Origin of the sequence: Pseudomonas syringae pv. tagetis, from assembly GCF_022557255.1 — a bacterium.
Classification (GTDB): domain Bacteria; phylum Pseudomonadota; class Gammaproteobacteria; order Pseudomonadales; family Pseudomonadaceae; genus Aquipseudomonas; species Aquipseudomonas caricapapayae.
This window is the reverse complement of the sequence record NZ_CP092923.1, coordinates 1,027,844-1,085,514: the sequence shown is the minus strand read 5'-3', so window position 1 is coordinate 1,085,514 and position 57,671 is coordinate 1,027,844. Positions and strand designations below refer to the sequence as shown.

General features: G+C 56.4%; 52 protein-coding genes and 1 tRNA gene (2 of these 53 running past the window's edge). 37 read left to right on the top strand and 16 right to left on the bottom strand.

All coding sequences use genetic code 11. The annotated features are described in order from the left end of the window. Positions 1-214, bottom strand: the beginning of a protein-coding gene (locus MME58_RS04825; protein ID WP_054985737.1) for a homocysteine S-methyltransferase family protein. Its footprint begins 683 nt before the window's first position; only the first 214 of its 897 coding nucleotides appear in the window; it begins with the start codon at positions 212-214; its stop codon lies off the left edge, out of view. Between the two features lie 110 nt (positions 215-324). Between MME58_RS04825 and MME58_RS04820 the strand changes: the two genes are divergently transcribed. Then, positions 325-1,146, top strand: a complete 822-nt coding sequence (locus tag MME58_RS04820) for an ABC transporter substrate-binding protein (RefSeq protein WP_054985738.1) — start codon at positions 325-327, stop codon at positions 1,144-1,146. Next, positions 1,143-1,976, top strand: a complete 834-nt coding sequence (locus tag MME58_RS04815) for an amino acid ABC transporter permease (RefSeq protein ID WP_055005672.1) — start codon at positions 1,143-1,145, stop codon at positions 1,974-1,976. Before MME58_RS04820 ends, MME58_RS04815 begins: the two co-directional genes overlap by 4 nt. A 158-nt stretch (positions 1,977-2,134) precedes the next feature. Here MME58_RS04815 and MME58_RS04810 read toward each other — a convergent pair whose 3' ends face one another. The 3 genes from MME58_RS04810 to MME58_RS04800 all read right to left on the bottom strand — a co-directional run bounded on the left by MME58_RS04810 (position 2,135) and on the right by MME58_RS04800 (position 3,618). Then, on the bottom strand, positions 2,135-2,422 hold the full coding sequence (locus MME58_RS04810; protein ID WP_054985740.1) for a PA4642 family protein: 288 nt from the start codon (positions 2,420-2,422) through the stop codon (positions 2,135-2,137). Positions 2,423-2,488: 66 nt separating this feature from the next. Further along, complete coding sequence (locus tag MME58_RS04805; protein WP_054985741.1) at positions 2,489-2,992, bottom strand: hypothetical protein; 504 nt, start codon at positions 2,990-2,992, stop codon at positions 2,489-2,491. Positions 2,993-3,060: 68 nt separating this feature from the next. Continuing rightward, on the bottom strand, positions 3,061-3,618 hold the full coding sequence (locus MME58_RS04800) for a hypoxanthine-guanine phosphoribosyltransferase (RefSeq protein ID WP_002552171.1): 558 nt from the start codon (positions 3,616-3,618) through the stop codon (positions 3,061-3,063). A 207-nt stretch (positions 3,619-3,825) separates the two neighbouring features. On the opposite strand from MME58_RS04800, the gene upp reads away from it, so the two are divergent. Both upp and MME58_RS04790 read left to right on the top strand, forming a co-directional pair. After that, a complete protein-coding gene (upp, locus tag MME58_RS04795; RefSeq protein ID WP_003365583.1) occupies positions 3,826-4,464 on the top strand; it encodes a uracil phosphoribosyltransferase in 639 nt (212 codons plus the stop codon). A 4-nt stretch (positions 4,465-4,468) separates the two neighbouring features. Continuing rightward, positions 4,469-5,746: a uracil-xanthine permease family protein gene (locus MME58_RS04790; protein WP_055005673.1), complete on the top strand. Its 1,278-nt coding sequence runs from the start codon at positions 4,469-4,471 to the stop codon at positions 5,744-5,746. Positions 5,747-5,941: 195 nt separating this feature from the next. On the opposite strand, the gene hemH is transcribed toward MME58_RS04790, so the two are convergent. After that, positions 5,942-6,964 (bottom strand): ferrochelatase, encoded by a 1,023-nt coding sequence (hemH, locus tag MME58_RS04785; RefSeq protein WP_055005674.1) that lies wholly within the window; start codon positions 6,962-6,964, stop codon positions 5,942-5,944. Between the two features lie 22 nt (positions 6,965-6,986). Then, positions 6,987-7,889 carry a TIGR01777 family oxidoreductase gene (locus tag MME58_RS04780; protein ID WP_054985744.1) on the bottom strand — a complete coding sequence of 301 codons (903 nt, stop codon included), beginning with the start codon at positions 7,887-7,889 and terminating at the stop codon, positions 6,987-6,989. A gap of 288 nt (positions 7,890-8,177) precedes the next feature. Between MME58_RS04780 and MME58_RS04775 the strand changes: the two genes are divergently transcribed. The 12 genes from MME58_RS04775 to MME58_RS04720 all read left to right on the top strand — a co-directional run bounded on the left by MME58_RS04775 (position 8,178) and on the right by MME58_RS04720 (position 18,176). Then, on the top strand, positions 8,178-9,164 hold the full coding sequence (locus MME58_RS04775; protein WP_054985745.1) for an NAD(P)/FAD-dependent oxidoreductase: 987 nt from the start codon (positions 8,178-8,180) through the stop codon (positions 9,162-9,164). Continuing rightward, positions 9,161-9,376: a TIGR02450 family Trp-rich protein gene (locus tag MME58_RS04770; protein ID WP_054985746.1), complete on the top strand. Its 216-nt coding sequence runs from the start codon at positions 9,161-9,163 to the stop codon at positions 9,374-9,376. Before MME58_RS04775 ends, MME58_RS04770 begins: the two co-directional genes overlap by 4 nt. Before the next feature lie 164 nt (positions 9,377-9,540). After that, positions 9,541-10,503 (top strand): YbgA family protein, encoded by a 963-nt coding sequence (locus MME58_RS04765; protein WP_054985747.1) that lies wholly within the window; start codon positions 9,541-9,543, stop codon positions 10,501-10,503. 3 nt (positions 10,504-10,506) lie between these two features. Then, on the top strand, positions 10,507-11,409 hold the full coding sequence (locus MME58_RS04760; RefSeq protein WP_054985748.1) for a MerR family transcriptional regulator: 903 nt from the start codon (positions 10,507-10,509) through the stop codon (positions 11,407-11,409). Positions 11,410-11,418: 9 nt separating this feature from the next. After that, complete coding sequence (phrB, locus tag MME58_RS04755) at positions 11,419-12,867, top strand: deoxyribodipyrimidine photo-lyase (protein ID WP_055005675.1); 1,449 nt, start codon at positions 11,419-11,421, stop codon at positions 12,865-12,867. Then, positions 12,860-13,282 (top strand): nuclear transport factor 2 family protein, encoded by a 423-nt coding sequence (locus tag MME58_RS04750; protein WP_054985750.1) that lies wholly within the window; start codon positions 12,860-12,862, stop codon positions 13,280-13,282. Before phrB ends, MME58_RS04750 begins: the two co-directional genes overlap by 8 nt. Next, complete coding sequence (locus tag MME58_RS04745; protein WP_054985751.1) at positions 13,279-14,067, top strand: SDR family NAD(P)-dependent oxidoreductase; 789 nt, start codon at positions 13,279-13,281, stop codon at positions 14,065-14,067. Before MME58_RS04750 ends, MME58_RS04745 begins: the two co-directional genes overlap by 4 nt. After that, positions 14,064-15,311 (top strand): NAD(P)/FAD-dependent oxidoreductase, encoded by a 1,248-nt coding sequence (locus MME58_RS04740; protein ID WP_055005676.1) that lies wholly within the window; start codon positions 14,064-14,066, stop codon positions 15,309-15,311. Before MME58_RS04745 ends, MME58_RS04740 begins: the two co-directional genes overlap by 4 nt. Further along, positions 15,308-16,108 carry a DUF1365 domain-containing protein gene (locus MME58_RS04735; protein ID WP_055005677.1) on the top strand — a complete coding sequence of 267 codons (801 nt, stop codon included), beginning with the start codon at positions 15,308-15,310 and terminating at the stop codon, positions 16,106-16,108. Before MME58_RS04740 ends, MME58_RS04735 begins: the two co-directional genes overlap by 4 nt. Further along, positions 16,095-17,363, top strand: coding sequence for an SAM-dependent methyltransferase (locus MME58_RS04730; RefSeq protein WP_054985754.1), 1,269 nt, complete (start codon positions 16,095-16,097; stop codon positions 17,361-17,363). Before MME58_RS04735 ends, MME58_RS04730 begins: the two co-directional genes overlap by 14 nt. After that, positions 17,356-17,865, top strand: coding sequence for a DUF2878 domain-containing protein (locus MME58_RS04725; RefSeq protein WP_054985755.1), 510 nt, complete (start codon positions 17,356-17,358; stop codon positions 17,863-17,865). The genes MME58_RS04730 and MME58_RS04725 overlap by 8 nt, the downstream gene beginning before the upstream one ends. Next, on the top strand, positions 17,820-18,176 hold the full coding sequence (locus MME58_RS04720; RefSeq protein WP_061447424.1) for a YkgJ family cysteine cluster protein: 357 nt from the start codon (positions 17,820-17,822) through the stop codon (positions 18,174-18,176). The genes MME58_RS04725 and MME58_RS04720 overlap by 46 nt, the downstream gene beginning before the upstream one ends. A 162-nt stretch (positions 18,177-18,338) precedes the next feature. Here the strand turns inward: MME58_RS04720 and MME58_RS04715 are convergent, their stop codons facing one another. From MME58_RS04715 to hemA, 6 genes are all read right to left on the bottom strand, one after another. Next, on the bottom strand, positions 18,339-18,857 hold the full coding sequence (locus MME58_RS04715; RefSeq protein ID WP_002552154.1) for an acyloxyacyl hydrolase: 519 nt from the start codon (positions 18,855-18,857) through the stop codon (positions 18,339-18,341). A gap of 118 nt (positions 18,858-18,975) precedes the next feature. Further along, the gene (gene murI, locus MME58_RS04710) at positions 18,976-19,791 is read right to left on the bottom strand and encodes a glutamate racemase (protein ID WP_054985756.1); all 816 of its coding nucleotides are present in this window, start codon (positions 19,789-19,791) and stop codon (positions 18,976-18,978) included. After that, complete coding sequence (locus MME58_RS04705; RefSeq protein ID WP_162491448.1) at positions 19,784-20,554, bottom strand: molybdopterin-synthase adenylyltransferase MoeB; 771 nt, start codon at positions 20,552-20,554, stop codon at positions 19,784-19,786. The genes murI and MME58_RS04705 overlap by 8 nt, the downstream gene beginning before the upstream one ends. Further along, positions 20,548-21,381: a peptide chain release factor N(5)-glutamine methyltransferase gene (prmC, locus tag MME58_RS04700; protein WP_054985758.1), complete on the bottom strand. Its 834-nt coding sequence runs from the start codon at positions 21,379-21,381 to the stop codon at positions 20,548-20,550. The genes MME58_RS04705 and prmC overlap by 7 nt, the downstream gene beginning before the upstream one ends. Further along, the gene (prfA, locus tag MME58_RS04695; protein WP_054985759.1) at positions 21,382-22,464 is read right to left on the bottom strand and encodes a peptide chain release factor 1; all 1,083 of its coding nucleotides are present in this window, start codon (positions 22,462-22,464) and stop codon (positions 21,382-21,384) included. Next, positions 22,461-23,738 (bottom strand): glutamyl-tRNA reductase, encoded by a 1,278-nt coding sequence (gene hemA, locus MME58_RS04690; protein ID WP_054985760.1) that lies wholly within the window; start codon positions 23,736-23,738, stop codon positions 22,461-22,463. Before hemA ends, prfA begins: the two co-directional genes overlap by 4 nt. Positions 23,739-23,964: 226 nt before the next feature. Here hemA and MME58_RS04685 point away from each other — a divergent pair, with 226 nt between their 5' ends. The 9 genes from MME58_RS04685 to MME58_RS04645 all read left to right on the top strand — a co-directional run bounded on the left by MME58_RS04685 (position 23,965) and on the right by MME58_RS04645 (position 32,365). Continuing rightward, positions 23,965-25,692: a tetratricopeptide repeat protein gene (locus MME58_RS04685; RefSeq protein ID WP_055005679.1), complete on the top strand. Its 1,728-nt coding sequence runs from the start codon at positions 23,965-23,967 to the stop codon at positions 25,690-25,692. 4 nt (positions 25,693-25,696) lie between these two features. After that, positions 25,697-26,314: a lipoprotein insertase outer membrane protein LolB gene (gene lolB, locus MME58_RS04680; RefSeq protein ID WP_055005680.1), complete on the top strand. Its 618-nt coding sequence runs from the start codon at positions 25,697-25,699 to the stop codon at positions 26,312-26,314. Between the two features lie 2 nt (positions 26,315-26,316). Next, positions 26,317-27,165 (top strand): 4-(cytidine 5'-diphospho)-2-C-methyl-D-erythritol kinase, encoded by an 849-nt coding sequence (ispE, locus tag MME58_RS04675; protein WP_055005681.1) that lies wholly within the window; start codon positions 26,317-26,319, stop codon positions 27,163-27,165. 37 nt (positions 27,166-27,202) lie between these two features. Beyond that, a tRNA-Gln gene (locus MME58_RS04670) sits at positions 27,203-27,277 on the top strand. A gap of 45 nt (positions 27,278-27,322) precedes the next feature. Continuing rightward, positions 27,323-28,264, top strand: coding sequence for a ribose-phosphate pyrophosphokinase (locus MME58_RS04665; protein ID WP_002552145.1), 942 nt, complete (start codon positions 27,323-27,325; stop codon positions 28,262-28,264). Positions 28,265-28,388: 124 nt separating this feature from the next. Continuing rightward, positions 28,389-29,000: a 50S ribosomal protein L25/general stress protein Ctc gene (locus tag MME58_RS04660; RefSeq protein ID WP_054985763.1), complete on the top strand. Its 612-nt coding sequence runs from the start codon at positions 28,389-28,391 to the stop codon at positions 28,998-29,000. Positions 29,001-29,165: 165 nt separating this feature from the next. Then, positions 29,166-29,750, top strand: a complete 585-nt coding sequence (gene pth, locus MME58_RS04655) for an aminoacyl-tRNA hydrolase (protein WP_003317127.1) — start codon at positions 29,166-29,168, stop codon at positions 29,748-29,750. A 21-nt stretch (positions 29,751-29,771) separates the two neighbouring features. Further along, on the top strand, positions 29,772-30,872 hold the full coding sequence (gene ychF, locus MME58_RS04650) for a redox-regulated ATPase YchF (protein WP_054985764.1): 1,101 nt from the start codon (positions 29,772-29,774) through the stop codon (positions 30,870-30,872). Positions 30,873-31,202: 330 nt separating this feature from the next. Next, positions 31,203-32,365 (top strand): IS3 family transposase gene (locus tag MME58_RS04645; RefSeq protein ID WP_103715205.1). Its coding sequence is split into 2 segments (ribosomal slippage): positions 31,203-31,458 and positions 31,458-32,365, totalling 1,164 coding nucleotides; the frame shifts between segments, so codons are not numbered across the junction. 338 nt (positions 32,366-32,703) lie between these two features. On the opposite strand, the gene MME58_RS04640 is transcribed toward MME58_RS04645, so the two are convergent. Continuing rightward, positions 32,704-34,122 (bottom strand): mannose-1-phosphate guanylyltransferase/mannose-6-phosphate isomerase, encoded by a 1,419-nt coding sequence (locus MME58_RS04640; protein WP_055006114.1) that lies wholly within the window; start codon positions 34,120-34,122, stop codon positions 32,704-32,706. Between the two features lie 278 nt (positions 34,123-34,400). Between MME58_RS04640 and MME58_RS04635 the strand changes: the two genes are divergently transcribed. Beyond that, positions 34,401-35,549, top strand: coding sequence for a glycosyltransferase family 4 protein (locus tag MME58_RS04635; RefSeq protein WP_055006113.1), 1,149 nt, complete (start codon positions 34,401-34,403; stop codon positions 35,547-35,549). 45 nt (positions 35,550-35,594) lie between these two features. On the opposite strand, the gene MME58_RS04630 is transcribed toward MME58_RS04635, so the two are convergent. Genes MME58_RS04630 through MME58_RS04620 form a run of 3 tightly spaced genes read right to left on the bottom strand, consistent with a single transcriptional unit; the run spans position 35,595 to position 40,088 of the window. Beyond that, on the bottom strand, positions 35,595-37,001 hold the full coding sequence (locus MME58_RS04630; RefSeq protein ID WP_055006112.1) for a TolC family outer membrane protein: 1,407 nt from the start codon (positions 36,999-37,001) through the stop codon (positions 35,595-35,597). After that, positions 36,998-38,320: an HlyD family type I secretion periplasmic adaptor subunit gene (locus tag MME58_RS04625; protein ID WP_055006111.1), complete on the bottom strand. Its 1,323-nt coding sequence runs from the start codon at positions 38,318-38,320 to the stop codon at positions 36,998-37,000. The genes MME58_RS04630 and MME58_RS04625 overlap by 4 nt, the downstream gene beginning before the upstream one ends. 13 nt (positions 38,321-38,333) lie before the next feature. Continuing rightward, positions 38,334-40,088, bottom strand: coding sequence for a type I secretion system permease/ATPase (locus MME58_RS04620; protein ID WP_055006110.1), 1,755 nt, complete (start codon positions 40,086-40,088; stop codon positions 38,334-38,336). A 785-nt stretch (positions 40,089-40,873) separates the two neighbouring features. On the opposite strand from MME58_RS04620, the gene MME58_RS04615 reads away from it, so the two are divergent. The 11 genes from MME58_RS04615 to rfbD form a co-directional block, all read left to right on the top strand. Beyond that, complete coding sequence (locus MME58_RS04615; RefSeq protein WP_055006109.1) at positions 40,874-41,692, top strand: hypothetical protein; 819 nt, start codon at positions 40,874-40,876, stop codon at positions 41,690-41,692. Between the two features lie 17 nt (positions 41,693-41,709). Continuing rightward, positions 41,710-43,170, top strand: coding sequence for a DUF4214 domain-containing protein (locus tag MME58_RS04610; protein ID WP_055006108.1), 1,461 nt, complete (start codon positions 41,710-41,712; stop codon positions 43,168-43,170). Positions 43,171-43,316: 146 nt separating this feature from the next. Further along, entirely contained in the window at positions 43,317-45,764 is a 2,448-nt protein-coding gene (locus tag MME58_RS04605) for a glycosyltransferase family 2 protein (protein ID WP_055006107.1), read from the top strand. After that, positions 45,764-48,166, top strand: a complete 2,403-nt coding sequence (locus MME58_RS04600; protein ID WP_055006106.1) for a glycosyltransferase family 2 protein — start codon at positions 45,764-45,766, stop codon at positions 48,164-48,166. Before MME58_RS04605 ends, MME58_RS04600 begins: the two co-directional genes overlap by 1 nt. A 144-nt stretch (positions 48,167-48,310) precedes the next feature. Then, positions 48,311-49,627 (top strand): hypothetical protein, encoded by a 1,317-nt coding sequence (locus MME58_RS04595; RefSeq protein ID WP_147470817.1) that lies wholly within the window; start codon positions 48,311-48,313, stop codon positions 49,625-49,627. A 120-nt stretch (positions 49,628-49,747) separates the two neighbouring features. Continuing rightward, positions 49,748-52,363, top strand: coding sequence for a glycoside hydrolase family 99-like domain-containing protein (locus MME58_RS04590; RefSeq protein WP_233590945.1), 2,616 nt, complete (start codon positions 49,748-49,750; stop codon positions 52,361-52,363). Between the two features lie 14 nt (positions 52,364-52,377). Next, the gene (locus MME58_RS04585) at positions 52,378-53,763 is read left to right on the top strand and encodes a glycosyltransferase family 2 protein (protein WP_055006103.1); all 1,386 of its coding nucleotides are present in this window, start codon (positions 52,378-52,380) and stop codon (positions 53,761-53,763) included. A gap of 35 nt (positions 53,764-53,798) precedes the next feature. Next, a complete protein-coding gene (locus MME58_RS04580) occupies positions 53,799-54,965 on the top strand; it encodes a nucleotide sugar dehydrogenase (RefSeq protein ID WP_055006102.1) in 1,167 nt (388 codons plus the stop codon). A gap of 23 nt (positions 54,966-54,988) precedes the next feature. Then, complete coding sequence (locus tag MME58_RS04575; RefSeq protein ID WP_055006101.1) at positions 54,989-55,984, top strand: class I SAM-dependent methyltransferase; 996 nt, start codon at positions 54,989-54,991, stop codon at positions 55,982-55,984. A 40-nt stretch (positions 55,985-56,024) separates the two neighbouring features. Continuing rightward, the gene (gene rfbB, locus MME58_RS04570) at positions 56,025-57,125 is read left to right on the top strand and encodes a dTDP-glucose 4,6-dehydratase (RefSeq protein ID WP_055006100.1); all 1,101 of its coding nucleotides are present in this window, start codon (positions 56,025-56,027) and stop codon (positions 57,123-57,125) included. Further along, a protein-coding gene (gene rfbD / locus MME58_RS04565; protein WP_055006099.1) for a dTDP-4-dehydrorhamnose reductase crosses the window boundary here: on the top strand, positions 57,122-57,671 show its 5' portion. Its footprint extends 356 nt past the window's final position; the window shows 550 of its 906 coding nt (coding positions 1-550); it begins with the start codon at positions 57,122-57,124; the stop codon falls past the right edge of the window. The genes rfbB and rfbD overlap by 4 nt, the downstream gene beginning before the upstream one ends.

Here is a 57,671-nt window from a genome sequence, read left to right as displayed (position 1 = left end):
GCTCTTCGCCAATATGAAAAGGCACAACGGCATAGCTGTTGCTGGTAATGACCCGAGCGCCACTTTCGATATAAGCCGCGTGCACCGCGCTGACCGCTTCAGGGGCCTCACTCAATGCCAGCGCCGACCATTCAGGCTGACGAAACGGGGCTCCGCGACGCTGCAGCTCACGGCCCATGCCGCCATCGAGAATTACAGTTGTGCCTTGAGTCATAGATGATCTACTTATATGTATATGAAAAAAACTCATTATGAGTCAGTCTTGTATAACGTATTTAATACGGCGCTTTCATCAAACTACAAATACTTTTTCAGGGGATATCTGTGAATTATCGCGCTCTACTAGGCATTGGCCTGGTCACTTTGGCGGCCTCCACTCAAGCTCTGGCCGGCGCCACGCTGGATCGCGTGCAGAAAAACAAAGAGCTGGTCAACGTCCTCATGGAAAGTTACCCGCCCTTCTCCTTCCTGAATGACAAGAACGAACTGGACGGCTTCGACGTGGACGTCGCCAAGGCCGTGGCGCAAAAACTGGGCGTCAAGTTGCGCCTTGAAACGCCCTCCTGGGATGTCATCGCGGCAGGCCACTGGAGCGGCCGTTACGACATCTGCGTCTGCTCGATGACCCCAAGCAAAGCCCGCGCTGAAGTCTTCAACTTCCCGGTCGAGTACTACGCTTCGCCTGCGGTGATCGTGGTCAACGCCTCGGATGACCGCATTCATTCGGCCAAGGACCTCAGCGGCAAAAAGGTCGGCCTGACCAGCGCTTCCAGCTACGAAAGCTACCTGAATAAGAACCTGGTCATTGATGGGGCAGAAGACAAGCCATTGCAATACCCGTTCGATGACGTACAGATCGCCCCGTACGATAACGACAACGTGGCGTTTCAGGACCTGGGCCTGGGCGCAGGCAAGCGGCTGGACGCCATACTCACCAATCTGGTGACGGCAAAACCGCGTCTGGATCAGGACAAACGCTTCAAACTGGCGGGCGAGTCGCTGTACGAGGAACCCAACTCCGTGGCCATCGAAAAAGACGATCCGGAATGGGACGCCAAGGTCCGCGAAGTCTTCGCCGAACTCAAGAAAGACGGCACGCTCAGCCAGCTGTCGCAAAAGTGGATCGGTGCTGATATCAGCAAATGACTTCCTTCCAGCCCCAGCGCCCACCTGAGCAGGCTGAACAGAGCCTGCTAAAGCGAGTTTTCGGCTTCCGTACGCGGCTTTACCTGACGTGGCTGGTCATGTTCGCGCTGTTCGCCGGCTTCTTCCTGAGTTTCGACCTGAAGCTGTCGATCATCCTCGACAAACTGCCCAACCTGATCGGTCTGCACCTGGCCCCCAACGGCTTTCTTCAGGGTGCGGCGCTGACGCTGTTTGTTTCGGTGTGTTCGATTGCAGTCTCGGTAGTGCTGGGCTTCGTCACCGCCCTGGCCCGGCTCTCCAGCAGTGCAGTGGCGTTCGGCATTGCCAGCTTTTATGCCTCGTTCTTTCGTGGCACACCGCTGTTGATTCAGATTCTGCTGATCTATCTCGGGCTGCCGCAAATCGGCATCGTGCCGGGAGCCATCAGCGCAGGCGTCATCGCGCTATCGCTCAACTACGGGGCTTACCTGAGCGAGATTTTTCGTGCAGGCATCATCGGTGTCGCTGCCGGACAGCGTGAAGCCGCACTGGCCCTGGCCTTGCGCCCGGCGCAGATCTTCTGGCGCGTTACCCTGCCCCAGGCCATGCGCACCATCATTCCGCCGACGACCAACCAGTTCATCTCGATGCTCAAGGATTCGTCACTGATTTCAGTGATGGGCGTCTGGGAGGTGATGTTTCTGGCGCAGTCCTATGGCCGGTCAAGCTATCGATACATCGAAATGCTGACCACCGCAGCGGTGCTGTACTGGATCATGTCGATCGGCTTGGAGTTGCTGCAGTCGCGACTGGAAAGGCATTACGGCAAGGCGTATCAGGCGCGGAAGTAGGACTGAAACGTTGGTTGATTAACTGATAATACATATTACTGTGGGAGCAAGCTTGCTCGCGAAGAGGCGCGTGATTCACAGAAGGCTTATTGTCCGAAATAAAGCCTTCGCGAACAAGTTCGCTCCCACCTGAAAAGCGTTTCAGCCAAATTCAGGTTTCAACCGCGGGCTTTTTCGATCAGCTCGATGTACTCATCGGCATTACGCTGATCCTTGATCAGGGCAACGAAGTCGTTGCCTTGCTCGTCCTTGCCATCGAAGTCGTGGCCTGCTTCCCTGAAAAACACCAGGAAGCGTTCAAAATCGTTGATGCGCAGCCCACGGTAAGCCTTGATCAGCTTGTGCAGTGATGGCGAGGTAGCATCATAGGGTTCGAAGTCGAGGAACAGCTTGATCTGCTCATCGCCAATCTCATCGCCAATCAACTGCTTCTTGTCTTTACGCATTACAGGCTCCAGCAGGTCGCAGACACTTTCACGGGCAGGCAGTTTACCCCTCAGCGCGTGCAGGTCTCAACGCGCACGTGCAGAGGTGGTGTGCAGATCGGCCCAGATATGCCCGTTGGCATAACTCAGGAACTGGCAATAAACCTTCTCGTTGCGCAGCAAGTCGACCAGCACACGGTACTGAGCCAGCGGGTAATAAAGCGTCAGCGTGGTGGTCGGCTCGTCATAGGTGGGCTTTTTCAGGCTTTTGCTGTCGCCACCGTCAAAATGCACAAGCACCTGTGAAATGGACGCGCCCTTGTTCAGTGACTTGCCTTTCAGGCGCATCGACAAGGGGGAAGTGACCGGAATCGGCTGCTGGCTGGATTGCCGCTGGTTACCGGCAACGATGGTGTATTCGGTGACCCGCATCAATTGTTGCTGCTCCGGCGCGCCCTCACGCAGGCTCAGGTCATCAGGCGGCAGGTATTGCTCGTGCATGGGGCTGGCCGCCACCGGCGCAGCAGCTGCAGCCACTGTCAGGCCAGACAACAGCATCCATGCCACAGCACCGGAAATCAGTAGCTTCATCGAGGGTTTCCATATAATTGCGAATTGACGACCGCCCTCTATTTCCAAGCGGCGGTCGTCAGCATGCCTTACATCCCTTTGACGGCATAGATGCCGGCAGCATTACGCCAGTAGCCTTTGTAGTCCATACCGAAACCGAAGATGTAACGGTCAATGCACGGCAGGCCGACGTAGTCGGCTTTCAGGTCCGGGCGGGCCTTGCGATCGTGGTCTTTATCGATCAGCACGGCAGTGTGCACAGCGCGGGCACCGGCGTGTTTGCAGAAGTCGATGATGGCGCCCAGGGTGTGACCCTCATCGAGGATGTCGTCGATGATCAGCACGTCACGGTCGATGAACGAGACTTCCGGCTTGGCTTTCCAGAACAGATCGCCACCGGTGGTTTCGTTGCGATAACGCGTTGCGTGCAGGTAGGACGCTTCCAGCGGAAAGTTCAGGTGTGTCAGCAGCTTGCCCGAGAAAATCAGGCCGCCATTCATAACGCAGAACACCACCGGGTTGCGTTCGGCCAGTTCGGCATTGATCTGCGCGCCAACGCGGGCAATGGCAGCATCCACTTCGGCCTCGGTGTACAGGCAGTCGGCTTCGCGCATGATTTGACGGATATGCTCGAGATCAGCGGACATGGCGCTCTCCAGGTAAGGCAGTTTGAGAAAAGCGGGCAAAGGTACGCATCCGTTCAAGCCAGAGCAAGCGATTCTGGACTAACGTTGCGAGTGTCTTTCAAAAGCCGCGAACGTCGAAGCGTCGAGACGATAACGCACGTGCTTTAAGACAGTAACAGCTGAATAGATTAATCTAGACCGATTTTTGCCCCGCTGGAGCCTTTCCCCATGCCCATCCGTGAGATCCGTCACCCACTGATCCGCCACAAGCTCGGCCTGATGCGCCGCGCCGACATCAGTACCAAGAATTTCCGTGAGCTGGCTCAGGAAGTCGGCGCGCTGCTGACGTATGAAGCCACCGCCGACCTGACCCTGGAAAACTACGACATTCAGGGCTGGGCCGGCACTGTTTCCGTCGAGAAGATCGCGGGCAAGAAAATCACTGTCGTCCCGATCCTGCGCGCCGGTATCGGCATGCTTGACGGCGTGCTCAGCCTGATCCCGGGTGCCAAGGTCAGCGCGGTCGGTGTAGCCCGCAACGAAGAAACCCTGCAGGCGCACACTTACCTGGAAAAACTGGTTCCGGAAATCGACGAGCGCCTGGCAATGATCATCGACCCGATGCTGGCCACCGGCAGCTCGATGGTCGCCACCATCGACCTGCTGAAAAAGGCTGGCTGCAAGGAAATCCGCGCCATGGTTCTGGTCGCTGCGCCAGAGGGCATTGCGGCTGTAGAGCAAGCGCATCCGGATGTCATGATCTACACCGCCTCAATCGACGAGCGTCTGAACGAACACGGCTACATCATTCCGGGCCTGGGCGATGCCGGTGACAAGATCTTCGGCACCAAACAGAAGGACGCGTAACACGATGACGCAGCAGGAGTTCAACGATCCACTGTGGCGCACGATTCTTTCCGGCGCGCAGATGCTGTTTGTCGCCTTTGGCGCGCTGGTACTGATGCCGCTGATCACTGGGCTCGATCCAAACGTGGCGCTGTTCACGGCAGGCCTGGGCACGCTGTTGTTCCAGATCGTTACCGGGCGTCAGGTGCCGGTATTTCTGGCATCGAGCTTTGCCTTCATCACGCCGATCATCCTCGCCAAGGGCCAGTTCGGCCTGGCCGCGACCATGGGCGGTGTCATGGCGGCGGGCTTCGTCTACACCTTTCTCGGTCTGGCGGTGAAAATCAAAGGCACCGGCTTCATCGACCGCCTGCTGCCGCCAGTGGTGATCGGGCCTGTGATCATTTCCATCGGCCTGGCCATGGCCCCGATTGCGGCCAACATGGCGATGGGCAAAACCGGCGATGGTGTGCAGCTGATTCCCTATCAGACCGCCATGCTGATCTCGATGCCGGCATTGCTGACAACGCTGATCGTGGCGGTGTTCGGCAAAGGGATCTTCCGTCTGGTGCCGATCATCTCCGGTGTGCTGGTGGGGTTCGCGCTGTCGTTCTACTTTGGTGTGGTCGATACCAAAAAGATCGCTGACGCTGCCTGGCTGGCCTTGCCGCACTTCACCGCGCCGGAGTTCAACTGGCAGGCGATTCTGTTTATTGTTCCGGTCGCTCTGGCCCCGGCCATCGAGCATATCGGCGGCGTTATTGCGGTCGGCAGCGTGACCGGGCGCGATTATCTGAAAAAACCGGGCCTGCATCGCACACTGTTCGGCGATGGCATCGCTACGACTGCCGCAGGCCTGTTCGGCGGTCCGCCCAATACCACCTACGCCGAAGTGACCGGTGCCGTCATGCTGACCAAGAACTACAACCCGCAGATCATGATCTGGGCATCGTTCTTCGCCATCACGCTGGCATTCATTGGCAAGTTCGGTGCGCTGCTGCAGAGCATTCCGGTACCGGTGATGGGCGGCATTCTGTGCCTGCTGTTCGGCTCGATTGCAGCGGTGGGCATGAATACACTGATCCGCCACAAGATCGACCTGGCCGAAGCGCGCAACCTGGTGATCGTTTCGGTAACGCTGGTGTTCGGGATCGGGGGTGTGCTGATCGGCACCGGCAACGGCCCGAACGATTTTGGCCTGAAGGGCATTGCCCTGTGCGCCATTACGGCGATCATTCTGAACCTGATCCTGCCGGGCAACGACACCTGGAAGAACAAGCAGCTGGATGATCAGTTGCCTTGACGCTTCACTTCTTGACTAACGTGCCAATGCTCCGCGTTGGCATGCAGTTCTGGACGCTCTGCGTCCGATCCTGAATGTGCGGTGCGGCGCAGCTTTGCGACGCGGAGCGTCACCCAGGGCATTCCCACGCTGGAGCGTGAGCAACGATAAGCGTCTGGAAGAACACTATCGTGCCATGCTCCGCGGTTCAGCGCATCACAGCATCAACGGCGCACGCTCGCACAGTCTGTTCAGCTCTTTCGCCCAGTTGGGATCGTCGTTCAGGCAAGGGATCAGAATCAGTTCCTCTCCCCCCGCTTCCTTGAATTGTTCGGCACCGCGGTCGCCGATCTCTTCCAGGGTCTCGATGCAGTCGGCCACGAATGCCGGGCACATGACCAACAGCTTTTTAACCCCTTGCGCAGCCAGTTCCTCGAGGTGTGCCTCGGTGTAGGGTTCGATCCATTTGGCACGCCCCAGTCGGGACTGAAACGACACCGACCATTTACCCTCGGGTATGCCCATGCGCTTGGCGAACGCAGCAGCCGATTGCAGGCACTGGGCGCGATAGCAGGTGGCAAGCACTTCGGCGGGCGCTGTCATGCAGCAGTCGTCCTTGAGGCAGTGTTTGCCGGTGGGGTCCAGCTTGTGCAGATGCCGCTCCGGCAAGCCGTGGAAACTCAGCAACAAGTGGTCGTAAGGTTGCTCCAGATGCGGGCGGACGCTTTCCACCAATGCGCTCAGGTACTCGGGCTGATCGTAGAACGGCTGCAAAACGGAGAATTGCATCTTCAACGATTTGGCGCGCACCACGCGCTTGGCCTCTTCAATGACGGTGGTTACCGTGCTGTCGGCAAATTGCGGATACAGCGGTGCCAAGGTGACTTTCTTAAAACCCTGTTCTGACAGTCGCGTCAATACGGTCTCAATGGACGGCTCGCCATAGCGCATCGCCAGTTCGACCGGGCCGTGCGACCACTCGTTTTTCATCGCCTGCTGCAGGCGCTTGCTCAGCACCACCAGTGGCGAACCCTCATCCCACCAGATGGACGCATAGGCATGCGCGGACTGCTCTGGCCGCTTGATCAGAATCAGCGAGACCAGCAGCCTGCGCACCGGCCACGGCAAGTCGATCACATAGGGATCCATCAGAAACTGGTTCAGGTAGCTGCGCACGTCTGCCACTTGAGTAGAAGCAGGCGAACCCAGATTGACCAGCAACAAAGCGTGATCGGTCATGCAACATCCTATTTCAAAGCGTTCAGTGGCGACCCAGCAAATCCTGCAGGGCAGTGTCGAGTTCGGTGTACTTGAATATGAAACCAGCTTCCTGCAAGCGCTCCGGCCGCGCACGCTGGCCGCCGAGCAGCAATACCGAAAGCTCACCCAGCAATACTTTCAGGGCCAGCGCAGGCATAGGCATGAACGCGGGTCGATGCAGAATACCTGCCAGTGCCTTGGCAAACTGACGATTGCGCACCGGCGATGGCGCGCAAACATTATAGGGACCCTTTGCTTCATTCAGATTCAACAGAAAATCAATCGCAGCGATTTGATCCTCGATGTGAACCCAGGGCATCCACTGCCTGCCGTTACCGATAGGCCCGCCCATGCCGAATTTGAAAGGCGGCAACAAGCGCTGCAGGAAACCCGCGCGGTCCGACAGCACCAGCCCTGTACGGATCAGCACCACACGCACGCCCAGCGACTCGGCACGTTGCGCGGTTTCTTCCCAGGCGTTGCACAGCTGGCTGGCAAAATCCTCCTTGGCAGGCAGTGAGGTTTCATCTATTTCGCGCTCGCCACTGTCGCCGTACCACCCCACCGCAGAGCCGGAAATCATCAGCGCAGGTCGTTGTGAACGGGTGCCCAGCCAGGTCAGCAGTTGCTCGGTCAGGCCGATGCGGCTCTCCCACAACAGCAGGCGACGCTTGCGGGTCCAGGGACGATCCGCGATAGGCGCACCGGCCAGATTGACGATGGCGTCCACCGCCTGCGCACCCAGCTCGTCAAGGCTGGCGATACCTCGCACCGAAGGGCCGCACAGCTCGGCAACGTCGGCGGGCGTTCGGCTCCATACCGTCAGTTCATGACCTTGAGCAGACCAGAACCGGCAGAGCGCTCGTCCTATCAAACCAGTACCACCGGTCAGCAATATGTGCATGGCAGATAACCTCGCGTGGCGTAAGTGACAATTGAGTAGTCTTATTTTTACCAGTGGCGCTTTCCGCGACGCTTATCCGGAAAACGAAACTGTCAGCTGAACCTTAGGCCACAGTTGAATGGAGCGCAGCCCGGCGGCCCTTGCCCTGATGGCTGAACCGTTCGACCCTGCAAGTTGCAATGTGACTCAACAGGCAAATTCCAAAACCACTGCAAGTTATACCAAACAAGAAGATTGTACAGGTTTTAACTACGGCGTAGTCTGTACAGACAAGGTAACGAGGCCCCTATGACTGTCCCTATCGCAATCATCGGTACCGGTATCGCCGGACTTTCAGCCGCTCAGGCGCTTACATCCGCCGGGCATCAGGTGCACCTTTTCGACAAGAGCCGTGGCAGCGGCGGTCGGATGTCCAGCAAGCGCAGCGATGCAGGTTCGCTGGACATGGGCGCACAATATTTCACCGCTCGCGACCGACGCTTCGCCACCGCCGTGAAGCAATGGCAGGCCCAAGGGCATGTCGCCGAGTGGACGCCATTGCTCTACAACTTTCACGGCGGCAGGCTCAGCCCGTCACCGGATGAGCAAGTGCGCTGGGTGGGCAAGCCCGGCATGAGCGCCATCACACGAGCCATGCGTGGCGACTTGCCGGTGTCGTTCTCCTGCCGGATCACCGAGGTGTTTCGCGGCGAGCAGCACTGGAACCTGCTCGATGCCGAAGGCGGCAGCCACGGCCCTTTCAGCCATGTGATCATCGCCACCCCTGCCCCGCAGGCTACAGCCCTGCTGGCTGCTGCGCCGAAACTGGCAAGCGTGGTGGCAGGCGTGACGATGGACCCGACCTGGGCAGTGGCCCTGGCTTTCGAAACCCCGCTGCAAACGCCCATGCAAGGTTGCTTCGTGCAGGACAGCCCGCTTGACTGGCTGGCCCGCAACCGCAGCAAACCCGAGCGCAACGACACGCTCGATACCTGGGTTCTGCACGCCACCAGCCAGTGGAGCAGGCAAAACCTCGACGCCTCCAGAGAGCAGGTTATCGAACACTTGCACGGCGCGTTCGCAGAGTTGATCGATTGTGCCATGCCCGCGCCTGTGTTCAGCCTTGCACACCGCTGGCTGTATGCACGGCCTGCCGGCTCTCATGAATGGGGCGCACTGTCGGATGCCGATCTGGGTATTTATGTGTGCGGTGACTGGTGCCTGTCAGGGCGCGTGGAAGGCGCATGGCTGAGTGGCCAGGAAGCAGCGCGCCGACTGCTCGAGCACCTGCAATGAATCAGATCAATCCCCGCAAGCTGCTGCTGTCAAAATGGACAGCAGCCACCCCGCTGAACCGGGAAAAACACTTTCTGGTGACCGAACTGTTCAAGGACGAAGAAGGCACCGTACTGGAAGTCGAGTTGCAAGCTGTGCTGACCCAACGCAGCCAGCGACTGCCATGGCAGGTGCTGCAACAGGCGGATACGTGGCGAATGGGCTGGAAGTAACCGGTTTCTGATTCTTGCGGTGCGCCACCACAGTCACACGAATCAGTGGCTGACAGACGTGCAAAATCCTCTACAAAGAATTTGACTTGTACAGCTACGCCCCTATGATGAAGACAAGTTGTACAGCATGATCTATCTGTACAAGTCTTCTGTAGAGGTGACTGATGCCAACGTGCGCAACCGAAAAACCCAAGCTTGGCATCAGTGCGTGCCTGATGGGCGCCGAGGTTCGTTTCAATGGCGGCCACAAGGAGTCTCATCTGTGTACCCAAGCACTGAGCAAGTACTTCGACTTTGTTCAGGCGTGCCCTGAAGTGGCTATCGGCATGGGCATCCCGCGTGAGCCGATCAGGTTGGTGGGCGATGCAGAAAACCCCAAGGCGCTGGGCACAGTCAATCGCGAGCTGGACGTCACCGAGGCCCTGGCGGACTACGGCGTACAGATGGCCGAAGAGCTGGGTGATATCTGTGGTTACATTTTCATGCAGAAATCCCCGTCCTGTGGCCTGGAGCGGGTCAAGGTCTACCGCGAGAACGGTGCCCCGGTAGATGGCGGCGGTCGCGGAATCTACGCTCAGGCGTTTTGTGAACGTCACCCCAACCTTCCGGTCGAGGAAGACGGTCGGCTGAACGACGCCGTACTGCGGGAAAATTTCGTCACCCGCGTATTTGCCTATGCCGCCTGGCAACAGTTGCTCAAAGAAGGCGTCACCCGGCGTGCGCTGACCGAATTCCACTCGCGTTACAAATACCAGCTAATGGCCAACGACCCGGTGCAATACAAGGCACTGGGCAAAATGCTTGGCAGCATGGGCCGCACCGATCCCAATGAAATCGCACCGCTGTATTTCAGCGAGCTCATGGCTGCACTGAAAAAGTGTGCGACTCGCCGTACTCATACCAACGTCCTGCAGCACCTGTGCGGTTATTTGAAACAGACGATCGGTGCTGAGGACAAGCAGGAAATCCAGGAAGTGATCAGCCAGTACCATCAAGGCATCGTGCCCTTGATCGTACCGCTGACCCTGCTCAAACATCACTTTCGCCAACATCCGGATCCGTACGTGGCGCTGCAGGTATACATGCAGCCCCATCCGGAAAACCTCAGCCTGCGCAATGCGATTTGACTCATGAATGAAACAGACACAGAGGTGCCGGGCGACTGGCTGCCTATCCGCGAGGTCGCACGGCAGACAGGCGTCAACGCCGTTACCTTGCGTGCCTGGGAGCGCCGTTACGGACTGATCGTCCCGCACCGCACCGCCAAGGGCCATCGACTGTATTCGGACGAGCATGTGCAGCGCGTCATGAAGATCCTGACCTGGCTCAACCGCGGCGTGTCCGTCAGCCATGTCAAGGGCCTGATCGACGACAACCGCCAGGACGCCCTGCCCCCGACCAACGACTGGGACGCGCTGCGCCAGACCCTGCTGGTGGCAATCGGCGAGTTGGCCGAACGCCGTGTCGATGACGTGTTCAATCAGGCGATGTCGCTTTATCCGCCGCGCACACTGTGTGAACAGCTTCTGTTGCCACTGCTGGCCGAACTGGAGCAGCGCTGGCAAGGCAAGTTCGGCGCGCAGCTGGAGCGTACGTTTTTCTATTCGTGGCTGCGCAGCAAGTTCGGCGCACGGATTTACCACAACAACCGTCAGCTCAGTGGCAGCCCGTTGCTGCTGGTCAATCAGTCGGATCTGCCGCTCGAACCGCACCTGTGGCTCGCGGCCTGGCTGGTGAGCAGCGCCGACTGCCCGGTCGAGGTGTTCGACTGGCCGCTGCCTGTGGGTGAGCTGGCGCTTGCCGCGGAATACCTGAAGCCACGCGGCATATTGCTCTACTCCAGCAAAGCGCTGAACGTAGCCCAGTTACCCCGCTTGCTGGCCAATATAACCTGCCCTGTCGTGCTGGGCGGACCAACGGTGCAGATCCATAACGCCGAGCTGCTCGTACAGGCAAACGAGATAGCTGGATTGACCCTTGCCCACGACGCACTCAGCGCTCAGATCGAGCTGGGCAAGCTCGGACTTATCTAAGGACTTCTCATGCAACTGATCTGGCTGCGTAGCGACCTGCGCGTTCACGACAATACTGCCCTGACCGCTGCCATGGAGCGCGGTCCGACGCTGGCGGTCTACCTGCTCAGTCCTGCGCAGTGGCGCAGCCACGACGATGCCGACTGCAAAGTGGACTTCTGGCTGCGCAATCTGGTCGAGCTGGAAAAGGCGCTGGCCACGTTCAACGTGCCGCTGCTGATCCGCGAGGCGGACACCTGGGATCAGGCGCCTGAAGTGCTGGCAAAACTGTGCACACAGTTCAAGGTCGATGGCCTGCACCTCAATCAGGAATATGGCATCAATGAAACCCGTCGCGACCAGGCCGTGCAGAAGGCAATGGAAAAAGCCGGTGTGCACTTCAACAGTTACCTTGATCAGCTGTTATTCAAGCCCAGCAGTATCCTGACCAAGACCGGCAACTATTTTCAGGTGTTCACCCAGTTCAAGAAAGTCTGCTACAGCCGTCTGCACGAGGCCATGCCGCACCCGGGGCGCGCACCGCAGACGCAGCAACCCCTGTCGATCAAGAGCGATTCGATCCCTGACCAAGTCAAGGGTTTTGCTACGCCGTCGCAAACGTTACGCAACCTGTGGCCGGCAGGCGAGGCAGAAGCCAGGCGGCGCATGGACACCTTCGCCGACGAGCAGATCAGCTATTACAAGACTGAGCGCGATTTCCCGGCCAAACCCGGCACCAGCCAGTTGTCCGCCTATCTGGCGGCAGGGGTGATTTCACCGCGCCAGTGTCTGCACGCAGCTCTGGCCAGTAATCAAGGGGAGTTCGAAAGTGGTGACGTCGGCACGGTGACCTGGATCAACGAACTATTGTGGCGAGAGTTCTATAAACACACCCTGGTAGGCTACCCTCGTGTATCGCGTCATCGTGCCTTTCGCCCGGAAACCGAGGCATTGAAGTGGCGCGATGCCCCCGAAGAACTGCTGGCGTGGCAAGAGGCGCGTACCGGCCTGCCGATCATTGACGCAGCGATGCGCCAGTTGCTGGAAACCGGATGGATGCACAATCGGCTAAGGATGGTCGTTGCGATGTTCCTCACCAAAAACCTGCTGATCGACTGGCGCGAGGGCGAGCGCTTCTTCATGCGCCACCTGATCGACGGCGATCTGGCGGCCAACAATGGCGGCTGGCAGTGGAGTTCGTCCACGGGCACCGACTCGGCACCCTACTTCCGTATTTTCAATCCGTTGTCTCAGTCGGAGCGGTTCGACCCCGAGGGCGTGTTCATCAAGCGCTGGTTGCCGGAACTGGCCGATCTCAATAAAAAGCAGATTCATGACCCCGCCTCGATCGGCGACCTGTTTGGCGCTGCCGACTACCCGAAACCCATCGTCGATCTGAGCAAGAGCCGAGCGCGTGCCCTGGCAGCGTTCAGGGCGCTTCCGGCTCGCCAGCCCGCTGCGGGAGTCGAACATGGCTGATTTCCTGCATCGCTTCGCCGAAGGTTTTGCCGCGCTGAACAAGGACAACCTTGATCGGGTCGCCGAGCTGTACAGCGATGACGTGTCGTTCAGCGACCCGATGCACGACATCCGCGGCCTCGCGGCCATGCGGCGCTATTTCGCCGAGTTGTACGCCAACGTCCAGGATCTGCAGTTCGATTTCCATGCCTTCGATGAAGTGCGCCCCGGTGAGGGCTATCTGGTCTGGACCATGAGTTATTCGCATCCGCGCCTGGCCGCAGGCAAAACAATCAGGGTCGAAGGCTGTTCGCACCTGAAATGGCACGACAAGGTTTATCGACACAGGGACTACTTCGACGCCGGTGCATTGCTCTACGAACATCTGCCCATCATGGGTCGAGTCATCCATTGGCTGAAGAAGAGGTTGGGATGAGCACTCCTGTTGCACGACGCATCTGGTTGACCGGAGCAAGCAGCGGCATTGGTCTGGCGCTGGCAAAAGAGCTGCTCAACGCCGGACACCGGCTGGCACTGACCGCCCGTACGCTTGAGCCATTGCAGGACCTGGCGAACGTTTATCCCACGCAGGTGCTGCTGGTGACCGGTGATATCACCGACCCCGAGCAAGTGAAAGCGATTGCCGACGATATCGCCCGGCAATGGGGAGCCCTGGACACCGCCATCTTCAACGCGGGCACGTGCGAATACATCGATGCCCGGCAGTTTGAAGCGGCCATGGTCGAACGCGTAGTGCGCACCAACCTGCTGGCCAGCAGTTACTGCATCGAGCACGCGCTACCGCTGTTACGCAAAGGGCATCAGCCGCATCTGGTCGGAGTGGCCAGTGCGGTGACCTACCTGGCTTTGCCGCGCGCAGAAGCCTACGGCGCGTCGAAGGCCGGCCTGCGTTATCTGCTCGAAGCGCTGCGTCTGGACCTGGCCAGCGAAAACATCGACGTCACAGTGGTCAGCCCCGGGTTCGTCGACACACCGCTGACACAAAAAAATGATTTCCCGATGCCGATGCGCTGGCCTGTCGAAAAGGCAGCCAAACACATCGCCAGCAAACTGGGGCGCAACAAACGTCCGCTGGATATCGCCTTTCCGGCGTTGTTCATATTCAGCATGAGCTTACTGGCCCTGCTTCCGGCACGCGCCAGGCTTGCACTCGGCAAACGCATGGCGCGGACCGAGTCGTCGAATAAGGATGCGCAATGAAAATCGCCGTCATCGGCAGCGGGATTGCCGGCCTGACCAGCGCTTACCTGCTTGACCGCGCGCATGAGGTGACCGTTTTCGAGTCCTCCGACTGGATCGGCGGGCATACCCATACGGTCGACGTGCAGGTCGAAGGCCGAACCTATGCCATTGACACCGGTTTCATTGTCTTTAACGACTGGACCTACCCCAACTTCATTCGCCTGCTCAGTCAGTTGGGTGTCGGCTTCAAGCCGGCCGAAATGAGCTTTTCGGTGCATGATCCGCGCACTGGCGTGGAATATAACGGCAACAACCTCAACAGCCTGTTCGCCCAGCGCAGCAATCTGCTTTCACCCAGGTTCTGGGGCATGCTGCGCGATATCCTGCGTTTCAATCGTCAGTCGGTCGATGATCTGGAAAACCAGCGCATCGCGGCAGACACGACGCTGGGCGAGTACCTGAAGAGCGGCGGCTATGGCCAGCGTTTCATCGACCATTACATCGTGCCCATGGGCGCGGCGATCTGGTCGATGTCACTGGCGGACATGCTCGGCTTTCCGTTGCAGTTCTTCGTGCGCTTTTTCAAGAATCACGGCCTGCTCTCGGTCACTCATCGGCCGCAATGGTGCGTCATCGAGGGTGGTTCGAGAAGTTATGTCGAACCGTTGACGGCTTCGTTCCGAGAGCGGATTCGCCTGTCCTGCCCCGTCACGCGGGTGGAACGCGACAGCGACGGCGTAACGCTGCACAGCAGGCTGGGCACCGAACGCTTCGACAAGGTGGTGTTTGCCTGCCACAGCGACCAGGCCTTGGCGCTGCTGGCCGAGCCATCCAGTGCCGAGCGCTCGATTCTCGGGGCCCTGCGCTATGCCGAGAACGATGTAGTGCTGCACACCGATACGCGACTGCTGCCCCAGCGCAAACTGGCCTGGGCAAGCTGGAACTACCGTCTGGGCGGCAGTGAACAGCAGTCGGCAGCCGTTACTTACGACATGAACATCCTGCAAGGGATCGAGAGCGACACAACGTTCTGTGTCAGCCTCAATCAGACCGCCGCCATCGACCCGGCAAAAATCCTCGGTCGCTACCGTTACGCGCATCCGCAATACAGCCTTGATGCGATCGCCGCACAGGCACGCTGGGAGGAAATCAACGGCGTCGATCACACCTGGTACTGCGGCGCCTACTGGGCCAACGGTTTCCACGAAGACGGCGTCGTCAGCGGCTTGCGCGTGGCTCAGGCCTTTGGTGAAACCCTGTGAACAGCGCGCTCTACAGCGGCTGGATCAGCCACCGGCGATTTTCGCCGCGCGCCCATGCGTTCACCTATCGAATAGGCTTGCTCTATCTGGACCTGGATGAGCAGGAGCACGTACTGGGGCTCTCTCCGCTGGCAGGCAAAGGACGTTTTGCGCCTTTCTCGTTTCGCGAGTGTGACTACCTGCCAGAGCTGACCGGGCAAGGAATGACGCTGATAGAGGCGGTCCGCGAACGGGTTGGCAAAGCATTGGGCCGTACGCCATCGGGGCGTGTCTGCCTGCTGACCCAGGCACGCAGTTGGGGTTTGTCGTTCAACCCGGTGAGTTTTTTCTACTGTCATGAGGCAGACGGCCCCCTGGCCGGCATTCTGTGTGAAGTCACCAACACGCCCTGGGGCGAGCGCTACAGCTATGTGCTGCCTGCCACGGGTGAAGGGCATCAGTATTTTGCGGTGGCCAAGGCCTTTCACGTGTCGCCGTTCCTGCCACGAGACCTTGAATACCGTATGAGCTTCAGCCAGCCCGCCGAGCGGATCGGTGTACACATGGCTGACTGGCAAGGCGAACTGAAAATGTTCGACGCAACCCTCAATCTGACCCGCCAGAACCTTAGCCGCCAGACGCTGCATCGTTACCTGATGGCTTATCCGTGGATGACCGCTAAAACCTGTCTGGCGATTTACTGGCAGGCGATGCGCCTGCTGCTCAAACGCATACCTATTTTTTCTCATCAGGCCGCCGACGGCGAGTACCGTGCTGCCGCCGCGCAAACCAAGGACTCACGCCATGAAAAGCAGTAGCAGCAGTTTTTCTGCCAATCTGGGCACCAATGGTCTGACGGCCAATATCCTGCGCCGCGGTGTACTGCGACAGCTCGCGGGTCTGCGCAATGGCCAGTTGGTGGTTATCGACGGCGGCGAGCGCCATGTGTTTGGCAAGACCGGTGCGCTGATTCATGCAGAGATTCATATTCTGCATTCCGCCGCCTGGGGCATGGTTGCCAGCAACGGCTCCATCGGCGCTGGCGAGGCGTTTATCCACGGCTACTGGACCACGCCTGACCTTACCGCGGTGGTGCGGGTCTTTGTCAGCAATCTGGATGTGCTGGATGCAATGGAAGGCGGCATGGCTCGCCTGACCCGCCCGTTGATTCACGCCCTGCACTGGCTGAATCGCAATACGCGCGAAGGCTCGCAGAAAAACATCGCTGCCCACTACGACCTTGGCAACAGGCTGTTCGAGCAGTTTCTCGACCCGACGATGATGTACTCCGCTGCACAGTTTCTCAGCGAGGACGACACGCTGGAACAGGCACAGTTGAACAAGCTGGAGCGCATCTGCCAGAAGCTGGCCCTGAAACCTGACGATCACCTGCTGGAAATCGGCACCGGCTGGGGCAGCATGGCTATTTATGCGGCGCAGCACTACGGCTGCCGGGTGACCACCACCACGCTGTCCAGAGAACAGTTCGCCTACACCGAGCAACGCCTGATCGAGCTGGGCTTGCAGGATCGCGTCACGCTGTTGCTGACCGACTACCGGGACCTGACCGGTGAATACGACAAGCTGGTGTCCATCGAGATGATCGAAGCGGTCGGCCATCGTTTTCTGCCGACTTACTTCAAGCAATGCGCGAACCTGCTCAAAAGTAACGGGATGATGCTGCTGCAGGCGATCACTATCCGCGAGCAGCGTTATGCCCAGGCCAAACGCAATGTGGATTTCATCCAGCGTTACATTTTCCCTGGCGGCGCTCTACCGTCAGTGGCGAAAATGCTCGACATCGTCGGCAGCGATACCGACATGAACCTCCTGCACATGGAAGATTTCGGCCTGCATTACGCGCGCACGCTGCGCGTGTGGCACGACAACTTCAAACAGGCCCACGGCAAACTGGCCGAACTGGGTTATGACGACCATTTCCTGCGGCTGTGGGAGTTCTATCTGTGCTACTGCGAAGGCGGCTTTCTGGAGCGGACCATCGGTACCGCCCAGTTATTGCTCGCCAAGCCCGATGCCCTGCGCGAACCGTTGCTTGGGCGCTTCAATGCTTAAATCGATCGCCAACGCAGTGCTGTTCCAGATCGGCTGGTTCGCCTGCGTACTGGGCGGCAACAGTTATTGGCTGCTGATTGCCGTTGCCGTGCTGGCCGTGCATTTCCTGTGGATCAGCTCATGGGCCGCAGAAGGTCGGCTGATTCTGACGGTCACGTTGATCGGCATTGTGCTGGACAGCGCCTTGATGACCCTCGGCGTTTTTGACTTTGGCAGCGACGGCTACCTGTTGCCTCTGTGGCTGGCGCTACTGTGGGCAGTGCTGGGCACTACGCTCAATCATTGCCTGGCGTGGACGGCAAAGCCGCTATGGCGTGCAGCCCTGCTGGGGGCTATTGGCGGCCCGATGTCGTACTATGCCGGCTCGCAACTGGCTCAGGTTCACCTCCCCCTCGGAGTGTGGCCAGGTATGGTGCTGCTGGGGGTGGTCTGGGCAGGTGTATTTCCCCTGCTTCAATGGCTGGCAACCCGGGCAGCCAGACACTCGGGAGAAACGCTCTGAACGCCACACTCATTCCGGTCGCAGAGATTCACAGCGAAACGGAAGTCACCTGCTCCACCTGCGCAGCCTGCTGTTGCCAACTGGAAGTGATGCTCATCACCGATACGGGCGTGCCTGAGCGCTACATTGATACCGACGAGTGGGGTGGCGAGGTCATGCTGCGTCTGGATGACGGCTGGTGCGCCGCACTGGATCGCAACACCATGATGTGCACGATCTACGAAAAACGACCGTTGATCTGTCGTGAATTCGAAGCCGGTGCGGAAGACTGCCTGAACGAACGCAAAGGGATTGCGACGGCTTATCTCTGATCAGTGTTGCCTGGCTCATGACTATCGTCCCCACGCTCCGCGTGGGAATGCAGTTCCGGACGCTCCGCGTCGTGGGCATGCGCGGCAGCACAGGTTTTCAACGAGGCGCGTCAGGAACAGCGTGCCAATGCAGGGCATTGGCACAATAGCCAACTTGATGTATCAGAACGGCATCTTGTAATGCAATGCGTAGCTTTCTATACCGTCGTTCGGCTCTTTGATGCCGGCGTTGGAATAGTGTGTCGCGCGAATACCGACTTCATGCCCGCCCGCGAAACGCAGACCAAAGCCGATACGGTCTTCGAAGTTGAAAGCAGACCCGAACTTGCGGTCTTCGACCTGGGTGTTCGAGAACACCGAGACGCCGATACCGGCTTCTACGTAGGGCTTGACATTGCCGTTGCCGAATTCGTAGACCAGAACCGGGGAGAACGACAGGCTGTGGTTATCCTTGTAGTCCTTGCCATCCCAGTAGGTGTAAGCGCCATCCCAGTAGCCGGTCAGACGGCCAATGTCGCTTTGCAGCCAGGTTTTATCCCAATCGAACTGCACGCCCAGGCGATAAGTCATGGTCGACTCGCCGGTCTGCCCCACCGAAAACTCAACACCGTCGGCCTGCGCGATTGAAGCTTGCCCTGCCAGAGCGGCCGCAATCACGGCCAGGCAAAAGAGTCTCTTCATGAGAAACGTCCTAAATATATTAAAGTGTACGAAAAGTGTTGGAGTTCATCAGCCGTATTTATAGAAGCTTGCGAGGTGAGGTTAGTTCACCCGAAAAGCACCTTTTTTCACGTTTTTTTTACAAACGGAAGCTTCTCACATTGCCAGGGTTTTGCGACAAAAAAGGTAGGATTTTTCTGAAATTGTCCGGAATGTCACTAGACCAATACACAGTGTCTCGCGCAACGCCATTGGCAAGAAGGCTGGAACGCGACAAAAGACGCTGCAACTGACGCGCTACGGCGGCACCCGTGTCGATCAGCGTGACTGATTCGGGGAGCATTTCCCGCAGCAATGGCTTGAGAAAGGGATAGTGAGTGCAGCCCAGAATGATCGTGTCACAGCATGCAACCAGCAAAGGCTCGAGGTAGCGCCGTAGCAATTGACGGATCTGCGGGCTGAACAGATCGCCGGTTTCGATCAGCTCGACCAGACCGGGGCACGGCTGCGTTATGACCCTGACATCACTGGCAAAGCGGTCCAGCAAGGCAGCAAACCTGGCGCTCTGCAGCGTCCCGGTGGTCGCCAGCACCCCGACGACGCCGCTGCGCGTGGCTTCGGCAGCCGGTTTGACGGCGGGTTCCATGCCCACAATCGGCCAGTCCGGGTAGCGTTGCCGTATATGCGCCACGCCCGCAGCCGTGGCAGTGTTGCAAGCGACGACCAGGGCCTTGGCACCCTGCTCGCGAAAGAAGCCGGCAATCGTCAGGCAACGGTCGATGATGAACTCAGGGGTCTTTTCGCCGTAGGGAATATGCCCGCAATCCGCCAGATACAACAGAGACTCGCTGGGCAACAGCTGACGGATTTCATTGAGTACCGACAGACCCCCAACCCCGGAATCGAAGATTCCGACCGGCGCATCGCTGCCGTAGCTCATATGAATGTCAGGCATGCTCGCCCTGCCCGCTGGCCTGACCGCAGACGCTGCACGCCGGGTCACGTTTGACTTTCAGCTCGCGGAACCGGGTGCTCAAGGCATCGACCAATAACAGCCGGCCAACCATCGGCTCGCCAAAACCGGCCAGCAGCTTCAAGGCTTCCAGCGCCTGCAGGCTGCCGACCAGCCCGACCAGCGGCCCGATGACACCGGCCTCGCTGCAGGTCAGTTCTGCTTCGCTGCCGTGACCGTACAGACAATGGTAACAAGGGCTGTCTGCACGGCGTGGATCGAACACCGATAACTGCCCCTCGAGCCGGATTGCAGCACCGCTGACCAACGGCTTGCGCGCAGCGACACAGGCAGCATTGACTGCTTCACGGGTGGCGAAATTATCCGAACAGTCCAGCACCAGATCGACAGCCTGCACGGCCGCACCCAATGAGTGGGTATCCAGTGCAGCACGATGGGCAACCAGGGTAATGGAGGGGTTGATCGCCTTGAGCCGAGCCACCGCCGAGTCCACCTTGGCCAGCCCGACGCTCTGCGTGTCATGGATAATCTGGCGCTGCAGGTTGGTCAGATCGACGTGATCGAAATCCGCCAGATGCAGCTCCCCGACACCGGCGGCGGCCAGGTACAAGGCCACAGGAGAGCCGAGACCGCCGACGCCGACGATAAGCACACGGCCTTGTTTCAGCCTCAACTGCCCCTCGATATCAACCTGTTGCAACAGAATCTGCCGGCTATAGCGCAGCAGTTCCTGATCACTCAGCACGGCTTGCACCCGAACGTGATCCGCTCGTGCTCGCCCAGGTCGCGGCGGGTCTGGATACGTTCGAAGCCCTGACGAGTCAGCAGCTCACGCACCGCTGCGCCTTGATCGTAGCCATGTTCCAGCAGCAACCAGCCGTCCGGATTAAGGTGGGCAGGCGCTTGTTCGATAATCTGGCGCAAGTCATCCAGACCGTCGGAACCGGCCACCAGTGCGCTGCTCGGCTCGAAGCGCACATCACCGGCCGACAGATGCGGATCGGCATCGGCAATGTACGGCGGATTGCTGATGATCAGATCGAACTGACGCCCTGCCAGGGCGCTGAACCAGTGGCTGTCGAGCACTTCGGCGTTGTCCAGTTGCAGGCGCTGCCGATTGCGTTCGGCCAGCGCAACGGCCTCTGGCACACGGTCAACCGCCGTGACTTGCCATTGCTGACGTTCGTTGGCCAGCGCCAAGGCAATAGCCCCGGTGCCGGTGCCCAGATCCAGAACCCTGGCAGGCGCGAAGGCAGGCACCAGCTCCAGTGCCGCTTCCACCAGCATCTCGGTCTCGGGACGCGGGATCAGAGTGTGCGGCGCAACCTCCAGATCAAGCTTCCAGAAACCTTGCTGGCCGAGAATATAGGCCACTGGCTCGCCCGTGCGTCGGCGCTGCAGGTAATCTGCAAATGCCAGGGCGGCCTCGGTGCTGACAATGCGCTCGGGCCAGGTGTGCAGAAAGCTTCGCGGCTTGCCTAGCGCTGCCGCAAGCAGCAGCTCGATGTCGAGCCGTGCGGTCGGGGAATCGGGAAGCTCGGCGCTTCTTAACAAACTTGCGATGATGGTCATTTACTCACCCAGTGCCGCAAGTTGATCAGCCTGATATTCAGCGAGTAGCGGCTCTATCACTGCATCGACTCCGCCCGCCAGAACTTCATCCAGCGAATACAAAGTCAGGTTCACGCGGTGATCCGTCACTCGCCCTTGAGGGAAATTATACGTACGGATACGCTCGGAACGATCACCCGACCCCACGAGCAGCTTGCGCTCGCTGGCGATGGCATTGGCCGCCGCGCTGGTCTGTTGATCATTCAGTTTGGCAGACAGCCAGGACATTGCCCGGGCCCTGTTCTTGTGCTGCGAGCGCTCTTCCTGACATTCGACGACGATACCCGATGGCAAATGCGTGATGCGGATTGCCGAGTCGGTTTTGTTGACGTGCTGACCACCGGCGCCCGAAGAGCGGTAGGTGTCGACACGCAGGTCGGCCGGGTTGATCTCGATCGCCTGTTGCTCATCGGGCTCCGGCAACACCGCAACCGTACAGGCAGACGTGTGGATGCGGCCCTGCGACTCGGTCTCGGGCACGCGCTGCACACGGTGCGCGCCGGACTCGAATTTCAGCTTGCCGTAGACGCTGTCACCTTCGACACGCGCAATGACTTCCTTGTAGCCGCCATGCTCGCCTTCATTTTCGGACAGGATTTCGACCCGCCAGCCACGCCGCTCGGCGTAACGCGAATACATGCGAAACAGGTCGCCGGAGAAAATCGCAGCCTCATCGCCGCCCGTGCCGGCGCGGATTTCCAGGAAAACGTTACGGCCGTCGTTCGGGTCCTTGGGCAGCAGCATGCGCTGCAATTGCGCTTCAAGCTCGACCAGTTGCTGCCTGGTCTCGCGAACTTCCTCGACGGCCATTTCGCGCATGTCCGGGTCGCTGTCCTTGAGCAGCGCCTGCGCGCCCTCCAGATCGCCCTGCACCCTGATCAACTGTTGATAAAGCGCAACGACCGACTCCACTTCGGCATATTCACGGGAATAGGCGCGAAAGCGTGTCTGATCGCTGATGACCTCGGCGTCGCCAAGCAGCGCGGTCAGTTCCTCGAATCGGTCGCTGAGGACATCCAGCTTATTGAGCAGTGAAGCTTTCATTGCGGGGTTTTATCCGTCGAGCCCTCACCGAGGGCAAAAAGTTCCTGGGCCATGGCCAGCGCATCGACGCGGCCTTCGGCAGACAGCTTCTTGAGCTGTACGCTGGGTGCGTGCAGCAATTTGTTGGTCAGACCACGTGCCAGCTGGATCAGTACATCCTCGGCATTGCTGCCGTTGGCCAGCATACGTTGCGCCTTGCTCAGCTCTTCGTCACGCAGACGTTCGCTTTGCTGACGATAGGCGCGCAACACATCCACCGCCGCCAGTTCGCGCAGCCGCGACATGAAGTCTTCGGCCCCCACGCTGACCAGTTGCTCGGCAGCCAGCGCAGCACCCTGACGACTCTTCAGATTCTCTGCCACTACTTCATGCAGGTCATCAACGCTATAGAGGTAAACGTCGTCCAGTTCGCCGACTTCAGGCTCGATATCCCGCGGTACGGCGATATCGACCATGAAGATCGGTTTGTGCTTGCGCAGTTTCAGCGCGCTTTCCACAGCCCCCTTGCCCAGAATCGGCAACTGGCTGGCGGTGGAGCTGATCACGATATCGCTATTGACCAGTTCGGCCGGAATATCCGACAGCAGCACGGCGTGCGCACCAAACTCGGCGGCGAGCATGCTGGCGCGCTCAAGCGTGCGGTTGGCAACCACGATACGCTTGACGCCCAGGTCATGCAGATGCCGGGCGACCAGAGTAATGGTCTCGCCTGCACCGATCAACAAAGCCTGACTGCGTTGCAGATCGCTGAAAATCTGTTTGGCCAGACTGACCGCAGCAAACGCCACGGACACCGGGTTTTCGCCGATTGCAGTATCGGTGCGCACCTGCTTGGCGGCGCTGAACGTGGCCTGAAACAGCCGACCCAGCAACGGCCCGACCGTACCGGCTTCGCGGGCAACGGCGTACGCGGACTTCATCTGGCCGAGAATCTGCGGCTCGCCGAGCACCAGCGAATCGAGCCCGGAGGCGACGCGCATCATGTGCCGTACGGCGGCATCATCCTCGTGCACGTAAGCACTGGCGCGCAGTTCTTCCAGGCTGAGGTGATGATAATCGGCGAGCCAGGCGAGAATGCTGTCCGCACCGAGATGCTCGTGCTCGATATACAGCTCGCTGCGATTGCAGGTTGAAAGAATCGCAGCTTCACGACTTTCGGTCAGGTGGCAGAGCTGCTGCAACGCCTCGACCAGTTGTTCCGGGGTAAATGCCACACGCTCGCGAACGTCGACCGAGGCGGTCTTATGGTTGATACCGAGTGCAAGGAAGGCCATTCAGGGTCGCAGGTGGTGACGTGAAGCCGGTAATTGTCCTACTTCAATAAGCTCAGAACAACCACCACATATTATTGTCCCACTACAATCGCTCGTCGCAGACTGCGTTTTCAGGCCCGCGACACTGCAAACACACGCATTGCATCAGTTTTTCCGACGGCTGTGGGTTTTGCCGACAGCCTTGTGTCATGATGCTCCCACCGCAGGTAAGCCGCCCTTCTTATATATGAATAGATACTCCGCGTTGTTCCTTGCTCTTGCCTTTCTGGGCGGCTGCCAGTCCGTGGCCCCCGTCTCGTCACAGCCCGTGCCCGCTCAGAAAGACGCCCCTCCCGCGCCTGAAGCCAAGCCGCAGGTCTACGGCTCGTTCACTCAGGACACCCTGGTCAGCCTGTTGAGCGCGGAGCTGGCCGGCCAGCGCAACCGCTTCGATATCGCCCTGGACAACTACGTGACCCAAGCGATCAAGACCCAGGACCCGGGAGTCTCAGAACGCGCCTACCAGATCGCCGAGTACATGGGCGCTGATCAGTCTGCGCTGGACACTGCCCTGATCTGGGCGAGGAACGCGCCGGGCAATCTTGAAGCACAACGAGCCGCAGCCATTCAGTTGGCGCGCGCCGGACGCTACGACGACTCTCTGGTGTATATGGAGAGAGTCCTGCAAGGTCAGGGGGACACGCACTTCGACTTTCTGGCCCTGTCCGCTGCCGAAACCGATCCTGACACCCGCAATGGTCTGCTCAAGAGCTTTGACCGATTGCTGGGCAAATACCCCAATAACAGCCAGCTGATTTTCGGCAAGGCGCTGTTGCTTCAGCAGAATGGTGACGCCGAACAGTCGTTGAAGCTGCTGGAAGACAACCCGCCGAAAGACGGCGAAATCGCCCCTATCCTGCTGCACGCCCGCCTGCTGCAAAGCATGAACCGAGGCAAGGAAGCGGTGCCCCTGCTGGAAAAAAGCATCAAGAAGTACCCGGACGATAAACGCCTGCGCCTGACGTATGCGCGCATGCTTGTCGAGCAAAACCGCATGGAAGACGCCAAGGTGCAGTTTTCCGCTCTTTTGCAGCAGTATCCGGATGACGACGAGCTGCGTTTCTCGCTGGCTCTGGTGTGCCTTGAAGCCAAGGCTTGGGACGAAGCGGCTGGCTATCTGGAAGAACTGATTGCCCGTGGCGCACACGTCGACTCTGCGCATTTGAATCTGGGCCGCATCCACGAAGAGCGCGAGGACCCGCAAAGCGCGCTCAACGAATACGCTCAAGTCGGTCCGGGCCCGGACTTCCTTGCCGCTCAATTGCGCCAGGCCGATATTCTGGTCAGCAATGGCAACGGTGCGGAAGCTGCCAAACGCCTGTCTGAGGCGCGCGCCGAAGAGTCCGACTACGCCATCCAGCTTTACCTGATCGAAGCCGAGGTCCTGACCAGCAACGACCAACTGGATCGCGGCTGGCAGGTGTTGAATCAGGCGCTCAAGCAATACCCGGATGACGCCAACCTGCTCTATACCCGCGCCATGCTGGCGGAAAAACGCAATGATCTGGCGCAGATGGAAAAAGACCTGCGCAGCATCATCAAGCGCGAGCCTGAAAACGCCATGGCGCTGAACGCACTGGGCTATACCCTTTCAGATCGCACCACGCGTTACGCCGAAGCCCGCCAGTTGATCGAGAAAGCTCACCAGATCAGCCCCGACGATCCGGCGGTTCTCGACAGCCTTGGCTGGGTTAACTATCGCCTGGGCAACCTCGATGAGGCCGAGCGTTACCTGCGGCAGGCCCTCGAACGCTTCCCTGATCACGAAGTGGCAGCGCACCTGGGCGAAGTACTCTGGGCCAAGGGCGAACAGCGCGAAGCCAGAAAAGTGTGGGCCAAAGCCCTCGAACAACAACCCGACAGTACCGTCCTGCGCAGCACACTGCGACGCTTGACTGGATCAGAGACCCTTTGACGTTATGTTTTTGCGCCACCTAATCGTATTCAGCTTCATCGCCCTGCTCGCCGGCTGCGCCGGCCTCACCTCCCGCGAAGCCGTACAAGGCAAGGGTGATCCCGCGCAATGGCGCGAACACAAACAGCAACTGAGCAGCCTCGATGGCTGGCAGATCAACGGCAAGGTAGGCATTCGCGCACCGAAAGACTCCGGCAGCGGCACCCTGTTCTGGCTGCAGCGTCAGGGTTACTACGATATCCGCCTGTCCGGCCCGCTCGGCCGCGGTGCCGCCCGACTGACCGGCCGCCCCGGCGCAGTTGTGCTGGAAGTCGCCAATCAGGGTCGCTACGAAGCCACCACGCCGGAATCGCTTCTACAGGATCAACTGGGCTGGAAACTGCCGGTTTCCCACCTGGTATGGTGGGTGCGTGGCTTGCCGGCACCGGACAGCAAAAGCAGCGTGACACTTGACGGCGACAGCCGCCTGGCCAGCCTTGAACAGGATGGCTGGCAAGTGGAGTACCTCAGCTACGTCGAACAGAACGGCTACTGGCTGCCGGAACGCATCAAGCTGCATGGCCAGGACCTCGATGTCACGCTGGTCATCAAGGACTGGCAGCCTCGAAAGCTGGGGCAATGATCATGGGTACGCCACAGCTGGTTTTGCCCGCCCCGGCAAAACTCAACCTGATGTTGCACATCCTGGGGCGCCGCTCTGACGGCTATCACGAACTGCAAACCCTGTTTCAGTTTCTCGATTACGGCGACGAGCTGGGGTTTAGCGTCCGCGAGGACGGCGAGATTCGTCTGCAGACCGAAGTCCCTGGCGTCCCACACGACAGCAACCTGATCGTCAAAGCCGCCCGCGCGCTGCAAAAACAGTCCGGTTGCACACTGGGCATGGACATCTGGCTGGAAAAACGTCTGCCCATGGGCGGCGGCATCGGTGGCGGCAGCTCGGATGCCGCCACCACGCTGCTGGCTTTGAACCACTTGTGGCAGCTTGGCTGGGATGAGGATCGTCTGGCGGCGCTGGGCCTGACGCTGGGTGCCGATGTACCGGTTTTTGTACGCGGACACGCCGCATTTGCTGAGGGCGTCGGAGAAATTCTTACCCCGGTAGACCCGGAAGAACCGTGGTATTTGGTGCTCGTTCCGCAAGTCGCTGTAAGTACAGCAGAAATTTTTTCAGATCCGTTGTTGACACGCGACACGCCGCCCATTAAAGTGCGCCCCGTTCCCAAGGGAAACAGTCGAAATGACTGTAAGGCGGTTGTAGAGAGGCGTTACCCAGAAGTACGTAACGCTTTGAATTTGCTAGGTAATTTTACCGAAGCAAAATTAACCGGAACTGGAAGTTGTGTGTTTGGGGCCTTCCCAAACAAAGCTGAAGCTGATAAAGTCTCGGCCCTTCTTACAGAGACCCTTACGGGGTTCGTAGCGAAAGGAAGTAACATTTCGATGTTGCATCGCAAGCTGCAAATTCTGTAGCAGGAATTGAGTGCCAGGCACTCGATTGATTCAATACAGGGGCGTCGCCAAGCGGTAAGGCAGCAGGTTTTGATCCTGCCATGCGTTGGTTCGAATCCAGCCGCCCCTGCCATTTTCCATACTCATCCAGGTTACCCTCAGCCTCTAGGTACTGCGCGTGTCCAAGATGATGGTCTTTACGGGGAATGCCAACCCCGATCTCGCTCGGCGTGTAGTACGTCAGCTGCATATCCCACTGGGTGATGTTTCTGTCGGAAAATTCTCCGACGGTGAAATCAGCACTGAGATTAATGAAAACGTCCGCGGTAAAGACGTATTTATCATTCAGCCGACCTGCGCACCGACAAATGACAACCTGATGGAACTCGTCGTGATGGCTGATGCCTTCCGTCGCTCCTCAGCGTCCCGAATCACTGCTGTGATTCCCTACTTTGGTTATGCCCGCCAGGATCGCCGTCCGCGCTCCGCACGTGTTGCAATCAGCGCGAAAGTCGTTGCTGACATGCTTACCGTGGTGGGGATCGATCGTGTACTCACGGTTGATCTTCATGCTGACCAGATTCAGGGCTTCTTCGATATTCCGGTAGATAACATCTACGGCTCCCCCGTTCTGGTGGATGACATCGAAGACCAGCGCTTTGAAAACCTGATGATCGTTTCCCCGGATATCGGCGGCGTCGTGCGCGCACGTGCTGTTGCCAAATCCCTGGGCGTCGATCTCGGGATCATCGACAAACGCCGTGAGAAAGCCAATCACTCCGAAGTGATGCACATCATCGGTGATGTCGAAGGGCGTACCTGCATTCTGGTCGACGACATGGTCGACACCGCCGGCACTCTGTGCCACGCGGCCAAGGCCCTGAAAGAGCATGGCGCAGCCAAGGTCTTTGCCTACTGCACACACCCTGTGCTGTCGGGTCGGGCGATCGAAAACATTGAAAATTCCGTGCTGGACGAACTGGTGGTGACCAACACCATCCCGTTGTCCGCAGCAGCACAAGCCTGCAGCCGTATCCGCCAACTGGATATTGCGCCGGTAGTCGCCGAAGCGGTCCGCCGCATCAGCAATGAAGAATCGATCAGCGCGATGTTCCGTTAACTGGCATCACGCAGACGAAAAGCGCCCCGCCCTGACATCCGGTCAGGGCGGGGCTTTTTTGCCCATACCGCCCGAGCGCTGGTCGCAAACGCAACGGCGGATGTGGTTAATTTGGAGATACAACATGAACGAATTTACCCTGAATGCAGAACAGCGTTCCGACCTGGGGAAAGGTGCGAGCCGCCGCCTGCGTCGTCTCGCTAGCCTGGTTCCAGCTGTAGTCTACGGTGGCGACAAAGCCCCCGAGTCCATCAGCATGCTGGCCAAGGAAGTTGCCAAACTGCTCGAAAACGATGCGGCCTACAGCCACATCATCGAGCTGAACGTTGGCGGCAAGAAGCAAAATGTCATCATCAAGGCGCTGCAACGTCACCCGGCCAAAGGCCACGTGATGCACGCTGACTTCGTGCGCGTTATTGCCGGCCAGAAACTGACCGCAATCGTGCCGATCCACTTCCTGAACGAAGAAGCTCCGGTCAAGAAAGGCGGCGAGATCTCGCACACTACCACTGAACTGGAAGTGACCTGCCTGCCTAAAGACCTGCCTGAGTTCATCGAAGTTGATCTGGGCGCGCTGGAAGTTGGCGACAACGTTCACCTGTCCGAGCTGAAAGCACCTAAAGGCGTTGAGTTCGTTGCCTTGGCACACGGTACTGACCTGGCAATCGCCAACGTCCACGCACCGCGCATCGTCAAAGACGAAGCAGAAGAAGGTGAAGAAGGCGCTGCCGAGTAATTCATTTACTTGGTAACGTCGGAGTTGCTCAGGAAACATCGCGAGCGATAGCAGGCAAAGCGGGCGAGATCGCTGAGTTTACATCATGGTAAATGAGCAGTTTTCGCCCACATTGCCGCTGTCGTCAGCGGTTCAACCCTCAACTCCAAAGGAAGAGCCCCTGTCGTGACCGCCATACAACTGATCGTGGGCCTGGGAAATCCAGGCGCCGAATACGAACAGACCCGGCATAACGCAGGGGCTTTTTTTGTCGAGCGTATTGCTGCGGCGCAACGAGTCAACCTCGTTCCCGAGCGCAAATTCTTTGGCCTGACCGGACGCTTTACGCATCAGGGTCAGGATGTTCGTCTGCTGATCCCCACCACCTACATGAACCGCAGCGGCCAAGCCGTAGCGGCACTCGCCGGTTTCTATCGTATTCCGGTCGAATCGATTCTGGTGGCGCATGACGAACTGGACCTGCCTCCGGGCGTTGCCAAACTCAAAGTGGGCGGCGGTCATGGCGGTCATAACGGCCTGCGCGACATCATCGCGCAGCTCGGCAATCAGAACACTTTTCATCGCTTGCGGCTTGGCATAGGCCACCCGGGCGATGCCAGCAAGGTATCCGGCTTTGTCCTGGGTCGAGCGCCACGCGCCGAACAGGAAAAACTGGACGCCAGTATCGACTTTGCCCTCGGCGTGCTGCCGGATATCTTCGCCGGTGAATGGAACCGGGCGATGAAAAACCTGCACAGCCAGAAGGCCTGACATCACTCGAGGGGAAACACCATGGGATTCAATTGCGGCATCGTCGGCCTGCCTAACGTCGGCAAGTCCACCCTGTTCAACGCCCTGACCAAATCTGGTATCGCGGCCGAGAACTTCCCCTTCTGCACCATCGAACCAAACAGCGGTATCGTGCCGATGCCTGACCCGCGCCTGGCGGCTCTGGCGGCCATCGTCAACCCGAAACGCATCCTGCCAACTACCATGGAGTTCGTCGACATCGCAGGCCTGGTGGCAGGTGCCTCGAAAGGTGAAGGCCTGGGCAACAAGTTCCTCGCCAACATCCGCGAGACCGACGCCATCGCTCACGTGGTGCGCTGCTTTGAAGACGAGAACGTGATTCACGTCTCCAACAGCGTCGACCCCAAGCGCGATATCGAGATCATCGATCTGGAACTGATCTTCGCTGACCTCGACAGCTGCGAGAAGCAGCTGCAAAAGGTCACGCGCAATGCCAAGGGCGGTGACAAGGACGCAGTGGTCCAGAAAGGCCTGCTTGAACAACTGATCGCCCACTTCAGCGAAGGCAAGCCAGCACGCAGCCTCATGAAGAGCATGAGCAATGACGAGAAAGTCATCATTCGTGGCTTCCACCTGCTGACCACCAAGCCGGTCATGTACATCGCCAACGTTGCCGAAGACGGCTTCGAGAACAACCCGCTGCTGGACGTGGTCCGCGCCATCGCCGAAGAAGAAGGCGCAATGCTGGTGCCGGTCTGCAACAAGATCGAAGCCGAAATCGCCGAACTGGATGACGGCGAAGAAAAAGACATGTTCCTCGAAGCTCTGGGCCTAGAAGAACCCGGCCTGAACCGCGTCATTCGCGCCGGCTACGAAATGCTTCACCTGCAGACCTACTTCACCGCTGGCGTCGAAGAAGTTCGCGCCTGGACCGTCCGCGTCGGTGCCACCGCACCACAGGCCGCAGGCGTCATCCACACCGACTTCGAAAAAGGCTTCATCCGCGCCGAAGTGGTGGCCTACGACGACTTCATCCAGTTCAAGGGCGAGGCCGGTGCCAAGGAAGCGGGTAAATGGCGTCTGGAAGGCAAAGAATATGTCGTCAAGGATGGTGATGTGATGCATTTCAGATTTAACGTCTGATTGAGCACTTGGCTTCAGGGAGCTTGTTGAAACACTTATAAGCTGCCTAAGCCCAATAAAACCGCGCCTTTGCGCGGTTTTCTGTTTTCGTGGGAAGAATTTTTATCATTCTGCGAACGCGTCTGGACAGCTCAAAAAGCAGTTGTGTCCCTCGATAAGAGCTTGAGCAACGGATTAGGTTTCAACTATTAACGTTAGAAAATCACCTTGCGCCTAGTGCTAACCCAACGAGCAATTCCACAATATTTTGTCTTGGGGCAGCTAATGTGCAGTGGTCTAATGATTCCGGACACTCATTTAGGCGAGAATATCGCCAGATAGAGGTGTCTGATGACCAAACAACGCCGTACCTTCTCTGCTGAATTCAAACGTGAGGCCGCAGGCCTCGTGCTCGATCAGGGCTATAGCCACATTGAGGCCTCCCGCTCACTAGGGGTGGTCGAGTCTGCGCTGCGTCGCTGGGTGAGCCAGCTCCAGCAGGAGCGCAATGGCGTAACGCCTCAGAGCAAAGCCCTGACGCCCGAGCAGCAGAAAATTCAGGAGCTGGAAGCGCGGATCGCTCGTCTTGAGCGGGAGAAATCCATTTTAAAAAAGGCTACCGCGCTCTTGATGTCGGAAGAACACGAGCGCTTGCGCTGATCGATCAGCTAGGTGCCCATGAGCCGATCGAATTGCTGTGCGAGGTGTTCGAGACACCTCGCTCGTGCTACTACGACCATTGCCAGCGGCGTCGGGCTCCAGACGCTGAGCGGGTTCGTTTACTCAGTCGAGTCAATGAGCTGTTCGGGCAAAGTCGAAGCGCTGCAGGCAGCCGCAGTATCGTTTCGATATTGCAGGAAGATGGCGAGCAAATTGGTCGGTTCAAGGTACGTGGCCTGATGCGGGAACTGGGATTAATCAGCAAGCAACCTGGCTCTCATGCTTATAAAAAAGCAACAGTGGAGAGGCCTGACATTCCGAACATTTTGAATCGGGAGTTCGATGTACCCGCGCCCAATCAGGTCTGGTGTGGCGACATCACCTACATCTGGGCGCAAGGAAAATGGCATTACCTGGCGGTGGTTATGGATCTTTATGCGCGTCGGGTGGTGGGCTGGGCGTTTTCAAACAAACCGGACACGGACTTGGTCATCAAGGCGCTGGACATGGCTTATGAGCAACGCGGCAAGCCTCAGGGCCTGCTGTTTCACTCAGATCAGGGCTCCCAATATGGGAGCCGACAGTTTCGCCAGCGGCTTTGGCGATACCGCATGCGCCAGAGCATGAGTCGCCGAGGTAATTGCTACGACAACTCGCCGATGGAGCGTGTATTCCGCAGCTTGAAAACCGAGTGGATACCCGCCGTGGGCTACATGACGGCCCAAGAGGCACAGCGGGATATCAGTCATTATCTGATGCATCGCTACAACTGGGTTCGGCCACACCAGTTCAATGATGGACTGGCACCCGCTCAGTACGAGAAAAACCTTAACGTCGTGTCCGGGATCAGTTGACCACTACATAACGGCATTGTCGTCTTCAAGCTTGCAGTAAAAACTTATGGGTGAATCTTCATTGGGTGCGGCTCGATCTATCACCGGATCCCTCGACTGTATAATCATGTAGCTCCCTTGTTTTGATCACGGCACACCTAAGCCCGTTGAAGCTTATCAAATTTATTCAAAATGCAGGTAACGCTGCTGAAGTATCGGAGACCTCTAAACAGCGGCAGGATTTGTTACATCCGGCGGTATCGCCACAACTACCCGTAAAACATTCCCATGCCAACAAAAAACGCCCCGCAAGCGAGCTTGCGGGGCGTTTTGCCAAACGTGTAGCGGGGCCTGAGAAATTACTTCTTCAAACGCCCGTAGCGGTCTTCGAAACGAACAATATCGTCTTCACCCAGGTACGAACCCGACTGCACTTCGATGAGCTCCAGCGGAACCTTGCCAGGGTTGGCCAGCGAGTGTTTGACGCCCAGTGGAATGTAAGTGGACTGGTTCTCGGAGAGGATCAGCTCCTTGTCGTCGCAGATAACCTTGGCGGTACCGGATACCACAATCCAGTGCTCGGCACGGTGGTAATGCATCTGCAGCGACAGGCACTCGCCCGGCAGCACGCTGATGCGCTTGACCTGATAACGCTCGCCGAGATCGATCGTGTCGTAATGTCCCCACGGACGGTTGACCAACGGGTGAGTGACGAACTCGGGACGCTCTTCTGCCTGCAGACGCTTGACCACGTCCTTGACCTGCTGACTGTTGTGCTTGTTGGCGACCAGAACGGCGTCCTTGGTTTCGATAACGATCAGATCCTCGACGCCGACAGTGGCAACCAGTCGATGGTGCGACTGCACCAGACAGTTACGCGTGTCGATTGCCATCACGTCGCCTTCCAGGCGGTTGGCATTTTCGTCGTGCGGGCCCACGTCCCAGATCGCTGCCCAGCTGCCCAAATCGTTCCAGCCTGCATCCAGTGACACGACCAGACCAAGGTCGGTGTGCTCCATGACCGCGTAGTCCACGGACTCATCGGCGCACAAGGCAAACTTCTCGGCCGAGACATGCAGGAAGTAGTTGTCGGCATCGGAGTCAGCCAAGGCTATGCGGCAGGCAGACAATATGTCGGAGCGATGCTTTTTCAGCTCAGCCAGGAACACCGAGGCACGGAACATGAACATACCGCTGTTCCACAGATAAGCACCCGAAGAGAGGTATTCGGCAGCCATTTCCGGCGACGGCTTCTCCTTGAACGCCTCAATCGCGAAGCCACCCTGAGCAATGGATTCACCACAGTGGATGTACCCAAAACCGGTTTCAGCGTGAGTCGGGGTAATCCCGAACGTCACCAGACGACCAGCCTCGGCGTGCACCTGGGCGATCTGGACTGCTTGTCGAAAAGCCTCTTCATCATGGATATGGTGGTCGGCAGCCAGCACCAGCAGGATGGGGTCTGTGCCATCAGCGGTTGCCTCCAGCGCAGCCAGAGCGATAGCCGGCGCGGTATTGCGGGCAAGCGGTTCGAGAATGACACGGCGACTGCCCATTTTCGCCACACGCAACTGCTCGGCGACGATGAAACGGTGATTCTCGTTGCTTACAACAACCGCAGGCGAGTGCTCAAGGCCTTTCAGGCGAGCCAGCGTGCGTTGAAACATGGTTCCCTGATCCTGGCCATCAAGGGCAAGAAACTGCTTCGGGAAACTCTGCCGCGACAGAGGCCATAACCGCGAACCACTACCGCCAGCCAGAATTACAGGGGTGAACATAGACGCTCCATTCTTGGGCCACAAAGGTGTAGCAAAGGCCTCATTATCCGGCCGCTCCAGCCGCTATGCAACAGCATGGCCACTACAATAAACCTACCGTTCAGCAACTGTGTCACTGCAACGGCCCGCCACTCCGTGCGAGCCAGGCTGGCGCATGTTAGTCTTCGCGCCCGATTCCGTACCTGCCTTCGTATATCCGCCGCAAGCACGCGTCAATACGCTATCCGAGTACGCCATTGAGAAGTAAAGCAATTGATCGACATTGAGAACCACAGAACATGGATATAGGCTTGAGCTGCACGGTCTGGGCAAACGGCGAACGCGCCGGGCATCTGGACGGTATCGGCATTTACTCCCGGGCCCTCTGGCAAGGTCTGGACAGACTGAGTCAGACCAACGATATCCACGTCAAGCCTTATGCTTTTGGCAGGCACCTGCCAGCCCTGTCCTGTGGTGAACCACAACAGCTGGCCGGCGATTACCGTATCCATGCCGTACTCAGTGGCGTACTCAAGCTGCCATTGAACAGCTCGTCAACCGTCGCCAAGGACGTACAGCTGTTTCATGCCACCGATCACCAGATCCCGCTGATCAAGGGCGTACCTGTCGTCGCCACGATTATGGATGTGATTCCGGTGTTGTACCCGGAATGGATCAAGCAGGACCTCAAGCGCCTGAAAAGCTGGCTGTTCACCACCAGCATCGAACGCGCTGATCACATCATCACCATCTCCGAGTACAGCAAGCAGGACATGGTTCGCCATCTGGGCATTGCGCCGGAGCGAATCAGCGTCACCCCGCTGGGCGTGGACCCGGTGTATTTCGAGCGCATCGACATTACCGAGCGTGAAAGAGTGCTGGCCACGCACGGCCTCAAACCCGGTTTCTTTCTGGTGGTTGGCACTTTGCAACCCCGCAAGAACCTGCAACGCGTGCTTGAAGCCTTCCAGCAACTGCCCGCGCAGGTGCGCAAAGAGCATCCGCTGGTGATTGTCGGTCGAGACGGCTGGAGCAATGAAGAACTGTTGCCACAGCTAGAGGCGTTGCAGCAACGGGGCGAAGGGCGCTGGCTGAGCTACCTGCCGCAGGCCGAGGTGCTGTCACTGCTGCAAAGCGCCGGGGCGCTGGTGTTTGCGTCGCTTTATGAAGGCTTCGGTCTGCCCGCCATCGAAGCGTTCGCAGCACAGTGTCCATTGATTGCGTCCAACAACTCCTCGCTGCCGGAAGTGACGGGCGACGCCGCCTGGGCGGTGGATCCGCACAACGCCGAGAGCATCAGTGCCGCGATGCGCAACGTGCTGGAGCAGCCTGAAGAGCGTGAGCGCAAGGTCCGGCTTGGGCTGGAGCGTGCGCGTCATTTCAATTGGGATGCCTGTGCGCAGAACACGCTCGACATCTATCGCCAGGTACTGGCTGCACGCAAATAACGACCTGCCGCCAGGCATGAGCCCTGAAGCGCGCCGCTGGCGCGATCAGGGCTTCTTTTTCAACGCAGACTCAGCGGCCTTCTCGACTGCCGGATTAGCGCCACCCAGCCACACATTGACGCTGTCGACACTCTCCTGCGGCGGACGGCCTGCCCATCGATTGAGAATGAACAGGTTGGTGATGAAGTCGTATTGAGCCTTCAGCAGGTCACGTCGGGCCTTGAACTCATTCTGCACGCTGGTCAGTACATCGACCGCGTTCACTACGCCGTAGGAAAATGCCTTCTGCGCCGCAATGCTCGACTGCTCTGCCGACGCCAATGCGTTCTTGTTGGCGCGAATTTTTTCAACACTGGAAAACGCTGTCAGATAAGCGTTAGTGGTTTCCTTGACCACTTGGCGGCGTACGCTTTCCACATCCTGCTCGGTGGCGAGTTGTTCGTTGTACAACCCGCGCACTCGCGCCGATGTAGAGCCGCCGCTGTAGATAGGCACGCGCACACCAATCGTTGCCACGTAGCTGTCACTGCGAGGCGAGAGAGTATTGTCGTAACCCACGTCACTTTGCTGGGCCCCCAAGGTAAAGGTCAGGGTCGGATAATGCCCGCCCTTCCCTTCACGTACTGCCGCATTGGCGACGTCCAGGCTGCTTTCACGCGCCTTGAGCAAAGGGTTGCTGTCGATGGCCTGCGCCACCCAGGTGTCCATTGATTTTGCCGGAGCCTGCAGCGCGATGTCGTTTCTGATCCGGCTCAACGGCTCGTTGATCGGGCGACCGACGATTTCAGAGAGTCCAGCACGGCTGAGCCGAATCTGGTTGCGGGCATCGACTTCCTGCGCGGCAAGCAAGTCGACACGGGCCTTGAGGTCCAGCAGGTCGGTGACGACAGCCATCTTCTTGTCGTACATCGCACTGACGCGATCCAGGCTCTTTTGCGTCGCCCGACGCTCGGCCATGATCAGCTCGAGTTCATCGTCGGCGGACAGCGCCAGGAAATACCGTTTGGCCAGATCGACGGTGGCTTCAGCCTGGGCATCTTCTGCCTGATGGCTTTTCTGCTCCGTCGTGCTCTTGGCTTTCTGGTACGCCTCCCAAGCCTGTTTGTTGTACAGATACTGGGTCAGATTGAGCGAGTAACTGGAGTTGTTGTAGATCTCCCGCTCGGTCTCATCCTTGCGCAGGATCCGGTTGTAGCTACCGTTCGCAGTAACCTGCGGCAACAACCCGCCAAACGCATCACGCTCGCTGTCGACGGCTGACTGAGCGCGCAGGTAGGCGGAGAGCACGCGAGGGTCTTCAAGCCGCGCCTCACGAAACAGCCCCATCAGATCCACAGAATACGCGGAAGCGCTGGTGACCTGCGGTGCAACCGGCTGGGTGGCGTCTGCCTGGGCCTGCGCACCAATCAGCCCCAAGGAAAAAAACACAGGAACGAAGCGCAGCACGATCATTCCTCGATCATCGATTTGATGAAGACATTGGACGCCGGCTTCAGCAGGTATTGGAGCATGGTTCGTTCACCGGCATTGATCAGCACTTCGGCAGGCATACCTGGCTGCAATTTACGGTCGCCCAGGCGTTTCAGACCTTTTTCGGTGAGCTTAACCCGTACAAGGTAATAAGGTTCGCCAGCATCATCCTTCAAACGGTCAGCGGAGATGCGAGTCACCACGCCCTCGATCACAGGAGTGGTTGCACTATTGAATGCGCTGAAGTGAACATCAGTGAGCTTGCCAATAGAAATCCGGTCGATGTCGTTAATCGCGACATGAGCCTCTACCACCAGCTCGGACGACTCCGGAACGATATCCAGCAACGGCGTACCCGCGCTGACCACACCGCCCACGGTATGCACCTTCATGTCCAGCACCATGCCGTCTTCGGGCGCGCGAATGACCGAGCGAGACAGGCGGTCCTGGAGCGCGGTAGCGGTCTCCTGCAGATCGAATACCTTGGCCTGTACATCACTCAGTTCTTTTGCGACTTCGGAGCTGAAATTCTTGTTCAACTGAATGATCTGCAGCTCGGTCTCGCTGATCTGCAACTGGGTCTTGGTGATGGTCGACTCGTGATCCGCCACCTCGGACTTGAGCATGTCCAGCTTGCGCTCCTGCTCAAGCAGTCGTTGCTTGTCAACGAAGCCCTGGGACAGCAGATCCTTCAACTCGGTGATTTCGCTGCTGTAGGATTTTTCAAGACTGACCTTGGTGCGAATCATGTCTCGCAGACCAATGATCTGCTGCTTCAACTGCCCGATGCGTTCGCGCTGTACCGATATCTCGGTCAGCCGTGAATTTTTACGGGTCCGGAATACCTGTTCTTCGCCTTCGATGGCTTCCTTGGCGCGCTGGCTGTCCGTACCACTGATGGTCAGCGGCGGAATCGAAGGCAGCTCGTCGCGCTCGGCTCGCAGCCGCGCTTCTCTGGCCTGAGTCGAAATCAGCTGATTGCGGGTGGACTCATATTGGGAACGCAGTTGCGAGTCATCCAGGACGATCAACGGATCGTCCTTATGGACGGTGTCCCCATCACGGACAAGCAGTTCCTTGACGATACCGCCTTCAAGATGCTGAACCGTCTTGCGATAACTCTGCACCATCACCACACCTGAGCCGTAAACTGCATTGCCCAAGGGTGCCAGTGCCGCCCAGGTGCCAAACAGACCGAACGTGACCAGCACGATCGCCACGCCGATCCGGCGAATTCCCCGATCAGAGGTAGGCATGTCGTCCGAGTGCGCGTCGAGCGTGGATATTGTCTTAATGCTCATTCATGAATTCCTTTCACGCGCCAGGTTGCGCAGGTGCAACACCGGTGGCTGCCGGAGCAACCCTCTGCTGGGCTTGCTGAGCTTTGGCCTGTTGCTGTGCCAGCTCGGCAATGACCTGATCACGCGCGCCATACAAGGTGATGGCGCCTGCATTCATGACCATTACCCGGTCAAGCCGCGACAGAATATTCGGGCGGTGAGAAACGATAAACACCGTGGCGCCTGACTCTTTGATCAGTTGCAGGGCAACGCTCAGCGCGCGCTCCCCCACCTCGTCCAGGTTGGAGTTGGGCTCATCGAGCACGATCAATCGCGGGCTGCCATAAATGGCTCTGGCCAGGCCGATGCGTTGACGCTGGCCACCGGACAGGTTGACGCCATCACTGCCAATGACGGTGTCGTAGCCGTCGGGCAACTGAAGGATCATTTCATGTACGCCAGCCGTTCGCGCAGCCAGAACGACTTTCTCTGGGTCGACTTTGGTAAACCGGGCGATATTGTCGCTGATACTGCCCTCGAACAGCTCGATATCCTGTGGCAGGTAGCCCAGATGCGGGCCCAGCTTCTGCTTGTCCCAAGCACTGATATCGGCACCGTCCAACCGGACCGTGCCGTGCTGTGCAGGCCAGATACCCAATAGCGCCCTGACCAGCGTTGACTTGCCGGCGGCACTGGGGCCGACAATACCAACGATAGTGCCTGCTGGCGTAACAAAGCTGATGTTGCGAATTACAGCTGTTTTGGCACCCGGAGGCGTTACCACAAGATTCTCCACCTGAATATGACCTTCCGGATCAGGTAGAGCCATTCGATCAGGTTCGTTATGCAGCTTTTCAAGTGTTTCGTTAAGGCGACTGTACTGAACACGGGCAGCGACAAAACCTTTCCAGCTGCCAATCATCAGATCGATCGGTGACAGCGCACGTCCTAACAGCAATGACCCTGCCATCATCAGGCCTGGACTGACTTGGTGGGTGATCACCAAATAGGCTCCGATAGCCAGCATGAATGATTGCGACCAATTTCTAAAGGTCTTGGAAATTGAAGTAATAGTGCCACTCTTGTCGCTAGCATCCGACTGAAGCACCAGCACTCTGCGTTGACGTTTCCCCCATCGAGCCATCAAGGTGTCAAGCATGCCCATCGATTCGATGACTTCGGCGTTGCGCAAATTTTTTGTGGTTTGGAGATTGCTGGCCACGCTCTGCTGGTTGGCCTCGATCAGAGATTGACCGGTATAGCGATTGTTCAGATAGGCAAGCACCACCAGAACGACGGCACAAGCCACCGTCATCCAGCCAAACCAAGGATGGAACATGAACATTACGGCGGTATAAATTGGCAACCAGGGAGCATCAAAAAACGCAAACAGGCCGTTCCCTGTCAGGTACTGGCGCAACGCTGTGAGATCATTCAACGACTGGGCGGACGCGTCCATACCGCCACTGCTCAGCGCTTTTTTAAAGCTAGCCCGGTACACATCACGACTAAGCATCACGTCAAGACGATTGCTGATACGGACGAGAATTCTGGAACGAACCCACTCCAGAGAACCTAAAGTCAACATCAGTACGGTCATGATGAGAGTAAGCATGATCAGGGTAGAGGTGCTGCTGCTGGGCACCACCCTACCGGAAACCTGAATCATGTAGAACGTAGGGACCAGCATCAAGGCGTTTACAAACAGACTGAAGAAACCGACTGAGATAAAGCTGCCTTTGCAAGCCTTGAGGGCTACCTGCAAATTATTTTCGTGTGAACGACTCATAGAATCCGTACTGATGAGAAAACGGTAAACGCGCGGCAGTGTAGCACCTGCTTTTGGCGCAACGCAGCATTAAAGCGCCATCAAAATACGCAAAACGCAGCCAGATACAAGTGAAGGTTTCCTGGGGATCAAGGGTCGACCGCCTTTACCTCTATGCCGCTGGATACCCGCACAAATACCGAAAGTTCAATTTTTTAACAAGCAAAAGAAATAAGAATTTGAAATACAAGAACGGTCATAAAAGCAGTGTCTTGACGATGAAGTGAAGTTGCCTGTTGCCCCCTCTACACCTCTGCTGCATAGAAAGCCGAAGCACTTTCATCTCTGCTGGAACGATTCACGCTTGATACTGGCGAAGATTGTAGAACAATCGCAATTTCAATAATCACTCCCTGCCTCAACCGGCTTCGCTCGCGGCGGGCGCAGAAACATCCTGAATCAGTCTGATCAAGCATAAGCACAGACCAAAAAAGTCTATGGCATCCGGCCACCTGGCGAACAGCCGGGAGCGGCTCCGGGCGGAATCTGAGCATCGGAAATTTCCTACATATGGCGGCTAAAATTCATCGGATTCAAATTGACTTTTCCTACCAAAGGAATACTCTCGCAATCTGGCTAGCACAGAGCCATTAACCATATGTAGCAGTACCCGAGCAGCGTGTTATCAGCCCTGTAAAAGGACTAACGGTGTAGCCGCTCAGGATAAGAAGGAAGCTTGTTGGGTGCAGTCTCCAGAACTTGATGGATTAAAAATCAGCTCTCGCGTCACGCTGCTCGAGCCGGGAATGTACATTTTCCGTTATGCCTCGCAGCCGCCCGCTGACAAGCCTGTGTGCATCGCACTGCAGCAAGCCCCATTGGGTAAAGGTGCCATTGATTTCTTCCCGGCCGAAGGCGTCAGCAAAAACATGCTGACCCGGTTGGGCGACACCATTGTTGCTCGCGTAAAGGGCGGTATCACTACCGTTCTGATCACCGAATACCATATGTTCGACGCAGTCATCGACCCTATCGACTTGCGTATCGACCGAATCGACACCTCCCCCGCCATCATGCGCAATTTCGCCATCGTAGCGACCGCCGAGCCGAGTGCGGCTATCTCCTCCAGCCCCATGCCTGTCGCGCTCAATCTGGTTGCGCACCTGCAAGGGGAAGGTGATGTGGTGTCTACGGAAGGCTGGGCCGGTGAGCCTGACGGCACCCGACGTCTTGAAGGTTTTTGCATTCTCTGGGGCGACAAGCCTGCGGGCGTGGATCTGGTTTACACGTCGACGGTGGCTGGTTCAGGCCCAAGCCCGAATGTCGCTACGGGTGCCTTTACCGGTACCCGTGGCAAGTCTTTGCCTTTGGTTTCGGCAGGTTTCAGCCTGGTTGGACCTGATCGGCATTTTTACGAATTGTCTGGCCACCTTGTATTCCGCAGCGCTGCGCCGCAGGTCATTGTTGCCAACCAGATGATGTACGGCCCCACCGGCAAAGAGCCCTTGGTGGCGTTACACATTTGCATCGCACCCGCTACGAAGATGAACGCTGCCCGCTATAAGTCTCCGTGGGAAAACTCTGCATTGACGCAGAAAATCAGTAGCACAGGCCAAACGGCTTGAAGTAACAGGAATTTCCCATGCAATACGATGCCCCAGTCACCGCAACCGCGTTCAGCTCGTTCTTGACCGCTACCAGCCTGACCGACAGCACCACTGCCGCAATCAGCACCCTGCTGGCTCTGGACAGCGCTTCTACTGTAAACCTGGCTAGCTGGGATGGCGTGAACCGTCTTGAGGTTCCTACCGGCCAAACTGCTGCTACCGACGTTATCACCGGCACTGTCGCTGGCGCACGTGGTGACCTCGTTACCCTGAATGTTACTGCTGAAGTAGCTGCTGCCAAGGCAATCATCCTCGACAGCCAGGCCAACCTCAGCGTCAACATCACTCCAACCATCGCGACTGATGCTGCTGCCGACGTTTCGTCGCTGGCTCGCGTTGCTGTTTCGGCTGACGCTTCCGCTACCACTCAGTTCCTGCTGACCACGGGTTCGGGCGATGACGTGATCATCGTCAATGGCGATCAGAACAACTACATCGATGCGGGTGCAGGCAACGACACCATCATCACTGGCAACGGTAACAACACTGTTATCGCTGGTGCTGGCAACAACAACATCATCACCGGTACCGGTAACGACACCATCGTTCTGAGTGGCACCAACCACGCAGACGTCGTCAACGCTGGCGCAGGCTACGACGTTGTTCAGCTGGACGGTTCGGTTGCTGACTACACCTTCGCTACCGGCAACAACTTCAACGTCAACCTGACCGGTGCACAAACTGCGTCGATCACAGGCGCCGAGTTCCTGACCTTCGTCAACACCACTACCAGCGCTGTTGAAACTGTTGTTCTGGCACAGAACGAGACTGAAGCTTCGGCTCTGCGTCTGTTCGAAGGCCTGCTGGGTCGTGACGCAGATCTGGGTGGCGCTCAAGGCTTCGCAGCCGCAGCGAACTCCGGCACATCGTTGACCGATCTCGCCAACAGCTTCCTGAACTCCGCCGAGTTCATCGGCACTGCTGCCGTTGCACCTATCAACACCCTGTACAACGAGCTGCTCGGCCGTACCGCTGGTGCAGACGAAAGTGGTCTGGCTGGCTGGCAGGCATTGCTGGCTAACGGCAGCTCCCTGGCTGACGTAGCGGCTGGTATCGCAGGTTCTGTTGAAGCACAACGCTTCGATCAGTCGAACGGTGACTTCGTTCGCGACCTGTATACCGCTGCACTGGGTCGTAGCGCTGACCAAAACGACCTAGATGGCTGGGTTTCGCTGCTAGTCAACGGCACCAGCCGTGCAGACGTGGCTCAAGGCATCGTAGGCTCGCAGGAAGCTGCACTGAAGGCAGATAGCGATTTCGTCGACAATCTGTACCTGACCGCTACTGGTCGCGCTGCTGATGCATCCGGCAAAGCTGGCTGGATCAACGTTCTGAATAACGGCGGCACCCACGCTGACGTCGCTATCGGTATCGTTGGTTCGGTAGAAGCTGTAGCACATAACGACAACGTTATCGTGCTGCACGGCGCGGTGTAACCCGCCCTGCCGTTGTAACAAATACGCCCGGCCGCAAGGTCGGGTCGTATGCAAAAAGGGGCGACTTTCGGGTCGCCCCTCTTTTATTTTTAAAGTGAACACGCCAGCTTATGTCCAGACACCTCGACCGTGGGCGAGAAACGCTCATGGATATGTTCCACCGCCATCGCCAGGCCGATGAGCGTGGCCTTGCCGCCATGGCACTCGAGTGTGCATTGCAGACCGCTGAATACCGTCCGGAAGCACTTGTCTGGAAAGGTATCGGGGCCCTGCCACAAGACCCTAAGCTTGCCTTTATTTATTTGCTCAACGCCGCCCATGCGTTTCCTTTGCGTGCGGACATTCATGCCTTGCTCGGGCGTAGCATCATTGCCCAGGGCCACGCTTCACTCGCCAATCGCTATCTGAACGGCGTCTGGCAAAAAATGCCTGACGACCCGTCGCTGCGCATGATGCTCTGGCAAGCACGCAGCCTGTCGGAAACGCCTGAAGACTTGCGGCGCATCATTCTGGCGCACCTGCCTGACATTACTGCAGCCAACGAGCTGGCCTTTGTGCTCAAGCTGCTGGCCGCGCAAAGCGGGTTGCCCGGCACACTGGGCGTGGTCCGTTACCTGACTGACGTGCAGGAGATTCACGGCTGGGCCATTGACCTGCATAACGTGCAGGCACCTGCCTCTTTGCAACTGGAAGCCAACGGCCAACTGATCAGCATGCTTGCCAGCGCGCCGCATCCGCTACTGACCGCCGCAGGGCTGCCTGCAACCCACGGCGGTATCCGCATCAAGGTGCCCAACGCTACTCCGTCGGTGCAGGTGCGCTTCGATACTGGCGCACCTTTGCTGGGCAGTCCGGTCTCGGCAATGCCGGTGTTCGCCGCGCCACCCGTCGCCTTGAAAGTGGGTGAAAAACAGCCTGTCGACGTGCTCATTCCCGTCTACGACGGTCTGGCGGAAACCCTTGAGTGCATCAACAGTGCGCTGGAGGCACGCAAACTCAATCGCACGCCTCATCGCCTGGTGGTGATCGAGGACGCAACGCCGGTTCCCGCGCTGCGCAAAGCCCTGAAGGTGCTCGCTGGCAAAGGCAAGATCACACTGGTGCAGAACCCCATCAACCTGGGCTTCATCCGTAGCATGAACCGTGCGATGGCACTAAGCCCACGGCAGGACGTGGTCTGGCTGAACGCCGACACACGCGTGCATGGCGATTGGCTGGACCGCCTGCGCAACGTGGCCTACAGCGACGAAGCGATTGCTTCGGTCACACCGTTCACCAATAACGGCGAGTTGATGAGCTTTCCTGAAAGCCGTTTCAGCCACCCGATGCCCAGCGCACGCGAACAGGCACAACTGGACGACCTTGCACGCCAGACCGATAGCCCGGCCATGGAGATCGAAACCGGCTGTGGCTTTTGTCTGTACATCAAACGCAGTGCCTTGGACAACGTTGGCTATCTGGACGAAGTCGAGCTATTGCGCGGTTATGGCGAAGAAACCGATTGGTGCCTGCGCGCGCGCGGCCAGGGCTGGCGTCATGCAGGAGCACCCAACGTATTTGTCGCGCATCAGGGCGGGATTTCGTTCGGTGCGGAAAAGGCGCTGCGGGTGGCGCACAACAATGCCATTCTCAAGCGCCGCTACCCTGACGCCTCGTCGCGCTATGAAAACTTCTGCCTGCGCGACCCGATCAGACCAGCCCGTCAGGCCCTGCAACGCGCACGTGTTGCGCAACTGGCCGCACACCTGACGACGCCACAACTGAAACAGTTGCACATCGGTAACAGTGAAGCGCGGCAAGCACCGTTCAGCCTGACCTGGCGCAACAACGGCCAGCATGCGGAGGCGACGCTGCAGGCCAACGTGCTGCCGCTGACGTTCAGCCTCGACTACGAGCTGCCTGCCGACAACGAGCAACTGCTGCAAGACCTGCGCAGCCTGCCATTGGAGGAACTGATCTATCACAACCTGGCCAACTGCCCGCTCGAGTTTTACGCACTGGCGGCACAGTTGGAAAAGCCCTACCGAATCATCTGTCGTGACGATGCCCTGCTTGAACCGAACGCTCGCTGCGACTGGCCGAGTTTCGCCGGACAGGCACAGAGCATCCAGTTGCCATGGAATGCCTTGCGCGAACGCTACGCCGCAGCGCTGCCGCAGGCCACCCTCCTGATCGAGTCGATGTCGCAGAGCGTGGCGGCAAACGAGACAGTGCCGGGCACCTTGATAATCGCAGACAGCCTTTCAGGTGCTGACATTGCCGGGCGGTGGCTGGAACTGGGCAGGCGTATAACACGTGAAAAATTGCCCCTGATATTGCTCTTGGCGAGTGACAGCCCCTGGAGCAAAACCCTGCTCGCCACTGGCGCAATTCATGCATTGCCCATCACGCATGGCCTGAGCCTGGCCGACGCGGTTTTGATCGCCGGGTGCACAGCCGCACTGAGTCTGGAGCAAAACCCCGGCGCATCCTGGCGCGCTGCGGACCTGGCCGCCGAGCTGGGCCTTCCGCTTTACGCACCACCGGGGCCGGTCGCCAATGAAGCTGGAGCATTACCGATCAACACATTACCTATTTCATCGAGTCGGGCCTGATGTCAGAAAAAATCCTGGTTACCTCCGGCAGCACCGGGCAGCCCCTCACGGATACACACTTCAGAGGCGCCATCATTGGCCTGTATGGCGACGTGTTACAAGGCTGGGCGCTGAATGGCCTGAAGCCCGATGAGCGTCTGGTGGTCGAGGTTTACATCGACGGTGCCTGTGTTTCATTGGTAAGAGCTGATCAGTTCCACCCTGATCCAGAAGCAAGCGATCAATTTCACGGCTTTGGCGTACAGCTGCGGCAAAGCTGGCTGGACAATGCGAAACACATCAGTGCCAGAGTCGCCAACAGTGACTGCTGGCTTGCTGGCGACCTGCAATTGCCCACTACGCCCAGCGCAGAGCCGGCACCCATTGCGTCTCAAGTCTGGCACAGCGGTGGCCTGCGGCTCGGCGGGTGGGCATGGGATCCGGATGCGCCACAGCGCCATGTACAGATCACCGTGCGCGAAGGCAGCCGGGTACTTGGCCAGATGACTTGTGATACTCATCATCAGGCGCTGGTCTATCGCGCTACCAGTGACCACGGTTTCAGTTTCGATCTGCCTTGGGAGCTGGCCGATGGCAAGCCACATACGCTGGACATCGAAAACGATCTGGGGCATAGGCTGTCCGGCAGCCCGATAACCGTGTGTTGCTGGCACGACGGGCTGGAAGGCTTGCTCAAACAGCACGAGCGCACACCCACCGAGCAAAATCTGGAACTGCTCACGCAGGTTGCAGCGGATCTGGCACTGCGCCTGCCGAAAAGTGCAGGCTTTCATCATTACCCGCAGTGGTATGAACGCTTTAGGCCTGTTGCGCCGAAAGATGGTCAGCCGCAGCCATGCAGAATCGGCCTGCTGTTGATCAGTGAAGGCGACGCCAGGCTGGAAACCGACAGCCTCGCCAGCCTGAAGACCCAACGATCAGCGCCCCATCAATTGGTCAAAGCAGTTGCGGGTGACTTGCTACCTGCTCTCAAGCAGTTGCTGGAGGCCGGCTGCGACGCCGTGGTCCCGATGATGGCCGGCGATCGTCTGGCTCCCTATGCACTGGAACACCTCGGCGCACTGCTTACCGACGGCCATGCCTGGGGTTATTCCGATTGTGACCGGGATGGCCCGCAAGGCGAACGCAGCCTGCCGTGGATGAAGCCGGTATGGGACATCGACCTGTTCATCGGCGCTGATATCTTTACCCCCGGCGCAATCTTCGGCGCTGCGATCATCGACCAGGCTCTGGCCCTGCTACCTGCAACAGACGGCCAGCAGCCTCTTGACTGGCACCATCTGAGCGCAGCCATCGCCCTTGCCACTGAAACCAGTCAGGCCGTCGTCGCGCACTTGCCGCAGGTGCTCTACCATCGCAGCCAGTTCGCAGCGGCCAGCCCCGAACAGGCAGAGCCCTCAAGCCAACGCCTAAACGCGATTGCCTGGATGAGCGAAAGCCTTGCAACGGGTGCAAACGTTACGCAAGTACCTCACTTCCCGGCACTGCTGCGCACGCAGTGGCCATTACCGGCCACCCTGCCCCGCGTCAGCCTGATCGTGCCGACACGCGACCAGCTCGGACTGCTACGCGCCTGCGTCGAAGGGCTACTGACCGCGACCGATTACCCGAACCTGGAAATCATCGTTGTCGACAACCAGTCCAGCGACCCGCACACCCTGAGTTATCTGGAAGAGTTGTCCGGGCGCGGCGTGAAGGTGCTGCCTTACCCTCACCCGTTCAATTACTCCGCGATCAACAACTACGCCGTCACCCATGCTTCAGGTGAGCTGATCGGGCTGGTCAACAACGACATTGAAATCATCGGGGCTGGCTGGCTCAATGAAATGGTCAGCCAACTGCTGCGTCCGGGTATCGGCGCAGTGGGGGCTAAATTGCTGTGGCCCAATCGTATGGTGCAGCATGGCGGCGTGGTCGTTGGCGTCAATGGCCTGGCCGCGCACACTGGCAATCACCTGGAACAACGCGACCCCGGCTATCTGGGAATGAATCAGATCACACGACGCCAAAGCGCTGTCACGGCTGCGTGTCTGTTATTACGCAAGTCTGTGTTCGACGCACTGCACGGACTGGATGAACAGGCCTTCCCGGTCGCCTTCAACGATGTGGACCTGTGCCTGCGTATCAGGCAACAAGGCCTGAACCTGATATGGACGCCCTTCGCAGAACTCATCCACGCTGAATCAGCCAGCCGCGGCAAAGACCAGACCCCGGAGAAACGTGCCCGCGGTCAGCGTGAGCAACAAGGCTTTATCGAACGCTGGTCCCAGTCAGGCCAGAGCGACCCGTATTATCATCCGGCGCTGAGCCTGGACTATTTGAGTGGACCTTATGGGGGGTTGGCGATGCCGCCAAGGGATAGCAGAACAAGAATGAATAATCCCATAAGGGCGTCCAAGTGATCGGAACAGAATTTCTGGCCTGTAAACAGGCATCAGATCGCGTAATCAACGCCGCCTGGGGAAAGATCGAAGTCATCCAAGGCAGGCCAGACGTTTCTGACAATCTGTCATTTTTAATGACTCTCAAGAATTAATGGCGTGAAAATGAATAACACTTCTGTTTATGGCGGCGCTGGCCCGGAAGTCAGTACGGGCCTTAAATCCACTAAAGGCGGCCCAGGTTTTGAAAAAAACCAGTCACGAAAAGAGATGACCATGCTGATCGATGCAGAAATCGAAGCAACCCTGCAGCGGCTGGAAGCATTCAGGTCGGAGTTGAGAAGGGTCACCGCTGAAGAACAGGAGGAAAAAGCATTTCAGCAGCACAGACAGCTCGAGCAGCTTAATGATGTGTTGTCTGAAAACCAGCTTCTGCTAGAAAAACTTCACGAGGCACAGGAAGCCTACGAGCGACTGATGAAGCGTGATGAATTGAATACGCAGGCATTGAGCCAGCAATCAAGTCGACTCAGGCACGTATTGAAAAAGTTCCCAACCCACTGGGAAGTGGAACGTTTGGAAGTGGAGCGCCTGAAGGATGAGCGCTCAGCAGAAGTCGTTCAGTGGCACATCCACAACGCTTATTTGGGCGATGAACTGATTCCTTTAATCAAAATAAAAACCTATTGTTTTAAGAGTAACGTAGAAGTTTTTATTCAGCGAACTGATAAACAAAATTCTAACTGGATCAGTTGGCCTTATAGCCTTACAGACAAGGAAGTTTTTCCATGCACGCCTATTCAGGATCATCCATACCAAGGCACAAATTGGCTGCTGAGCTCATTGGGAACGAGCGATTGGAAAAAGCTGAAGGAATTGTTCAAGAGAATGGCAAGCGCTCTTGGTAAAGGAACGAACACTGCGGTGCCAAAAAACGTCAACGCTAGATTACTTGGAGACGGGTTGGCAAAGCTGGTGGAGCTACTGGATAACTGGCCACTCTCTTTACGCTATGACAAAGTGACATTGACTAAAACGATTCAAACTGAACACTACCGCTCGCTCGGCATTTTACTAAGCAACGTGAGCTTGGGTGAGCAGCGTTGGGATAGCCTTGAATACAACTTGGCAACGGTCGATGAGAATGGAGGATTTGGAGAAAATCCTCGTCTGGAGTTTCCTGAAAGCACGCGAAATGTCATTGAAAATTGGTTTGTGGAGAGCGAAGACGGACGCGGGTTACGATTAGAGCTGCGTTTTGCCCACCCACAAGCCATCGATACAAACGTATGGCAGCTTCTCTCGGATTCAGACCAAATACTGATAGCCGCCTTGGTAAGTAATTTGTCGGTTCAGCTGGGCATACTGGAAAGAGAAGCGGATAACAAGTCACTGCGCTGGACGGAGTGGCAGGAATTAGGTAACGCGGTGAGAGAGATCATGGTTAATAATATGAGAAATCATCGACGTACCTTGGCATGACCTATGACTCGCGCTCTTTGGCTATGCCACAGCAGCAGATGAACCGTAGGCTTAATATCGCCTAATTAAAATCTATTCACGGGCTTGCACTTTATGAAAAATGTTCCGATCCAGTCTTTGATGACTCAAGCAAACCTCGCGATGAGAGAGCATGATTACGACAAGGCTTTAGAGCTTTATACGCTGGCAGTTGAACAAAACCCCTCTCTAAGCTCGCTTATTGAGTTCAATATAAAGCTTGCCAAGCAGCGTAGAGATGCAGCCGACATACTCTCTGCTGCGGCAGCCCAGCCTGCTCGCCTGTTACAACGAGAATTAAGTGAAAGCATTGCGCCGGTCGAAATATCGACCCAGATTGAGCCAACATTTACCCCAGTAAAAATTATTGACGATTATACGTGGCAGATTGATTTTAGCGAGCTACCCACCGAAACAGTCAGTATTTTCGAAGCAAAACCAGAGACCGAAAAAGACCTTATAAAAGATCTAGCCTTGGCGATACGCAGCCATAGCAGGGTTGACGATGGTGTCGATTACAGCTATGCGAGTGGTGCCTCCCCCAAAGTAAATTCTTTTGTTTATGAAGCAATAGCATCTTCGAAACTTTTCGATAAAGCATGGTATATAAAAACTTATCTTGACGTTGCACTGAGCGGCATAGACCCCGTCATCCATTATATGAGATACGGCTGGAAAATGGGGCGGGACCCTAGCACCAAGTTTTCGACCATTGCTTATTTTGAATTAAATCCAGACGTTTATTCGGCACAGATAAATCCTTTGGAGCATTATATTTTCCAAGGCCTCATGGAGGGTCGAAACTTTAAGCGCTTCTTGAAAATTGAAGAATTGGGAACTATTGACAGTCCTCCGATCAAACGCGGAACCTATAGCTTCATACCAGAGAAAACAGTCAAAACGATTTGCCTTTTTCTTCCTCAATTCCATGCCATACCCGAAAATGACAAATGGTGGGGAAAAGGATTCACTGAGTGGACTAACGTGCAACCCGCGAAGCCTCAGTTTGAAGGTCATTATCAACCTCATGTTCCCCATGAGGACGTGGGCTACTATAATTTATTGAAATCGGAAACTTTAAAACGCCAAATTCTTCAAGCTAAAGACTACGGGATTGATGGCTTCTGTTTCTATTTCTACTGGTTCGACGGGAAACGTTTGCTTGAAAAACCCATAGAAATGTTTCACAAGGACAAAAGTCACTCGATGCCTTTCTGCCTTTGCTGGGCCAATGAAAACTGGTCTCGCCGCTGGGACGGCAATGAGTCCGATGTGTTAATGGCACAAAAACACTCTGATCAAGATGATTTGAAGTTCATAAAATATATAAAAAAATATATTTCTGATAAAAGATATATTTGTGTAGACGGAAAACCTTTGGTCGTCGTCTATCGACCTGCCGAACTTCCGGATGCAAAAAGGACTGCTAAGATCTGGCGTGACTACTGCCGGAAAGATGGTATAGGTGAAATATATCTTGCCATGACGAATTCTTTTGAAAAATCTCATCCTGATGATTTCGGCTTTGACGCCGTTGTAGATTTCACACCCAATAGCGCAGGTCTTTCGCCATCATCAGCATTGTTGGAAAATCTGCCCGATGAATTTGAAGGGGGATTGTTTAACTACGAAAACTTAGTAGTTCAGAGTGATAATTACCGAAAAGAAGATTTCACCATATTCAGAGGTGCATGCCCTTCATGGGACAATACCGCACGTAAAAAAAATAAAGGCTATATTTTCCTAAACAGCTCACCGCTGCTTTATCAGAAGTGGCTGGACAATTCCATAAAATATGTCAACGAATACAACAAGGGCAGTGGAGAAAACCTGATATTCATCAATGCCTGGAATGAATGGGCAGAAGGTGCCCATTTGGAACCTGACCAGAAATATGGTTATGCTTATTTAGAATCAACTAAAATGTCTTTGGTAAAAGCGGCAGCAGCCAGAGCTGAAAAAATCAAAGCAGATAATAACAAACTAGCCATTGTAATCCACGCTTTTTACGTAGACATACTTAAAGAATTCATTTCAAAAATCCAGGAGAACGTTTCCTCCTTAAAAATAAAACTTTATGTTTCCACGCCTTATGAAAATGAGAAAGAGGTAGAAGCACTGTTGAACGATTCAGGCATCCCTTATCTGCTGGCTGGCGTTCAAAATCTGGGTAGAGACATACTCCCGTTCATGCACTTGGCGCGCATCGTTGCGAAAGATGAATACCCCATCATATTGAAGTTGCACACTAAACGATCCAAACATCGCGAAGACGGTGATAAATGGCGCAATGAACTTGTTGACAAATTGGTGAGTGATGGGGCGCTTTATAAAAATCATCAGGCACTTATCAAGAACCAAAGTATAGGTGTTCTATCGCCTAGCGGGCACCTTGTTCCATTAAAAAACCATTGGGGTGGAAACGCTGAAAACTGCGCACGGCTAGCCAATCGCTTGGGTTTCGAATTCGAAGAAATTATTGACAAGGAGTTTCCCGCCGGAACAATGTTCTTTGCGCAGACGAAAGCATTATTGCCACTTCTAAACTTAGCTATTGATGAAGATGACTTTGACGAAGAGCTGGGGCAAACAGACGGTACATTCGCTCACGCCATCGAACGCATTATATCAATCAGTAGCCTTGCAGCAGGGCTCGATACGGTCGAACAGACGAGTAAAAAATCCAAAAAACCGTACGCCTTTGCGAAAATTGGTTAAGGAATAAGCGGGTCATGGGCATAAAAGTAAAGCTGGCTGCTATTGCGAAAGACGAAGGAGCCTATATACCGCAATGGATATATCATCATTTATCTTTTGGCTTTGACGAGATTGAAATCTGGTTAAACAACACTGTCGACGTTTCTGAGACTATGCTCACTGCATTAGTCGAGCATTACGGGTCGGACGTGATTAAATTCAGGAATGCAGATGTGTTCCTGAAGCAATGCTTGGAAGAAGATTTGCCGTTTCAACAAAGAGCCTACTCAAAGATTTATTTTGAAACATTACTGGAATCAACCTGCTCTCATATTATATTTCTTGACCTTGATGAGTTCTGGACTCCTAGAAATTTCAAAACGTCAATCAAAGATTACATTCTTGAGTCTGCATCATTCGATGCTATCTCATTCCAGTGGGCTATAGACTCGCCCGACCGTCTCAGGCACGTTTTTAGCCCACCGTTCTCCAACATTAATATTGTACAAAAGAACAGACACCTAAAAACGCTTGTCAAAATAACTACGCAAATGGAAGAGCTATCCATACACAACCATTTGATTTATGAAGGGCTGTATCTGCTCGACAATAAAATTGTGTTCTCCGAAGATGATGAAGAGACTCAAAAAAAATCGTTGGCCCCGCTTACATTTTTTGAAGAAACCAAGGCGTCGTTAAATGACGATGCGTTTATTCTTCATCAGATCAATAGATCCTCCATAGAATACATGTCATCCCTTCTGCGTGGCCGGGGTCATAAAAATGATGACAATATTTTTAAAGTAAATAGAGCAGGTTACTTGGCAGATCTGGATTCAGGTCCTGGCATTCCGTTCAAAATTGACGCTCGCTTGCTTGAAAACTATGACTCAGGCTTTGAAGACTTCTTGCACAACACCGGAATCAGAACATTGCTCTCCGAGGCCAGGCAGTTCATTTTTGAGCGGTTTTATAAAGCAGTTGCGCTGATTAGATCCAACCCCGAACTGTTGTCCAGATACAGAGAACAGCTAAAGGGCGTCAAGATAAATGATCTTATTTCTGACTCTTTAAAAATGGAGAGTGTTTTTCTTTCGGTTGACGTACTACTTTTGACTGAGCACAACCGCTCTATACAAGTCGAAGGATGGACGTTCGACGCCCTGTCAAGCACCAAGCCGGAAATTTCAGTTTTTTATAGCGGCAGCGCTGATATTCATATACACATAGGCTATGTTTATCGATCCGATGTGCTGGAGCTTTATCCTGACGCTGACAGTGATGCGGGCTTCGTGATGACGCTAACCAAAAGTACATCAGAATCCTTTTATTCGTCAGAACAGATCAAGCTACTTTTGACTTATGCGTCGACTCACAAAGAGATAACATTTAACCTAAGTGACCTAAAAATCTTACCGTAGATGCGTCATTCCAGCACTACTAAAACGAGCGCCAGATGAAAATTGCAATTGTTGGAACAGGTTATGTTGGAGTATCGAATGCCATACTGCTTGCTCAACATAATGAAGTGATACTTCTGGATGTCCTCAAAGAGAAAGTGGACGCTATAAATTCCCGTCATGCGCCTATGTCGGACCCAGAAGTTAAAGATTACTTGTCGTCAAGAATTTTGAATCTACGGGCTACGCTAGTTGATTCGGAGGCCTACTTGGGAGCCGACTATATCATCATCGCAACGCCTACCGACTACGACCCCATCACCAATTTTTTTGACACATCATCAGTCGAATCAATAATTGCAAATGCACTTAAACTTCACTCGAGTGCCACTATAATAATTAAATCGACAGTTCCTGTCGGCTTTACACAGCGCATGCGCGAAAAATTCGACTCTAAGAATATAATTTTTTCGCCTGAGTTCTTGCGAGAGGGCCGAGCACTCTATGATAATCTTCATCCGTCAAGAATTGTTGTGGGTGATCGCTCAGAAAAAGGACAATGCTTTGCTCAAATGCTACTGGATGGCACTAAGAAAAAGGACACGCCCATCCTGCTGACTGAATCAACAGAAGCTGAAGCTATCAAGCTTTTTGCCAACACCTACTTGGCCATGCGCGTAGCTTATTTCAACGAACTGGATACCTATGCCGACATTCACAACCTGCAAACAAAACAAATAATTGAAGGTGTAAGTCTTGATCCACGCATAGGGGAGCACTATCATAATCCATCATTTGGCTACGGAGGGTATTGCCTGCCTAAAGATTCTAAACAATTACTGGCCAACTATGCTGATGTACCTAATACTCTTGTGCGAGCAATTGTCGAGTCGAACTCTACGCGAAAAGACTATATCGCCAACGCAATCTCAAATCTGAATCCTAAGACCGTCGGTATTTATCGGCTTATCATGAAGACAGGATCAGATAACTTCAGAACCTCTTCAATACAAGGTATCATGAAAAGGCTGGTCGCTAGAGGCATTAACGTGATCGTTTATGAGCCAGTTTTGGAAGAGACAGAATTTTTTGGATCAAAAGTTGTTGTGAACCTGAATACCTTCAAAAAAATGTCTGATGTTATCGTTGCCAATCGATTGTCTGGGGACATTATGGATTGCCTGGAAAAAGTGTACACCCGAGACTTGTTTGGTGAAGATTGAAACGCAATAGAGGAATATGCGCCATGAGTGAGCTAAAAAGCCTTAAAGATCTTTATATGTGCCATCAAGGACTTATTTCAGACAAATGGAGCCTTTATATTTCAGCTTATTCTCGTTTGTTCAATTCGTTACGGGACAAGCCTCTGGCACTGCTTGAAATTGGTGTTCAGAACGGCGGATCGCTCGACATCTGGAGTCAGTTTTTTTCAAAAGCCACTCACATCATAGGCTGTGATATTAATCCGGCCTGCTCCCAGCTAAAGTATGTCTCCAGCAACATCAACGTTATCATAGGCGATATCAATCAGCCCAGCACATTGTCTTCCATTGCTTCATTGTCGAGCGAGTTTGATATTATTATTGATGATGGATCCCACGTTAGCTCAGACATCATAAAGTCTTTCAGTAATCTGTTTTCGCGCTTGCGATACGACGGTATTTATGTTGCTGAAGACCTGCATTGCAGTTACTGGGCTGACTATGAGGGCGGCCTAGAGCATCCTTCATCTGGCATCCACTTTTTCAAGGCCTTATGTGACATCATTAACCACGAGCATTGGGGTCTCCCAATTTCACGACTCGAACGGCTTTCTGCTTTTTGCATCACGGCAGGTCTTACTGAGGAGCTGTTATCAGAGATTTACTCGGTAGAGTTCATTAACTCTATATGCATCGTTCAACGCAGAAAAGCCTCGGAGACTCAGTTGGGGGTTAGAATTGTCAAGGGTGACAGAGATCTAGTAGTCCCGGTTCAACACCTTGACGGCTCGGTGAGCAACGCACCGAGGCAACGTTCTCATGCTACCTCCCCAAGCCCAGAGAATAATTCCGAATTCAATAGTGAAAACGTTGTCACTGTCGAGTCAAAACATGATAAAAAAGACGGAGATTCTGCAGACGAAACAGCAATTATTGCCGCCCTCGAAGCCGAAAAACTGCGATTGAATGAGCAGCTTCAGTTCATTGAAGCCCAGTTGGCGAATATTAGCGACGCACGACTGAAGAGCGGCTTGGCTTAACGCACACCCTTTGATCAAACATTAATTCAAGAGTCCCCCAATGATCCTAGTCACAGGCGGAGCCGGCTTCATCGGTTCGAATTTCGTTCTGCAATGGTGCGCTCGCAATGACGAGCCGGTATTGAACCTGGACGCGCTGACCTATGCCGGCAACCTGGCCAACCTGCAGTCGCTGGAAGGCAACGAGCAGCATCGCTTCATCCACGGCAACATCGGTGACGCCGAGCTGTTGAGCCGGCTCTTTGCCGAGCATCGTCCGCGGGCTGTGGTGCATTTCGCTGCAGAGTCGCATGTGGATCGCTCGATTACCGGCCCGGAAGCGTTTGTCGAGACCAACGTAATGGGTACCTTCCGTTTGCTGGAAGCTGCCCGTGCGTACTGGAACGGCCTGGATTCGGTAGACAAGGCTGCATTTCGCTTCCTGCATGTATCCACTGATGAAGTGTATGGCACGCTGGGCGCCAACGACCCGGCTTTTACCGAAACAACGCCCTACCTGCCGAACAGCCCCTACTCGGCCAGTAAGGCTGCCAGTGATCACTTGGTGCGTTCCTACCATCACACCTACGGCATGCCGGTGCTGACCACCAACTGCTCGAACAATTACGGGCCGTTCCACTTTCCGGAAAAGCTTATTCCGCTGATGATCGTCAACGCGTTGGCTGGCAAGGCGCTTCCCGTCTATGGTGATGGACAGCAGATCCGCGACTGGTTGTACGTCGAAGATCATTGCTCGGGTATTCGCCGTGTTCTGGAAGCCGGTGCGCTGGGCGAGACCTATAACATTGGCGGCTGGAACGAGAAGGCCAATATCGATATCGTGCAGACGCTTTGCGCGTTGCTCGACGAACTGGCCCCAGCCGCTACGCGTCAGGTCATCAATCAGAAGACGGGCCAGCCAGTCAGCGCCTACGCCGAGCTGATTACCTACGTGACCGACCGCCCGGGGCATGACCGCCGCTATGCTATTGATGCACGCAAGATAGAACGCGAGCTGGGCTGGAAACCTGCGGAGACGTTCGAGACAGGTATTCGCAAGACCGTGGAATGGTATCTGGCCAATCAGCCGTGGGTAACGGGTGTCATGGATGGAAGTTACCGTGACTGGATCGTGCAACAGTATGAGGTCAGCGACATATGAAAATTTTGCTGCTGGGCAAGAACGGACAGGTTGGCTGGGAGCTGCAGCGCTCTCTGGCCCCGCTGGGCGAAGTGATCGCGCTGGATCGTCAGGGTGCCGATGGCCTGTGCGGAGACCTTGCCGATCTGGAGCGCCTGACTGCCACGGTTCGTACGCTGGCGCCTGATGTGATCGTCAACGCTGCGGCCTACACCGCTGTGGACAAGGCTGAGAGCGAGCCGGATCTGGCGATGCTGATCAACGGCGAAGCGCCCGGCGTGCTCGCTCGGGAAGCTGCGGCGCTGGGCGCGTGGCTGATTCATTACTCCACTGACTACGTGTTTGATGGCAGCGGCGAAGCGCAGTGGCACGAGGACGGGGCTACCGGCCCGTTGTCGGTCTATGGCCGTAGCAAACTGATGGGCGAGCAAGCCATTAAGGCCAGCGGTGCCAAGGCGTTTGTACTGCGCACCAGCTGGGTGTATGCGGCGCGCGGCCATAACTTTGCCAAGACCATGCTGCGTCTGGCCGCCGAGCGTGAGTCGTTGAACGTAGTGGCAGACCAAT

What these genes read in the sequence shown, in the direction of transcription:
- MME58_RS04815 (WP_055005672.1), top strand. Translation starts at nt 1,143, where the DNA reads ATGACTTCCTTCCAGCCCCAGCGCCCACCTGAGCAGGCTGAACAGAGC.
- MME58_RS04810 (WP_054985740.1), bottom strand. Translation starts at nt 2,422, where the DNA reads ATGCGTAAAGACAAGAAGCAGTTGATTGGCGATGAGATTGGCGATGAG.
- MME58_RS04805 (WP_054985741.1), bottom strand. Translation starts at nt 2,992, where the DNA reads ATGAAGCTACTGATTTCCGGTGCTGTGGCATGGATGCTGTTGTCTGGC.
- MME58_RS04800 (WP_002552171.1), bottom strand. Translation starts at nt 3,618, where the DNA reads ATGTCCGCTGATCTCGAGCATATCCGTCAAATCATGCGCGAAGCCGAC.
- upp (WP_003365583.1), top strand. Translation starts at nt 3,826, where the DNA reads ATGCCCATCCGTGAGATCCGTCACCCACTGATCCGCCACAAGCTCGGC.
- MME58_RS04790 (WP_055005673.1), top strand. Translation starts at nt 4,469, where the DNA reads ATGACGCAGCAGGAGTTCAACGATCCACTGTGGCGCACGATTCTTTCC.
- hemH (WP_055005674.1), bottom strand. Translation starts at nt 6,964, where the DNA reads ATGACCGATCACGCTTTGTTGCTGGTCAATCTGGGTTCGCCTGCTTCT.
- MME58_RS04780 (WP_054985744.1), bottom strand. Translation starts at nt 7,889, where the DNA reads ATGCACATATTGCTGACCGGTGGTACTGGTTTGATAGGACGAGCGCTC.
- MME58_RS04775 (WP_054985745.1), top strand. Translation starts at nt 8,178, where the DNA reads ATGACTGTCCCTATCGCAATCATCGGTACCGGTATCGCCGGACTTTCA.
- MME58_RS04770 (WP_054985746.1), top strand. Translation starts at nt 9,161, where the DNA reads ATGAATCAGATCAATCCCCGCAAGCTGCTGCTGTCAAAATGGACAGCA.
- MME58_RS04765 (WP_054985747.1), top strand. Translation starts at nt 9,541, where the DNA reads ATGCCAACGTGCGCAACCGAAAAACCCAAGCTTGGCATCAGTGCGTGC.
- MME58_RS04760 (WP_054985748.1), top strand. Translation starts at nt 10,507, where the DNA reads ATGAATGAAACAGACACAGAGGTGCCGGGCGACTGGCTGCCTATCCGC.
- phrB (WP_055005675.1), top strand. Translation starts at nt 11,419, where the DNA reads ATGCAACTGATCTGGCTGCGTAGCGACCTGCGCGTTCACGACAATACT.
- MME58_RS04750 (WP_054985750.1), top strand. Translation starts at nt 12,860, where the DNA reads ATGGCTGATTTCCTGCATCGCTTCGCCGAAGGTTTTGCCGCGCTGAAC.
- MME58_RS04745 (WP_054985751.1), top strand. Translation starts at nt 13,279, where the DNA reads ATGAGCACTCCTGTTGCACGACGCATCTGGTTGACCGGAGCAAGCAGC.
- MME58_RS04740 (WP_055005676.1), top strand. Translation starts at nt 14,064, where the DNA reads ATGAAAATCGCCGTCATCGGCAGCGGGATTGCCGGCCTGACCAGCGCT.
- MME58_RS04730 (WP_054985754.1), top strand. Translation starts at nt 16,095, where the DNA reads ATGAAAAGCAGTAGCAGCAGTTTTTCTGCCAATCTGGGCACCAATGGT.
- MME58_RS04725 (WP_054985755.1), top strand. Translation starts at nt 17,356, where the DNA reads ATGCTTAAATCGATCGCCAACGCAGTGCTGTTCCAGATCGGCTGGTTC.
- MME58_RS04720 (WP_061447424.1), top strand. Translation starts at nt 17,820, where the DNA reads ATGGCTGGCAACCCGGGCAGCCAGACACTCGGGAGAAACGCTCTGAAC.
- MME58_RS04715 (WP_002552154.1), bottom strand. Translation starts at nt 18,857, where the DNA reads ATGAAGAGACTCTTTTGCCTGGCCGTGATTGCGGCCGCTCTGGCAGGG.
- murI (WP_054985756.1), bottom strand. Translation starts at nt 19,791, where the DNA reads ATGCCTGACATTCATATGAGCTACGGCAGCGATGCGCCGGTCGGAATC.
- prmC (WP_054985758.1), bottom strand. Translation starts at nt 21,381, where the DNA reads ATGACCATCATCGCAAGTTTGTTAAGAAGCGCCGAGCTTCCCGATTCC.
- prfA (WP_054985759.1), bottom strand. Translation starts at nt 22,464, where the DNA reads ATGAAAGCTTCACTGCTCAATAAGCTGGATGTCCTCAGCGACCGATTC.
- hemA (WP_054985760.1), bottom strand. Translation starts at nt 23,738, where the DNA reads ATGGCCTTCCTTGCACTCGGTATCAACCATAAGACCGCCTCGGTCGAC.
- MME58_RS04685 (WP_055005679.1), top strand. Translation starts at nt 23,965, where the DNA reads ATGAATAGATACTCCGCGTTGTTCCTTGCTCTTGCCTTTCTGGGCGGC.
- lolB (WP_055005680.1), top strand. Translation starts at nt 25,697, where the DNA reads ATGTTTTTGCGCCACCTAATCGTATTCAGCTTCATCGCCCTGCTCGCC.
- ispE (WP_055005681.1), top strand. Translation starts at nt 26,317, where the DNA reads ATGGGTACGCCACAGCTGGTTTTGCCCGCCCCGGCAAAACTCAACCTG.
- MME58_RS04660 (WP_054985763.1), top strand. Translation starts at nt 28,389, where the DNA reads ATGAACGAATTTACCCTGAATGCAGAACAGCGTTCCGACCTGGGGAAA.
- ychF (WP_054985764.1), top strand. Translation starts at nt 29,772, where the DNA reads ATGGGATTCAATTGCGGCATCGTCGGCCTGCCTAACGTCGGCAAGTCC.
- MME58_RS04640 (WP_055006114.1), bottom strand. Translation starts at nt 34,122, where the DNA reads ATGTTCACCCCTGTAATTCTGGCTGGCGGTAGTGGTTCGCGGTTATGG.
- MME58_RS04635 (WP_055006113.1), top strand. Translation starts at nt 34,401, where the DNA reads ATGGATATAGGCTTGAGCTGCACGGTCTGGGCAAACGGCGAACGCGCC.
- MME58_RS04630 (WP_055006112.1), bottom strand. Translation starts at nt 37,001, where the DNA reads ATGATCGTGCTGCGCTTCGTTCCTGTGTTTTTTTCCTTGGGGCTGATT.
- MME58_RS04625 (WP_055006111.1), bottom strand. Translation starts at nt 38,320, where the DNA reads ATGAGCATTAAGACAATATCCACGCTCGACGCGCACTCGGACGACATG.
- MME58_RS04620 (WP_055006110.1), bottom strand. Translation starts at nt 40,088, where the DNA reads ATGAGTCGTTCACACGAAAATAATTTGCAGGTAGCCCTCAAGGCTTGC.
- MME58_RS04615 (WP_055006109.1), top strand. Translation starts at nt 40,874, where the DNA reads ATGTACATTTTCCGTTATGCCTCGCAGCCGCCCGCTGACAAGCCTGTG.
- MME58_RS04610 (WP_055006108.1), top strand. Translation starts at nt 41,710, where the DNA reads ATGCAATACGATGCCCCAGTCACCGCAACCGCGTTCAGCTCGTTCTTG.
- MME58_RS04605 (WP_055006107.1), top strand. Translation starts at nt 43,317, where the DNA reads ATGGATATGTTCCACCGCCATCGCCAGGCCGATGAGCGTGGCCTTGCC.
- MME58_RS04600 (WP_055006106.1), top strand. Translation starts at nt 45,764, where the DNA reads ATGTCAGAAAAAATCCTGGTTACCTCCGGCAGCACCGGGCAGCCCCTC.
- MME58_RS04595 (WP_147470817.1), top strand. Translation starts at nt 48,311, where the DNA reads ATGAATAACACTTCTGTTTATGGCGGCGCTGGCCCGGAAGTCAGTACG.
- MME58_RS04590 (WP_233590945.1), top strand. Translation starts at nt 49,748, where the DNA reads ATGACTCAAGCAAACCTCGCGATGAGAGAGCATGATTACGACAAGGCT.
- MME58_RS04585 (WP_055006103.1), top strand. Translation starts at nt 52,378, where the DNA reads ATGGGCATAAAAGTAAAGCTGGCTGCTATTGCGAAAGACGAAGGAGCC.
- MME58_RS04580 (WP_055006102.1), top strand. Translation starts at nt 53,799, where the DNA reads ATGAAAATTGCAATTGTTGGAACAGGTTATGTTGGAGTATCGAATGCC.
- MME58_RS04575 (WP_055006101.1), top strand. Translation starts at nt 54,989, where the DNA reads ATGAGTGAGCTAAAAAGCCTTAAAGATCTTTATATGTGCCATCAAGGA.
- rfbB (WP_055006100.1), top strand. Translation starts at nt 56,025, where the DNA reads ATGATCCTAGTCACAGGCGGAGCCGGCTTCATCGGTTCGAATTTCGTT.